The sequence below is a fragment of the Vibrio sp. Vb1980 genome, from assembly GCF_033338615.1.
Classification (GTDB): domain Bacteria; phylum Pseudomonadota; class Gammaproteobacteria; order Enterobacterales; family Vibrionaceae; genus Vibrio; species Vibrio alginolyticus.
Genome location: NZ_JAWOSZ010000001.1, coordinates 286,831 through 344,501, shown reverse-complemented (window position 1 = coordinate 344,501; position 57,671 = coordinate 286,831). Strand labels below are relative to the sequence as shown.

The following is a 57,671-nucleotide window of genomic DNA, read 5'->3' as shown; positions in this document are numbered from 1 at the left end:
ATAAAGTTGGCTGATAGATTTTATGGTGCAAGTGCAGAGCGCTCAGCCGCTACTCTGACGGCCAGTGACTTACGTTTACAAGAGCGCATCAGTCGAACCATCATCGGTTGGCTTGCTCCTGGTGAAATGTGGGATACGGGTGAGTATGAGACCCCTAGAGGTATTGGCATTAACGTTCAATTAAACATTGCGTTTGACGATCATCAAGGCTCAATTCACCTCAAGCTAGATGGTCATCTTATTCAAACGCTGATCGAGCAGCTTGAACTGCAGCCTGATACCGATTTGTTTCAACCTTTCTGTCGTTCTTTAGAGACGACCCCCGTTCGACTGAACGTTGTTCTAAGTAAAAAGAAGATGCCTTTAAGTGATGTGGTTGGTTTACAACCCAACGATATTTTACCTATTGAGCTTCTTAACACGGTTCCAGTAAGCATTGGCAACCAATCTCTATTTACAGGTCGTATTGCCGAGCAAGACGGCCAACTTGTTTTGATCTTTAACCCTGATAAGGAACCGCAGCGATGAGCGAAGCGCTAGAAACTAATGCATTCGACGCAGAAGAACTGAACTTTGATGATTTTCAATTAGAAGACTTTGAAGCCGAAGATACGCTCCAACAAGAACCAGCCACTGCGGAACGTGACCTTAGCTTTTTCAAAAGCATTCCTGTCACAGTCACGCTGGAAGTTGCGAGTAAGGAGATCCCACTTGGGGACTTAATGAAAGCGGGTGAAGGCACGGTTATCGAGTTGGAAAAGCTCAATGGCGAGCCTTTAGACGTGAAAGTAAACGGTTCTCTTATGGGCCACGCTGAAGTTGTCGTTGTCAATGATAAGTATGGACTTCGTCTGATCGATGTACATGACTCTGCATTGAGTGGCGTTGGTCAATAATCTTAGGTAGGCATCACAATGAAAAATCTGAGCGCTTGGCACCGTTGGTTACCTCTTTTGGTATTGGTGTCACTTTTGTTTGCTTTCCCAACAATGGCGGCTGACAACGGCTTAACTATCTTGTCCGTTTCTGATGGCGACACACAACAAGAATACAGCGTTAAACTGCAAATTCTGTTGTTGATGACGGCGCTCAGTTTTCTTCCAGCATTTATTTTGATGGCGACGAGCTTTACTCGAATTGTCGTTGTCCTTGCGATTTTGCGCCAAGCTCTTGGTCTTCAACAAAGCCCACCTAATAGAGTGTTGGTCGGGATCGCTCTCGCATTGACGTTGCTGATTATGCGCCCTGTCTGGAGCGATATTTATGAAAATGCGTTTCAGCCATACGACAACGGCGAAATCACGCTAATACAGGCTTTTTCTGTTGCAGAGAAGCCAGTGAGAGAGTTCATGCTGGCACAGACGCACCAAAGCTCTCTTGAACAAATGTTACGTATTGCCAATGAGCCTCTCGACCAAAACGTTGAGGATATTTCATTTGCCGTTGTCTTGCCTGCATTTGTCATTAGTGAACTAAAAACCGCCTTCCAAATTGGTTTTATGCTTTTCATCCCGTTTTTGGTCATCGACTTGGTTGTCGCCAGTGTCCTGATGGCAATGGGTATGATGATGCTATCACCTTTAATTGTCTCACTTCCCTTTAAGTTGGTGGTATTTGTACTCGTGGATGGTTGGGCAATGACAGTTGGCACCTTATCTGCCAGCTTCGGTTAACTAGGAGCAGTTATGACCCCAGAACTAACCGTAACGTTATTTTCCGATGCAGTATGGCTGATCATTTTGATGGTTGCCGTATTGGTTGTTCCAGGCTTAATTGTCGGTTTGTGTATCGCCGTATTTCAGGCTGCCACACAAATCAACGAGCAAACACTCAGCTTTTTGCCACGTTTGCTCGTTACCTTATTAATGGTGATTTTTGCAGGTCACTGGATGCTACGTAAGATCATGGAACTGTTTGATTTCTTGTTCCACAACATACCAGGGATGATTGGCTAATGGCCATCACATTTGCAGAGCTCTCGGCGATACTCGGTCAACTCTGGTGGCCGTTTTTTCGTGTGGGAGCCGTATTTATTTCAATGCCTTTCTTTGGTGATGCAATTATTCCTGTTTGGGTTCGTACTTTACTGGCCCTCTCGATCGTTGTCATTACTGGACCGTTAATGCCACCCATGCCACAAGTCGAGTTATTCTCTATGACTTCCCTGTTCCTTGCTTTTGAGCAAGCTATTTGGGGAGTAATGTTTGGGTTAATTTTGCACATGCTCTTTAACGTTTTCACCATGCTTGGCCAGGTGATTTCTCTGCAAATGGGCTTAGGTATGGCGATGATGAATGATCCTATTAACGGGCTTTCTGTCGCCATTTTGGGACGCATATTTCTGATTTTCTCAACCTTGTTGTTCCTCGCGCTAGAAGGACACTTACTCGTCATAGATATCGTGATTCAAAGCTTTGTTGTTTGGCCAGTCGGATCTGGTATCACATCGCTTTCTCTGCAAGGTGTTGTCAATATTTTCGGTTGGATGTTTGCCTCTTCACTCGCTTTGGCTTTGCCCGCTATTGTTTCCATGCTTCTAGCCAACATCAGTTTTGGTGTAATGAACCGAGCCGCACCATCACTTAATGTCTATGCGTTAGGTTTTCCTATGACGATGCTGCTGGGTCTATTCAGCGTATTAATCTCAGTTTCTGGTGTTCCTGGTCGCTACACGGCGCTCGTTCACGACACCATTAGACACTTGAGTAACTTTATGTTGGGGGGAGCATGAGCGATCAATCTTCTCAAGACAAAACTGAAAAAGCCTCACCGCAGAAGGTAAAGAAAGCCCGCCAGGAAGGACAAATTCCTCGCGCGAAAGAGTTTACTACTGCGGTGATATTTCTAGCGGTGGCGCTCTACTTTTACTCTCAGCTTAATAGTATTTGGGAAAGCATGTCGGGGATCTTTCGCTACAACATGATGCTGACGCGAGCCGACCTAGAAAATCCTAAACAACTTGTCGAGCAATTGGGACAAAGTTTAGCGGTCATCATCGACATGCTATTACCATTGTTTACCGTCATTATTATCGTGACCTGTGGTAGTAGCCTTGTGCTAGGCGGCTGGATGTTCCGTCCCGCGAACGTGATGCCAAAGCTCAGCAAAATTAATCCTTTGAGCGGGATAAAGCGCATTTTTTCGACCCGCTCAGTGGTTGAGCTCTTAAAGTCGACGTTCAAAGTAGCCGTGATCTTCGGCATCTTATATGGCTATTTAGACAACCACTTACAGCCATTACTTGGCATGCAAAACCTCCCACTCAGCCAAGGTTTTTCTCTAGTAATGTCAATTCTGTTTGAAGGCTTACTCTTAATGGGCTTTGCATTGTTGTTATTTGGGGTTATCGACATTCCTTATCAGCGTTGGGAACACCTAAAAGAACTCCGCATGACGAAACAAGAATTGAAAGAGGAATTTAAAAATAATGAAGGTCGTCCGGAAGTAAAACAACGTATTCGTCAAATACAGCAACAGTTTGCGCGCCGTAAGATCGATAAAATGGTGCCGACGGCTGACGTGATCATCACAAACCCAACGCACTACGCAGTCGCACTGAAATACGAGCCTTCGCTTTCTGACGCGCCCTTTGTCGTCGCAAAAGGCGTAGACGAAACCGCTATGCACATTCAACGTATCGCCCGAGAAAACAAAGTGGAAATCATTAACTCCCCGCCACTTACCCGTTCGATTTATCACACGACGGCGATTGAACAAGCAATCCCAAGCCAACTGTACATTGCAGTGGCACATATTCTTACTTACGTTTTGCAATTGAAAGCCTTTCGTAAAGGTGAGGGAAAAGAGCCAATTCCTTTACCTCATTTTTCGATTCCAAAACATTTGCAGCACTGATTAACCCGCGTTTATCCAAGGACACGAAAGTATGCTTAACCGGTTAAAACAACTTCAAACATCAACCAAAGGCTACGTTGGCATTCCAATCGTCTTGCTAATGATATTAGCAATGGTGATTCTTCCTTTGCCTCCTCTGCTACTGGATGCGCTGTTTACCTTTAATATCGTCTTAGCAATCCTAGTATTGCTGGTCAGCACAACCGCAAAGCGACCATTAGATTTCTCTGTTTTTCCAACTATTTTGCTGGTCGCAACATTATTACGTCTCACATTGAACGTGGCTTCTACGCGAATTGTACTCCTAGAAGGACATAATGGTGGTGACGCAGCGGGTAAGGTCATTCAAGCATTCGGTGAAGTCGTCATTGGCGGTAACTACGTCGTTGGTATGGTGGTGTTCGTCATCTTGATGATCATCAACTTCGTCGTAATCACCAAAGGTGGTGAACGTATTTCTGAGGTTTCAGCCCGCTTTACGTTGGATGCTTTACCAGGCAAACAAATGGCAATTGATGCCGACTTAAACGCTGGCCTTATCGATCAGGAAACGGCTCGCTTACGCCGTAAAGAAGTCGCCAACGAAGCCGATTTTCATGGTTCGATGGATGGTGCATCAAAGTTTGTGCGTGGCGATGCCATCGCAGGTTTGTTGATTCTGTTTATCAATATCATTGGTGGTATCAGTATTGGTGTCTTCGAGCATGGACTCGCTGCGTCTGACGCCTTTAAAACTTATGCCCTACTCACAATCGGTGATGGTCTAGTTGCTCAAATTCCTTCACTACTGTTGGCAACGGCTGCCGCGATTATCGTTACGCGAATTAATGATAGCGATAATGGCATGTCGGAAACCATGCAAAAGCAATTACTGGCAACTCCTGCAACGCTATTTACTGTCGCAGGTATTATGGCGGTAATCGGTATGGTACCGGGTATGCCACACCTAGCCTTTTTTGCGTTTGCTGGCGCATTAGCGTTCGCAGGGTGGCGTCAAACCAAGAAGCCAGTGCAAGACTCCCAGATTGAAGAGGTCGAAGCACTTTCACAAGCAATGCAAGACGATGATACACCGCTGACATGGGATGATATTCCTCACGTCCAAACATTATCACTTGCGCTTGGTTACCGGCTCGTCCATCTAGTCAACAAAGAACAAGGGGCACCTTTATCACAACGAATTCGCGGTGTGCGTCGAAACCTTTCTGAACAAGTTGGCTTTTTATTACCTGAAGTTCGTATTCGTGACAACCTGAGCCTCAAGCCAAACCAATACACAATTTCTCTAAATGGCGAAGTCATTGAGCAAGGCTTTATTGAACCAGAGCGTTTAATGGCGATAGCGGTTGGCGAAACTTACGGTGAGGTAGATGGCATTTTGGGTAGCGATCCTGCTTATCAGTTGCCAGCTGTATGGATTGAGCATCAAGATAAAGCAAAAGCACTTAATATGGGTTACCAAGTTGTCGATGATGGCACTGTTATTGCCACTCATATTAGTAAAATCATGAAGACAAACCTTGCAGAATTGTTTACGCACGACGATGTGGAAGCAATAACCCAGCGTTTGACACAACAAGCCCCGAAACTAGCAGAAGCATTAGCAGCAGCACTTAATCCAGCGCAGCAGCTGAAAGTATATCGTCAGCTTTTATTGGACCAAGTGCCACTAAAAGATATTCGCACGATTGCCAACACAATGTTGGAATCCGCGGAAAATACAAAGGACCCGATCCTACTTGCATCTGATGTACGCTGTGCACTAAAGCGTACGCTTGTTAACTTAATTGCAGGACAAAAGAACGAGTTAAATGTCTACGCACTGTCTGATGAGCTAGAACAAATGCTACTAACTTCACTGCAACAAGCACAATCTTCTGGTACGGTAACACTAGATAGCTTCCCAATTGAGCCAAACATTCTTGGTCAGTTCCAACAAAACTTGCCATTGATCAGACAACAGCTTAAGCAACAGGGGCTACCTCCGATCCTTCTCATTATGCCACAGCTGCGCCCTCTTCTAGCGCGTTACGCTCGCACATTTACGCAAGGGCTGGCAGTATTGTCTTACAACGAAATCCCAGAAAACAAACAAATCAATGTGGTAGGAAACCTTGGTTAATCTTATTTCAACACATGCGATGTACGAACATTTGGTTGGTCTCGCAGTACAACACATCGTCACGGATGACGATCAATTAGTCTTTGATGCTTTAAAACACAATGATGTCCAACACGCATGCCAAGCAATTAGGGAAGCTCAATCAGGGGAAGTAGAATTCCAACACCTGACGTTGAGATTTGGTATGCGTGGAGAACAAAGTGTCTATCAATTCAAACTCTCTGAACAAATGCAGTACTGCCTGGATTTGTTCAGTCTTTACCTTGCACTAAGACAAACACAATTTCAGTTAGAAGCCTTTCATCACGACTTGATTAGTAATGTTGTCGTGCCGATTCGCGTGGATGCATTACTGTGGGAGCCTGGGGTTTATTTTCTCGAACAGACGATTCAATTCCACTCTTCTGCTTTTCAACATGTGATTCCTTCTCTTCAAGCTGATGAAACGTTATGTGATCGTGATAAAGTCGCCACACTCACCAAAAAGTTAAAAGAGAATGCATATTCACTTTGGTTTGAAGTCGCGACATCGCAAGTGAACTTCGAGCGCGTCGCAGACTTTAGTCCCGATATGATCAAATTGTCAGTCACACTAGAGGATAAAGAAGAAAGACACGCTTTCCTACCTATTGCTAAGTTCTTAAGAAAGCATAAATATACTTGGGTTGCCGGACGTGTAGCGAGTCAAACGGAACTTAACCGCTATCGTTTATTGGGTGCCAGTTATTATTTTGGTTATTTCAGCGATATCCCAACCTCTCTCTCCTTTCAGTCTTTTGATGAGGAATAGTTGAAACTCAACCATTTATATTTAAAACAGCACGATTTATTCGTGCTGTTTTTTTATTTATAACGGATAACCACAAGATCATTGGGCAATAGTTTCTTTAACTTAACTAAAAAATTTAGGCTTATATGATGATTTTCCCGGTTTTCATGGAATACAAATCACTAAAAATCATCAATTTTTATCTTTTTTAGAAATTTTTTAATTTTCAAATTAATCATTAAAGCCGACCGACCGCCTCTAGTTAGTGACAAGGGAATATCCCGAGGCCTGAAAGATATAGTGACTAACTAAGGAGACTAAGATGGCTTTATCAATGCACACTAACTACGCTTCGCTTGTAACTCAAAACACAATGAACACAACAAGCGGACTTCTAAACACAGCAATGGAACGTCTAAGCACAGGCTACCGTGTGAACTCAGCTGCTGATGACGCTGCTGGTCTTCAAATTGCTAACCGTCTAGAAGCGCAAACACGCGGCATGTCAGTAGCAATGCGTAACGCACAAGACGGCATCTCTATGATGCAAACTGCTGAAGGTGCGATGGATGAAATGACAAACATCGTTTACCGTATGAACGACCTTGCTACACAATCGTTGAACGGTTCAAACAGTGCAACAGACCGTGCGTCTCTTAACAAAGAGTTCACACAGCTTACTGCAGAACTAAACAACATCGTAGACAACACTAAGTTCGGTGGTCAAAACCTTCTTAAAGGCGGCGGCTTCGGTGCAGGTGACGTAACATTCCAAATCGGTGCATCTTCTGCTGAAACATTGACTGTAAGCGCAAGCGCAGGTATCGGTGAAATCACTACTATTCTTGCTGATGCAGCAATTACAGATGGTATCGATGACGCGACTAAAGCAAAAGCAGCACTAGACAAAATCAGCGGCGCTGACGGTCTAGTAGAAAAAATTGGTAGCTCTCGTGCAGACTTCGGTGCGAACATCAACCGTCTTGAGCACACTATGGCTAACCTTGGTAACATGGTAGAAAACGTTACAGCATCTAAAGGTCGTATCATGGATACAGACTTTGCAGTAGAGTCTTCAAACATGACTAAGAACCAAATGTTGATGCAAGCAGGTACAACTGTTCTGTCTCAAACTAACCAGCTTCCAAGCATGGCAATGTCACTACTACGCTAATTACTTAGTTAATAGTGCGCTTAATTTAAATCGTCTTAATTATAAAGCCTTCCTATGGAAGGCTTTATTTTTATCTACGAATATAAATAGAGCTCGTATTATCTTTGTGAGATTCAGGCACTCTGAATCCGAATTTCAACATAATATTAAATAAAACCTTATTAAACAGTTCTAATTCTATCGTCTCTAATTTGCTTCCTATTTTACTATCTCTAAGTTCAGGGAAATTGAACTTAGCTTCCTTTAAGATACTAGCTATCTCATCAGAATTGATGCTCTGTTTACTTAATAGTTTTTTGTTAATGAACTCTTCATATGCACGAGCACACTTCATCAATCGTAACGCAAATTCATTCATAACTGACATTCTTTGAAACGTAAAAAATTTAATTTTTAGTGAGAACACTTGCACGTCACACTATCAAAAATAATATCAGAACGTAATTAATGTACTCTGTAAGAATTATCTGAATCAAGCTGAAGTAAAGGCTGAATATAACGTCTAATTAAAACATCTCTCCTAATTAGAACCGTCAATACAATTAAATATTTTCTTTGTTTAGGTCGCCTTTTCTTATAAGGAAATCACTTTTTCCATGGAGGAAGGCGGAACAAACAAGGTGGAAACACCACTTCCTCCCAAGAAAACAAAATAGCTCTAAACCTTTGTTTTAATTGAATTTAATATACGGCACGCATCTTGCCACTGATAATTAAACTAAGGCGTAGCATTCAAAGTATTCAAGCCAATAAGAGATGAGAGGAGCACACCTCATGAGTTCTTTAGACCCAGTAAAAATGGCAACCCAATTCGCACAATTGGACACAAACCCATTCAAAAACCGTTACCAAGCGCAAGCTAATGTGTACCAGTCACAACTGTCAGCTTTTAATAAAGTTGAAAGCGCACTACGTGATTTTCGTACTGCAATGAAAGAGATGAATAACAGCACAAACAGCATCATCAAAAACAGTGCGACACTCTCTCAAGAAGGTAACTTTACTGCAAACGCGGATGCTAAAGCGCTAACGGGTAACTATCAGATTTTTGTAGAAAAAGTGGCAACAGCACATCAAGTATCTACAGGAATGCCTGTAGACCTTGAGGCAACGACAGAAGTACCAACAACTGGATCTTTAGAATTCACCATCAACGGTGAAACAATGACTCTAGACTTGTCCTCCGTTGATGTTAATGGTGACGGAACTGCAACGATCAGTGATTTAGCCAGTGCGATTAACAATCACACGGATAACCCTGGCGTTAACGCCACTCTAGTTCGCTCGAATGGTCAAACACACTTTATGCTATCGAGCACTGAGACTGGTGTCGAAAATAAGATCAACGTATCTGCATCGGGTACTGGCCAAGCGTGGTTTGAAGACGCCTTCACCAACCTCAAGCAAATTAACGCTCCACAAGATGCGGTTATGTGGCTAGGTGCAAAAGACTCAGGCCTGAAACTAACCAACGCAAGTAATACTTTTGAAGGTGTCATCGACGGTGTTGACATTACCGTATCTAAACCGCAAGCCGCGGGAGATGCGCCAATCGGTTTAAAAATTGGAGCTGATAGCGAAGGCACTAAAGAACAACTAGATAAGTTTGTGGAAACCTACAATGCCCTTGTTTCGACTATCGATCAGTACACCCAAATTGGCGGCGAAGATCAGAAACGCGGCGTGCTCGCTAGCGACTCGACATTGCGTTCTATTGAGAGTCAGTTAACGGGGTTAATCCGAGGTGAACACAATGGTATGCGCCTAAGCGAAATCGGCGTGAGCCTAGACCGCAACGGTAAAATGAAAGTTGATCAAGAAAAGTTCAAAGAAGCTCAACAAACAAACAGCGCAGGCTTAGAGGCGTTGTTTAATGGGGATGACGCTTTGCTAGATTCTCTTGACGCGATGGTAGAGCCTTTCTTGAAGTTCTCATCAGGTACCTTCAGCACGCGTAAAGACGCAATACAGTCAAGCTTAGACCGAATCAAAGATAAACAAACCAATTTAGAGCGTAAGTACGAAATGTCGTACAACCGCTATCTCAAACAATTCACTCAAATGAATTCAATTATGACCCAAATGAACCAAACCATGTCCATGTTTAATGCTCAAAAATAAGACATTTGGTTCCAAATTTAGGAGAAATATTCATGCTTATGGATTCTGGTTACGATTCGTACCAACAAGTCGATCTCGACGCTCAAGCGGCAGCAGCAAATCCACACCAATTGGTCATCATGTTAATCGATGGCCTACTCGATGAAGTTGAACGTATTCGCGGCCACCTAGCCGCAAATCGTTTGGCCGAGAAAGGGAATGGAATCAACAAATGCATGAACATCTTGATTGGACTAACAAGTGCTTTAGATGATGAAAACGGCGGTGAAATTGCGGAAAACCTACGCCAGCTGTATGACTTCTGCCAAGTCGAACTTTATTACGCTAGCGTGCAAAACGATGCAAATCGCTTGGTTAACGTTGAGCGTGTAATGGGTAACATTCGTGAAGGTTGGATGAATTTTGGACAACAAGCATAAAGTATCGCCAGAGCGATTCCGTCATTTATCTCAGCTCATCCAGTTCGCCGCAAAAACGGCCGATTGGCATGCGCTCAAGCGGTACGACTTGCAGTTGCGAGAGCTTTTGATCAGTCACAAGCCTTTTTTGAAAGATCCTAAGCTTGCACCTGAAATCCAGCGAGCGAAAACAGTGCACGCTAATGCCTTCGCAGTATTAGAGAAGTCGACCAACGAGTTGAAAAAAGAGATGAACATGGTCAATGACCATCAAGAACGCGCTATGGCCTATCAATTAGCAATGACCATGGAGCTAACTCAATGATCATACCTTCTTCAACTCAGCACTCGGGTAATTCGCCAGCTAACAATGAGGGTCACATCAAGCAAGCGAACTCGGTACACGGCTTTTCTCATGGTTTTAAATCAGGGAACAAGCAGAATGGTGAGCAAGACTTTAACTCTGCGTCAGCGGTACCGAGTTTTCACCTTACGGCCTCTACTTTGAACAGCGCAAACAAAGTACAAAGTCATGGTTTTGATACTGATGACCGCTCAGCTTCAGATCCGGATGCCAACTTGACCAGTACACTAGGGTTAACAGAATCGACTGATCTTGCAGCGCAAGCTCAAGCTTTAACCCAGGGTATGATTACCATGGCAGAGAAGCAGGCTGAGAAACTAGGAAAAGCGTCATCTTTAATGACTGCGAGCGAAGTTAAGTCTGTTACTCAAGATTCGTCTAACGCTATGTTAAACACATCATCAAAACAAGATGTGAAGCAAAGTCTGCCGACTTCATCGAGTTCGCGTTTGCCTATCTCCGGTGCTGAGTTTCAAACTCTTTTGAATCAACCTGTTCAAGGGCAACCAACCGCATCTCTACTTCAAGCACAAGCTCCTACAACACAATCTGCACATTCACCGGTTGCGACGAGTCATGTTCAAGCTCAAGGCTCTGAGTGGGCAGCGGTGCGTGTTGATACCACTGCCGGAAAGTGGGGGGAGCAAATGATGCAAGTTTTACATGATCGCGTGACGCTCCAAGCTCAACAAAATGTACAAGAAGCAAAAATCCGCCTAGACCCACCAGACTTAGGGAAATTGGATTTACTTGTACGTGTTGAAGGTGACCGATTGAGTGTCCACATCAACGCCAATGCCGCAGCAACACGAGAAGCTTTAATGCAAGTTTCGGAACGATTGCGTACTGAGTTACAAGAGCAAAACTTCGTTCATGTCGATGTCAATGTTGGCTCTGATCAAAACCAAGGTCGAAATGACCCACACGCAAACGAAGAAGACACCAATATTTTCGCCGCACGAGAATCTGGTGCATTCCAAACCACGACAACAACTAACTATTCAGAACACTGGCTAAGCACTCAAGCTTAGTGAATCTTCGAGGAAAAAGGTTATGACCAAACAACAAATGATCGCCCTGTTTATCGCCATGATCATCACCAGTGCCCTCGTTTCGGCCGTCACAATTATGGGCGGAATCTGGTACTTAAACAAACACGCTCAAGAGTCACCTGACTCTGGTTCACTGATCGAAGACTCTCCACTGTCTTTTTTGGTCACAGAACAACCGACAAGTAAAGGTCCTAGCTTCCATCCTTTGGACAAAGTCGTTTTGACCGTTAAAGGCAAGAAACAGACTCACTTTGTGATGCTAGAACTGGCAATTGAGACACGCCGCCCAGAGCGTATCAAAGAGATCGATGAATACATGCCTATGGTACAAAACTCTCTATTAAAACTGTTTAGCGACAAAACGTTTGATCAGTTACAGCAAGCGGGTGCCATCGATACTCTGCAAGACGAAGTGAAGCAAACGCTTCTACTCGCTTTTGCTAAAACAGACATCGTCCGAGAAATCGACGATGTTTTGTTGACTAAATATGTTGTGCAATAACGGAGCACAACCATGTTAGACATGAATGTACAAGACACTTACACCACAGAAGAGGAAGTGACAACACCGTCACGACCAATTGATGAAAACGCATTGCTACAACGTCATCAGGTCATGGTAAAACGCGTAGTTAACCAGCTGCGCGTTCATGCCACTTCTCACTGTAGTATTGAAGATATGCAGCAGATAGGCCTTATCGCTCTAGTCGAGGCTGGACGCCGATATGGCGATGTTGACGATCCTCACTTTCCTGCTTTCGCCGTTTGTCGAGTTCGGGGAGCTATTTTAGACGAATTACGCCGACTAGATTGGCGTTCACGTAAGACTCGTCAACAAGCCCACGAGCTCAACGACGTGACTCGAGATCTCACTCGAACGTTAGGTCGAATGCCAACGGATGCCGAAATCATCCAGGCTTTAGGGACGAATGAGCAAGATTATTACAACCGCCAAAATGCCGCTCTCGCAGGCGAGATGCAAAGCCTTGACCAACTGATGGAGAGCAGCGGTGATAGCTACATTGGCGGGCAATACGATGGCATGGAACATGAACATATTCGTCGTAGTTTAGACAGTGCTTTGGGTAAATTACCTAAGCGCGATCAACTGCTCCTGACTCTGTTCTATCAACATGAACTCAACTTACACGAAATAGCTCTGGTATTGGATCTGACACCACCTCGTATATGTCAGCTTCACAAACAAGCGCTGAAACAACTCAACCAATTAATGTCCTCTTAGGAGTCACAAGATGCAAAAGTTTTTTGGAGTGCTCACTATCCTGGTGTGCGTCTTCGGTGGATATATGTGGGCCGGTGGTAGCTTAGGTGCTATCTGGCAGCCAGCCGAATTCCTTATCATTATTGGCGCCGCTGCTGGTTCTTTGATCATCGGTAATCCGCCTCATGTACTGAAAGAAATGCGTCGCCAAGTGCCAGCGACCATTAAAGGTCCAACAGAAGAGCATGAGTACTACATGGAATTAATGGCACTACTCAACAACTTGCTAGAGACAGCGAGAAACCGCGGATACAAGTTTCTGGATTCTCATATTGAGGCTCCGGAGCAAAGCTCTATGTTCCTCGCTTACCCGACGATCGCAGAAGATCATCGCCTAATTTCTTTCATTACTGACAATTTACGTTTAATGGCAATGGGACAGATGTCGCCTCATGAATTAGAGGGACTGCTAGAGCAAGAAATCGAAGCAATACAGAACGAAATGCTTTTACCTTCACGCTCACTACAGCGTACAGCTGAAGCACTACCTGGCTTCGGTATTCTTGCAGCAGTTGGTGGCATCATTATCACCATGCAAGCTATTGATGGCTCAATCGCTATGATTGGTTATCACGTTGCGGCAGCTCTCGTTGGTACATTCATTGGTATTTTCGGTTGTTACTGTGGCTTAGATCCACTAAGTAACGCCATGGCTCAGCGAGTAAAACGTAATATGACTGCTTTTGAGTGCGTTCGTGCAACCTTGGTTGCCTACGTAGCGAAAAAGCCGACATTGCTCGCCATTGACGCTGGTCGTAAACATATTCAGCTAGACATCAAACCAACATTCAACCAAATGGAGAAGTGGTTAGCTGAACAGGAGGGATAATGCAAAAACAAGAGCATGTAGTGTTCAAACGTGCCAAAGTATACAGCCATGATGAGTCGTCTCATGGCGGCGCGTGGAAAGTCGCGTTTGCTGACTTCATGATCGCCCTAATGGCGCTGTTTCTTGTACTTTGGGTTATGCAGGTGGTAGACAAAGAAGAGCGTAAAGCGATTGTTGCCCACTTGCATAGTTCAAGCGTATTCGACAAGAGTTACGGCAACCCATTTGATACGTCACAAAGTATTTCTCCTATCGACTTGGCACAGGACTCTTCTGTGCCAAGTAAACACAACTCCAACCATGTAGTAAGCTCTTACTTTAAAGGTGATGGGGATGGACCAGAAATTGATTCTTTGATTCCTGGTAACTTCGATACTCAAGAGCAACTTGCCGCACTAGCAAAAGTAATTGAGCAAATGACTGCCCAAATTAATGCGCAGGGAAATGTAAACGTCACGGTGACACCACAAGGTTTGCGTATCGTCCTTCAAGATGATTACAAACAGCATATGTTCAGCCGTGGTGGTGCAGAACTTACTCCTTTTTTTGAAGATTTACTGCTCGCACTAGCACCTGTATTTCATCGTGTTAACAACCCTCTGATCATCAGCGGACACACAGATGCAATTCCATTTAAAAAGCGTTTTGGTCGTCAATCTAACTGGGCGTTATCAGCCTCTCGAGCAGACGTAGCAAGAAATACGTTAGTTGAAGGCGGTATGCCGGACGATAGAGTAATGCAGGTAACGGGTATGTCAGATAGAGCGCTGCTTAATCCTGATGAGCCAGATTCTAGCGAAAACCGTCGTATTGAGCTGTTTGTTTTAACGACTCCTGCCGCTAAAGTGCTTGAAACCCTTTTTGGCAACCACCAAGAAAGTGAACTGCAAAAAGCGAAAGATAAGGCTGAATTTAACCAACCAGTCATTCGTCAAGAAGTCATCAATTACTCCGGCGATACCGCCACCAGCGAAGTAAAAATTCAAGAATTATAATCTTAAAAGGTCACCACTCTGATGGTGACCTCTCTAACCAAAGCCTCTGTTACTGTGACTTTTTAGTTGAGTTCTATATGCACATAACATCATCCGAAAAAAGAAAAAGCGACTTACTGAAGAAAGCCTTTTTATGGCTCATTGTCTTCGATTACCTTTTATTGGCGTTTTTCTTAACTCAGCTATCAAGTATGACACTAAACAGCGGAACCATGATCAGCTTGTTACTTGTTGTTTATAACGTCTTACTTGTTTCGCTATGTTTTCAACGAACCAACAAGCAGGACTCTTACATTATCTACCCTGTTTTGTCCGCAACGTTATTAGCATTTGTCTGCTTTCTTTACTTCTTTTTTTTAATTTAGCTCCCCGACTCGACCATTGATTTTACTTTTACTGCTTTTTCGAAGTGGTCGAGCTGATGAGTCTGAATCCACCACGTAGCCGCTTCCATCAACAGCTCTGGGTCGTCATTTTTATTAGCGAAAAACGCATAAAATGAGAGACCAACCAATTCACCTTTACTCGCGATCTTTTTGTCACAGACCTCTATAATTTTGTCTCTCAGCGAAGCTCTTATTTCTAATCCCTTAACCTAGTACATACTCACTAACCATACGGTTGAAAGAAATCAAATCAAACGAGCCTTTAATTTCAAAACGCACTCTTCCCACCTCACTCATGAAGAACTCGATTTCACAATCCAAATCAAAAGTACCAGAGGTCTCGATAGAAAATGCATTGATCTTACTGTAAGGCAAAGAAGTGTAATCCACTTTTGAGCCGGTAATCCCTTGCACATTTGCCGCTATCACGCGCTTGTTCGTAAACACCACTTGGTCGCGAACTGTTTTAAAAGCAGCGAAAATAGTCTCACCATCAATCAAGAACTTAAGGAAGTCTTCTCTGGCATTAGAAACGTCAATCGGTTTAAGCTTAAATACAGAGGAATTGTCGAAATCAATCATAATGAATCCTTTGAGTGGGCGTTAGAACGAATTATCAACGTATCAGATAGCACCACTTTTGCCTACTCGCAACGCACGTTTCTGCTTGATTCGCCCAACAACGAAGCGTCACTCACTTCCACCCTTGCATCCATTGCTCAGAGTCTTTTAGGTCTTGCCAGTTCATCTCTCGGTCGCGTTTACTCATGACTGCCTCGATGACACATCTCACAACGTTACCATCTTCATCTAGTTCCATTTCCGTCACGACAAAATGCTTCTCTTTGTTTTTAGGTGAGATTGCCGTCCATTTACTGTGCAATAATTTCTTAGGGTGGATTCTGTTCATCGCATTGTACCAATTTAACTACCATGTTGATGTATACGACTGAATACCAAGAGAGAATCAGATTTTGTTTTTGCAAACCGACAAAAGATAAAACCGCAAAAGAGATCACTCCCTTTCGCGGCTCTAACTACAATCCGACTAGGTCTTCTGACCATTCAATCGAGGGTTTAAGTACTGACTTTGTAGCAACTGTAACCCTTTACCGACCAGAACAATCACTATCGCGCCAATCAGGACAGGCGTGAAGAGAAAACTCCATCCCTGCCCAGACGCCATGATCAAAATTGGATTTGCCCCCGCAGGTGGATGAGTGGTCTTCGTAATCAGCATCGCAGACACACCTAGCCCCGTCGCAATCGCGAGCGTGACCGGCGTAACGTCAACATACTGGCTAAACGCAATACCGATAGATGCCGTAATGAAGTGACCAATGATCACGTTTTTGGGTTGAGCAAGAGGGCTGCCTGGCACCCCAAACACCAGTACTGCGGTAGCACCAAATGGTGCCATCAGGAGTACAACCTCCGTCAGTGATACCTCTGCGTAGGACAATACGCCAATAGCCAACGTAGCGCCAAGCCCGGCAACCAACGATAAAATTAAATTATTCATAAACACCTCAAAGTAGACCGAATTGTCTACAAAATAAAATAGACAAACCTGTCTACCTTTGTCAATATGTGTTTATGGAACTTTTTGAGGACTTAGTTATGAACAAAAAGAAACAGTTATTGATCGACACAGCTTTGTCACTGTTTTACAAACAAGGCATCAACTCTATTGGCATCAATGAAGTCCTCAATGTTTCCGGCGTGGCTAAACGCACGCTATATAACCATTTTGAGAGCAAAGAAGCGCTTATCATCGCCGCATTAGAACAACGCCACCAAATATTTATGGAATGGTTGGAGGAAAAGCTTTCTTCAGCACAAACGTGCGCGGAAGTGATCGATCAGTTATTTACAGCACTCAACGGCTGGTTTCATGGCTCTGAAGAAAAGTTGGGCGAGTTTCGCGGTTGCTTTTTCATCAATACGTCCGCGGAATTCAGTGACGACAGTGGCGAGATCGCAACGTATTGCCGCTACCATAAGCAGCAAGTCAGAGAGCTAATTCAACGCTATCTCAAATCAGACAACGCTGCATTACTCGATGCCATTTGCATCATGAAAGAGGGCGCGATCACTACCGCTTACATGACGAAAGAGTACGACAACGTCACGAAGAAATGCGTGACCATTTTGCACAAGCTTTAATGCGTTCAGGTATAGTCATTTGCGGATTAAGTATTCAAACGAAAGGCACCAATCGGTGCCTTTCGTATTACTTAGTGAGTGTACTTACAGCTCGTGCTCGGTACGTGCGATGATGTCGTCTTGCGCATCTGGTGATAGCGCGGTGAAGAAGGCTGAGTAGCCTGCAACTCGCACAACAAGATCACGATATTGCTCCGGGTTCTTCTTCGCAGCTAGCAAGGTCTCACGAGAGACGATGTTGTATTGCACGTGCCAACCTTTGTGGTGGTTGAAAAAGGTGCGAATCAACATAGAGAGCTTGAGCTTATCACCTTCAGACTCAACCGCTGCCGGGCTTAACTTCTGGTTAAGCAGCACGCCACCAAGGATCTTATTCGCTTGGATCTTACCGACCGAGTTGTACACAGCCGTTGGACCTAAACGGTCTGAGCCAGATGACGGGCTTGCACCTTCTGCCAATGGCGTTTTCGCTTTACGACCATCTGGCGTTGCCATGGTGGAAGCACCGAATGGGACGTTTGCCGAGATACTTGATGTACCTGCGTAGTAACCGCCACCAATAGGACCACGCCCATGACGCGTATTAACGAACTGCTCTAGCTCATCAATGTACACTTGGTACGCGTCTGCGAGCAGTTGGTCTACCGCGTCATCATCGTTACCGTATTTTGGTGCAAAGTTGATAAGACGTTGGCGAAGCTGTTCGTTCTCCATGCCGTCGAAATCTTCTGCCAATGCTTTTGCCAGCTGTTGTTGTGAGATAAGGGGCTGAGTAATTTGCGCATCATCGAAAACAAGGTGCTTGATGGCGGCTAGGCTGTTACCCAAGTTTGCGATACCGACTTGCAAACCAGATACCCAATCGTATTTCGCGCCACCTTCTTTCACGGTTTTACCGCGAGCCAAACAGTCATCCACCAGCGTTGAACAGAAAATGTCTTGAGCTTGCTGTTCAAGTACGCTGTCGACTACTGTATCAATCTCAATCGATTTACGGGTGTAGTAGCGGATTTGCTCTGCCCAAGAAGCGGTCACTTGCTCAAAGTTCTCAAAGTTGCCTTTTGCTAATGACTTATCGTGTGGCAAGAAAACTTTACCTGTTGTCGCGTCCACACCTTCGTTCAATGAAGCGAGCAGAATACGGGCGAAGTTAATGAAGCTCATGCCCGTACAACGGTAACCCCATTTGCCCGGAACCGCCGTCTCGATACAACCGATAGATGCGTAGTTGTAAGCGTCCTCTTTCTCTACGCCGAGCTTGATGAATTCAGGAATAACAATCTCATCGTTGTTGAACGCAGGCATGCCGAAGCCGCACTTAATCACTTCGATACAACCCATTAAGAACTCTTGGTTCAAACCTTCGTGGTAACGCACACTCAAGTTAGGTTGCGTCGAACGTAACTGACCACAAGACTCCAGAATCGCCCAAGAAAGGGGATTCACTGCGTCTTCAGGCTCACCCTTTTCATTCAACTTCTGACCGCCGATACACACGTTTTGATACAGCGGAGAACCTGCGGAGGCTTTCGAGTGCGCACCAGAGCGAATCTTGTTCACTTCAAGCAGTTTCAACCAGCAGCTCTGTAAAAGTTCTAACGCGAAGTCTTTCTCAATTGTGCCGTTTTCGATATCGCGAACATAAAATTCGTTGAGGAATTGGTCCATACGACCGAAAGAAACCGAGTGACCGTTCGATTCGATTTGTAGCATCAATTGAACGAAGTAGCTCAATTGCAGTGCTTGCCAGAAGTTTTCCGGCGCATCACTCGCGACATGACGACAGTTTGCCGCAATGCTTTCTAACTCAGCTTTGCGCAGCGGGCGCGTCTCTTCTAACGCCATTTTTGCCGCCAATTCAGCGTAGCTCACCATGTGGTCTTGAATGGCAAGCAGTACAATTTCGACCGATTTGTAGAACTGCTCTTTCTTCAAGCCTTCAAAGGTCGAAACATCATTGTTAGCACGGTGCTGACGAACATCCTCTAACAAGCCGTTCATGCCTAGCTTCAAGATTTTCTCGTTATCCACCGCTAGGTGTGCGTCACCCGAAGTCATGTTGCCTTCGGCTTTAATGATGGTGCTGGCTAAGATTTCTTGCTGCTCATCAGTGAACAAGCCATAACAACGGTCTTGTACGGTTTTGCCGCGCCAATACGGTGTGATGCTGTGAATGCTTTGCTTATCTTCTTCAGTAACCGCAAAGCCTGCACCAGGACGGTCAGCTAGCTCATCAATTTCTGCTTCAATCCAACGTACAGTGTATTCTGGGAAAATAGGCGCAGCGCGCACTTTGCTCGCTTGGTTACCGACGATTAACTCATCGTGCTTAATCCAAATCGTACGAGTGCGTAAGTGCTCTTGCAGTGCTAGCGCACGTTGGACAATTACAGGTTTGTCTTCGTTCGCTTGATAAGCACGAGTGTATGCCTCTGCACGCTCGGTACAGACAGGTGGCGTTACGATATTTACCAGTGCCGATTTGTGCGCTTTGATACGCTCAGGAAGGTAATTCAGGTCCATAGTTAACCTCTTACAATCACGTTAAGTTGGGTGTTTTCGCTTGCGTATTGCATGGCGCTTTCTAGCAGTTCTGGTTTGTTTAATGGCTTATCAGAACACTCGTAAGGCATATCGAGCAAACGGTATTTATTGATGCCGAGCGTGTGGTACGGCAGCAAGTGAAGTTCTTGGCAGCTTTCTAGTGAAGCCGCAAAATCGATGATGTCTTTCAACTCTTCGATGGTGTCATTGAACCCCGGCACAACGGGAACGCGAATCACAATGCGTTTCGCGATAGGTGCCAGTTTTCGGAAATTGTCTTTGATGCGTTTTAGTGAACCTTTCGCCCAGCTAAGAAACTTTTCTTCGTCGGTGTGTTTTAAATCCGCCAACCAGCAATCAATATGCGGCGCGGCTTTTTCGACGTTCTTCCACGGCACATGCATGCACGATTCAATAGCGGTAGAGACTTGGTTGTCATGCAGACGCTGTGCGAGTTCTGCCACCAAATCCGCTTGCATGAGTGGCTCACCACCGGAGAAGGTCACACCACCTTGGCTTTGGTCATAGAAAGGTTTGTCTTTCATTAAGGTGTCGAACAGCATGTCTGATTTTGCCTCTTCACCGCAGACAGTCAGTGCTTGCGTAGGACAGACGTCTCGCAGCGCGATCAGTTGGTCTTCTTTGATGGCTTTGCGATTAATGATGATCTGGTTGTCGATACGTTGAATACCATCGCTCACCGTTTCACTACCCGCCGTGGTTTGAGTTGTAGCTTGATAAGCAGAAACGCACAGCTGGCAATCTTCCATGCAGCTTCGCTGATCAAACAACAGTGAATGCTTTTCGCTGCGGCTTTCTGGGTTTTGACACCAAGGGCAAGACAAGCTGCATCCTTTAAGAAAAAGAATGGAACGAATGCCATCGCCATCATGGGTAGAGAATCGTTGGATATTGAAATACATCTCTGCTTGCCTCTTGGTCTGTGCTACCGCTGTGTACCTAATTCGTTTCTTTCTTACTGGTTAAGTCTTATGAGCGGTTTTTCTTTGTTCGAACTGAAAGCTTCATTTGAGCGTTTACAAGTTTCACTCAGCTTTCATTTAATGAAATTATTATAGTTTCAAATGAAATTTCAATTAATCAAAATCAAGATCTCGTTCGATTGTCAGATCTATAGTGATCCCATCATCAAAACGAAGATTTTGTTTAAGGTAGAAACCATGATCGAACTTTATTTAGATACTGCTGATGTGGCAGAAGTAAAACGCTTTAACCAATGCCTACCGCTAAAAGGCGTGACGACAAACCCAAGCATTTTGGCGAAGTCAAAACAGGGACTGAATGAAACCCTAGCAGGCATGCAAGAAGCACTTGGCGGGACACCTCGCTTTCACGCTCAAGTAGTGAGTTCAACCGTCGAAGGCATGGTGGCAGAAGCACGCCAATTGAATGAATTGCCTTACGACATGGTGGTAAAAGTGCCAGCAACAGAAACAGGCTTAGCTGCAATTAAGCTAATGAAAAAAGAGGGAATTCAGGTTCTTGCTACCGCTATCTATTCAGCTCAACAAGGTTTCCTTGCAGCACTGTGCGGTGCAGACTACCTAGCACCTTACGTAAACCGCATTGATACGATGAACGGCAACGGTGTTGAAGTGGTCGCGGATCTTCAATTGTTGCTCGATCAAAACCAACTACCAGCGAAGATTTTGGCAGCCAGTTTCAAGAATACTCAACAAGCGATGGAGGTGATGAAACTGGGCATCGAAGCCATTACATTGCCAACTGATGTGGCGGCACAAATGTTCGCACATCCAGCAGTAAAACCGGCGGTTGAACAGTTCGATAAAGACTGGAAAGAGACGTTCGGCGAGAAGCTTTCATTTGAAAGCTAATTAAAAATAGCAGCTAGACTTCATAGTTAACAATAAAGGGAATCTTAACTCACCCTGTGCGCCGGTGAGTTAAGATTCCCTTTTGTATTTCAGATAGAGAAGTAGCGCTACAGTAGTTCTCTATTGGTCAGTGACCAAAGGTACACGCGCTTTAGTAAACTGATTTTGATCCTTTTACGAATACCTCGTTTGGAATGGCGGAGTCGGTTTGGTAGCGCAATGGCTTTCATCTCGGTTTTCATTTCTTTTCCATCCACCAACACAGTAGACCCCCGATGCAGTAAGCCAGCAGATCTTTCCAATCAAATGTGGCGCCCAAAATCACAGCCAGAGGCGATGAAGATTCGATACCAAGCCAAACCGCGACCTGTAACAATTGCCCTAACTCAACAGCAAACGCAATCAACACCACCAGTGAAACCAGCCAGTTAACGGGCATGGAGAACAAGCTTGCAAGAAAGTAGTAGAGCCAAACCACAACGAGAACATCACCAACTGTCGGACGAATAAAGCTGTCTCGAACATAGAGCGCGATAACGACCAATGCGATAAAACACACCAAGCTTTTGAGTCCATTTTTTGCAGAAAATTGCAGGTGGATAGCGGACGTCTCTTCCATCATTTCGCTTGGCTGACCAGTGAGAATTGCTCGTTTAAACATCTTCATGATTCGCCTTTGCGCTTTCTTCTGCTTTCTTATTTCGTGCGTACCAGTCGACATTACGTGTAATGACCATAGTGAAGCTCAAAATCGCAAAACACAGTAATGTACCCATGACCAATGCGTAGCTCTCTGCTTGTAGCAAGCCAAATAGCAATCCGTAGAGAGTGAGCAAACACGCTCCGAACATCGCGCCGTGTTTGGTGTTGCTCAACATACCGCTCACGTACACACTTAAAAGCCCGGTCGATGCAACTGCCGACACCACATATGCCCAGTTGAAGCCGAGGTGTTCACTCATCGAAATCAGCAACAGATAGAAAAGCGCTAAAGCCAGACCAATAAAACCGTATTGTACTGGGTGAACCGGACGCGCCTGGAACAGCTCCAGCAAGAAGAAACTCGCAAATACTAATGTGATAACCAATAGTGAATAGTTCACGGCTCGGTGAGACTTCAAATAGTGGTCCACGGGATCAATCAAATCTACGCCCATTTGTCGCTGTTCAAGCTCGTGACAAGCGTGATTCGACGACAAACAGCTTTGGAACAGCTGCGCGATATTGGTAGAGAAGTTATTGCTCGCCCACTGTGCTTTAAATCCATCTTCAGATACTTCTGATGACACTGGTAAATAATCACCAATAAAGCTTGGATGCGCCCAAGTTGAAGAGAGTTCAACCGTTGTTTGACTGCCGATTGGTGTGACTTGAAGCTGCCCCATCCCTTGCAACAAGAAGTTAAGATCGAATGCCAAAGGTTGTGCTGGGTTTAGGTCTGCGAGTGTCAGAGCACTGTGGAAGCCTTGTGGTAACGGATCTAACCCCGTTCCCGGTGCGACTTCGATTTCAGAGCTCGCCATGGTCATGTCATCCAAACGAATCAATCCACGGCTGTCTTCAATGCCAACGACTAGGCTCATGTTGTCAATATCAAGCCCCTGCAACGCCGCGAGTTCGTCTGCATCAAAAGTGCCTTTCAGTGCCACTTGTGCTTTGTATAAACGCGCGCGGTAAATGCCTCGGTACTTTTCAAAACTGTCCAGATTCGCGCTCATATCAAAAGTGCTAGGTAAAAGAAATTTACGACGCTCTTTAATCTGTACTTTGTCATCTCGGTAACTGGTTTCGGTGTAATTAACCATGATGAATGGACCAATGATGCGCTGTTCGCCGCTGCTGCTGCGTGCGATGTCGTTTCTGACTTCATCTTGGCGATATGAGCGTTCTGAGATCAGCCCTCTGACCATTGAAAGCGGGATTTGCAGTAAGACAAACAAAAACAGCACGAAGGCGAACTTCGTGCCGAGTTGGTTATTGAGGATCTTTTTCATGTTTCATTCTCCATTTGCTGATGGGAGTAATCTAAATCAGCAATTTGGAGAACGAATGGAGCTAATGTGGAGTTTCTATGGAGTTGGTAAAATCAGGGTCACTTTCACGCCAGCATCGACGTTTTCGACTTGCAACTGACCTTTGTGCAGCTTGATCACTTGCTCAACAAAATTAAGCCCGAGCCCAGTGCTCTTAACACCATTTTCCCGAGCGAGGGAGTAGAAGCGCTCGGTTAAACGAGGCATTGCATAGTCGGGAATGTGAGGACCTGAATTGAAAATCGACAGGCACACCTTTTCTTTCGTGACCTCAGTTTTCCATTCAATGCATCCCTCTGAATGAACAAAATCCAGCGCATTGTCCATCAGGTTAAAAACGGCTTGTTTCAGTAAGAAGGCATCACCAAGTACGGAGAGATGGTCATCAATTTGGATTTTGGCAGTGACCGACTTAGCACTCAAACGCGCATCCGCCGACTCAACCACTTCATTGACCATTTGTTCTAGCGAGATAGCTTCGACTTGCTCTAGCTCAGGGCGCTTTTCAAGACGAGCAAGTTCTAGCAACTTATCAATCAATGACTGCATACGATCGCTTTCTCGCTCGATGTTACCAGCAAAGCGCGCGACCTTTTCTTCAGGCAACGGCATTTGCAATATTTCACTCGCGCCTTTAATCGCTGATAACGGGCTTTTCAGCTCATGAGTCAGCGTCTGTACATACTCTTCCACATACTGCTTACCATCGAGCTGATTGCGCATTTTCTCTAATGCATCACTTAGCGTGCCGTACTCATAAAAGATACGAAATGTCGGCTTAGAGACCTTTTCACCCTCACCCATTTTAGTCGCGTAGTCTTCTAGCTTGTTCAGTGCCGAGTGAATTCGCCAAGCAAACAATGCCCCTGCCAGGCGCACTAAACCACTCATCCACACCATCCAAAACAGCACATTGCGTTTAGAAATGTCGATGAAGGGTTGTACTGAGCGATTGGATTTTGCCACCGTCACGCTGCCAATGATTTCACCTTTGTGGTAAATGGGCGCAGCAACATGCATAACGGTTGAGAGTGGATCTTTCGGGTCTTCGATGGTACTGCGCGCGCCGTATTGACCACGCAACGTGAGATACACATCGTTCCATTGCGAGTAGTCTTTGCCTACGTCTTGCTGCCAAGAATCCGCAATCACAATGCCTTGTTTATCGGTAATGTAAATTCGATGGTTAATCGCTTTTTTAACGATTTCCCAAATGCGCGCTTGAGGCTCTCGCTGTCCATAAGCCGTTAATAGTTTGGAGAAGCGACTCTCAGACAACTTGTCATTCGCGACGTCTTCTTCCGCCAATACCGCGAGTAAGTTCGCCATATCCACTAGCGTCTCTTCGGTAGTTTGGCGCACGGTTGGCTTAAGTTCTTGGACAACCGTTTTGCTCACCATGTAAGCCGTCATCCCGACTAAGATGAAGTAGAGAAAAAACAGTCTGAGTCCAAGCGGGATCTTCGGCCAGCGATTCATCATTCACCTTTAATGCAGTAAAAGTAACCAAAGCCACGTTTGGTACAGATGCGTTCAGACATCTCAAACGGCTTCAACTTATTGCGAATGGCTTTGATATGGGTATCGATATTACGCTCATATGCAGCCTCTGGCGCCATGTCTGCCGCGATCATAAGTTGCTCTCGACTCAATACATTGGAAGAGACAGAAATCAGTTTATCGAGGATCTTGAACTCCACCGCGGTCAGCCCAAGCATTTGCCCGCCAACACCGTAGTCGAAGTTCTGCGCAACTAAATCATGGTTCAAATGAGGTTGTTCTGGAACAGCTACAGGCTCTGGTTTGTCCTCCATCATTGGCGCTTTAGCTTTGATTCGAAGTTTAATGCGAGCCAACACTTCGCGCGGGCTAAATGGCTTAGTCACGTAATCATCCGCGCCAATTTCCAAACCGACTACGCGGTCAATTTCATCGCTTCTTGCGGTGAGAAAGATTATGGGAATATCAGAAAACTCACGGATGGTTTTGCATAATTCAAAGCCATTGCCATCCGGTAAGCCTACGTCTAAGACAAGTAACGCTGCGGAGTTGTGCTGCAAAAAAGCTAAGCCCTCTCCTGCTGTTGCAAACCACTCTGCGTGGTAGCCATCCATCTCTAATACATGAATCAGGTTCTCTGCGATAGCAGATTCATCCTCGATAATAAGGACGGTGGGTTGTTCGCTCAATGTCTTAGCCTCATTGACGGTGTTTATCTTTATGTTGGTATTATCACTTAATTTGGGGCCAAGGCTAGTGGATTGATGCAGCAAAGGCGCAGTTCGTGGATAATACTAATCAAACACACTTCTATTCAGCATAATAAATTTATCACTTAGATTAATGAGTCACCACAATTGTGAATACAATGATTTCAACCATTGATATGAACAGTGTTCATTTTAAACTCAAGTTATCAATTCGATTTTATTTAAAGGACAGTCACTGATGAAAAGAGCGCTAATCCCCCTGGCTTTACTGACTTTGCTCTCAGGTTGCGCCAGCATGTCTCCGGATGAGTGCAAAACGGCGAACTGGTACAACGTAGGTTATCAAGATGGCCGAGACGGCAACGATCCAAACATTATCAATAGCTATACCGAAGACTGTGGTGAAGCGGGTGTGACACCCGACCGAGCGAAATGGAAAGAAGGCTTTGATAAAGGCACTATCCAATATTGCTAACCAGACAATGGGTACACTGTCGGTATCGAAGGCAAAGAATATTACGGTGTATGCAGCAGCAAAGAGTTTATTGAGAACTACCAGTTAGGTCATCAAGAATATCAACGCCAGCAACGCATCCAACAAATCGATACTGAAATCTCGGTCATCGATAATCAGCTTGATGGCAATCCAGACAAAGATAATGCCAAGAGACTGAAAGAGAAGAGAAAGCGATTGGCTGACGAGCGTTCAAGCCTCTTGTCGCCAACCATCAACTTGAATCTGAATTTCTAAATCGATTGGATTTAGCTTCTAAAAATTCATGGCCCTAACTCAGTTCTAGGGTCATGAATTGACTGTTCGGATCGAGTTCGTAATCCCCGAACGGCTCGCAGTACACAAAGCCATGCTTTTCATACAACAGGCGCGCTGGTTTAAAAAACTCCATCGAGCCCGTTTCTAAACTCAAGCGCTGCAAACCTTTTTGCTTCGCTTGCTCAATCACATGAATCAATAATTGAGATGCCACACCTTGGTTTCTTGCCGTAGGCGTGGTGCGCATGGATTTCAGCTCCGCGTGTTGGTCATCCAACTCTTTAATCGCCGCACACCCAAGCAGTTGCTCACCTTTCCATCCGGTCCAAAACGTCACTTCTGGCGCTTTGAGCTTATCTAAATCTAACGCATGCACGCTTTCTGCGTGGTGACGTGGCGTACATGTCCTGTAAATGTCCTTCCAACAGCGCTATCACTTGCGACCGTTCTAAATTGTCGATTTCAATCCTCATCTTTCCATCCTTGGCTTTTAACTATCTAAGTCACCTTAAGTATATGTTTTAAAATTAAATGTCCATCCCAAAACTCAAAGATACCTAGGTTTGTACAAAACTAAGGCGATTGAATAATAGAAAAGCCCCAGCACAGATATCAAAACATCATGTGTTGGAGCTTCATTTGCATTTCTATGTAAGCCTATTCGTAAAGTTCTGGCGTACTTTGTAACTGTTCACTAAATTTGAAAATATCGTCAATCGAGTCGATTGGATGGCGGGTTTCTGTTTTAGCTTCATCAAAGAGGCCAATGTACTTTTGTTTGGTATTGAACCAAAGGCGACATAATGGCTTCCGATTGTTGTCATCAAGCAGGATACCAAAATAACTTTGCGTATCACGGGCGCACACTCGCTGTACATCAACTTGTTGTCGCAATATCGCCTTAACTACATTAAAACCCTCGATCTCTTCATCTGTCGTTTGAACTTTGGGCTTATCTTGAGCAGGTTCGACGGATTCTTCAAAGGTGTTAACGCTATCGTCTACCTTGATCGGTGCTTTATCATCTCCACCAATTGCAGATTTCAATCGAGCATTAATGCTGTCGTTCAAGAATTGTTTTAGAGCCTTCGTTGTAATATCCATGAACTGTGCTTTGACTTTTGCGGTTTGGACGCCATCGTACACTTTTGAAGTAAAGAATTTTACAAACTCCTCTTCAGGGTTCTGAAACTGTTCATGAAGTGCTTTTTTAATTTGATTGAGGTACTTGAGCTCACCGGCAGCATCAACTACAGACTCAACATCAAAAGAAGACTTGGTAAGCTTTTTCACTTCGGGAATTACGTGCTCATCAAGATTGGCAAGATCCAAAGTCAAAAACGGCTTTTCATCCATTTTATTTGGAGCGTCTAAGTCCGTAAAAAACTGATATTCAGATCCATTAGTTAAAATCGCAATACGAGCATTGGTTACTGAAAAATACCGAAACAATTGATTAGCATGTTTAGTGGCCAATGGCTCACCAAATTTTTTACACTCGATAAGAATTTGTACAACCCCATCTTTAATGAGTGCGTAATCTACTTTTTCTCCCTTCTTCGTAGCAATGTCAGCAGTAAACTCAGGGATAACCTCATTTGGATTAAAGACATCATAACCTAATACAGAGTGCAAAAATGGCATTACTAATGCGTTTTTTGTTGCTTCTTCTGTAGCTAAACTCGCTGATACTTGGGGAATTTTTTTGGAAAGAGCTTGAACTCGTTCTATAAAATCCATAAGACACTCCATCATATTGTTCATTTAAACACTTAAAGTATATATGACACTGGTATCTTAAAATGTTGTGTAGTTAAAAGTTTGAATGCCATATGCAAACACTCACCCAACAGCGAACTTAAAGCGGTTGTCTCATAATGTGCTGCGGTCCAACGGGGCCGCCGTGGTAAAGCTCATTGGTATCTTCAAACCCTGATTTTAAATAGCACTGATAAGCGGGTATGTTGCGGCAATTCACGGTGAGATAAAGCGCATCAAACTCGGGATAATGGCGTTTGGCGAAATCGGCAAACTGTTGAATGGCTTGCTTGGCGATGCCTTTGCCTTGATGACGGTGATCCACCAGCAAAGCACGCACGCCTAAACTGTTTTTCGGGCAAAAATCGTATTTCTCGCTGTAAGCTGCATCAAATAGAAAAAAGCCAACCACGTCATCGTCTGCCAAAATCAGATGCGGAAGTTCTGTAGGTTCAAGACATGTAAGCATTTCACCCACATCCGCGACCGTAAACTGCGATTGCTCTTCTAGCACGCTAAGTTCGCAAGTTTGTTTATGTCGCTCAGGCGAATACTTTTCAATAGTAATCATAATCTTCCTTGTTGTTTTTATGCTCAATTCATACAGGGTATGTCGTAAATAGAAATACCTAGTGTCGTATTTCCCACTCGCAGGCAAACGTTTAGCACTCTATTATCCTCACCATTCGATAGAGAGGTTTCCATGTCCCGTTTTTTACTTTGTAGTTTTGCACTCGTTTTACTCTACCCTACTGCCATTGATTTGTATCTTGTTGGTTTGCCTCAAATTGCGTCAGATCTCAATGCCAGTGAATCTCAGTTGCATATTGCGTTTTCGATCTATTTAGCTGGCATGGCTACCACCATGTTATTCGCGGGGAAAATTGCAGACTCTGTGGGACGAAAGCCTGTTGCCGTCGTCGGCGCGATGATCTTCGTGCTCGCGTCTTTTCTCGGCGGAATGGCTGAACAACCAAACGCTTTCTTGATTGCTCGCTTTTGCCAAGGCATCGGTGCTGGATCTTGCTATGTCGTCGCGTTCGCGATTTTACGCGACACGTTAGACGATGAACGCCGCGCGAAAGTATTGTCGATGCTCAATGGCATCACCTGTATCATTCCAGTGATCGCACCCGTGATTGGTCACTTGATTATGCTGAAATTTCCTTGGCCGAGTTTGTTTACCACGATGGCAGGAATGGGCATTCTCGTCAGTGTATTGGCCATTTTTGTTCTCAAGGAATCACTACCCAGCCAACAATGTGAAGAACAGACAACGCCAGAGAGCCATCAAGAGACTTTCTTCGAGCGATTTTTTATCAGTAGGCTGATCATTACTGCACTTGGAGTGACCACCATCCTGACCTTTGTTAACGCTTCACCAATTGTTGTGATGAGTATGCTTGGTTTTGATCGCGGTGGCTATTCTTCCATCATGGCGGGGACTGCGACGATCAGTATGTTGATTTCGTTCTCGGCGCCATTGGCATTGGGGATTTTCAAGCAGCGAACCTTAATGATGAGCTCTCAAGGATTGCTCGTTTGTTCAGCCATCGTGCTCAGTGCAGCCCATTTCCATGATGGACAACCTTTTTACTATGTTTTCGGACTTGGGCTGATTTGCGCAGGCTTCGCTTGTGGCTTTGGCGTGGCCATGAGCCAAGCGCTCAGCCCATTCTCTCAACAAGCTGGCGTGGCAAGCTCGTTACTGGGCATTGCTCAAGTTTGTAGTTCCGCGTTCTATATTTGGTTTATGGGTTTCATCGGCGTTACTGCACTGAATATGTTGGTGTTTATCTTAGTGCTAGGTAGCGTAATCAGCCTTGCTCTAATACTATTGATTCCAAAGCCTGTTCACGATACCCATTATGAAGAAATCCCTAGCGCGACTTGATTTAAACTTACTGTTCACTCTGCAATTATTGTTGCAAGAGCAAAGCGTCTCGAAAGCCTCGAAAAAGCTGAACGTTACGCCCTCTACCGTAAGTAAGTCGCTCAACAAACTTCGTCATTGGTTCGATGATCCTTTGTTTGTCAAAACACCTAAAGGTCTTGCGCCAACGCCCTTGGCGCAAAGCATGGAGCAAGATCTTGCAGAATGGCTGCAAATTGGCTGCCAGATTGCAGAAAAACGCAGCGATATTACGCCTAAAGGAGTGCGTTTTGATATCACGATTGAGTCGCCATTAGTGCTCACAATGCTGGACAGAGTCATCGTCGCTATCCACCAGCGATACCCTGAAGCGAAAGTAAAAACCAGTAACTGGGATTACGATTCACTCGACGCCATCATTCGGGGCGAGGCGGATATCGGTTTTACCGGCCGAGAAAGCCACCCTAGATCGAAAGAGTCGTTGGATCTTCTGCCTTATTTCTTGGATTTTGAGATTCTATTTTATGACCTGCCGATGGTGTATTTACATAAAGATCATCCGGCATTACAGCAAGAGTGGAATCTCGAGACCTTTCTGAGCTACCAACACATCAATATTGTTTGGGAAAAAAGTGAAACTTGGGCGTTGGATGAAGTATTAGCGGAACTAGGGCTACAGCGCTCTATCGGGCTGACGATGTCCAACTTTGAGCAATCCCTTTTTATGGCAGCGCAGCCGACGCATGATATGATCACCACCGCGCCGCACTATTGCAAAAGTTACACAGAAAAGCTGCATCTCGATTTGGTGTGCTTGCCAATTCCATTAGACCAAGCTCAACAAGACAAATTACTGATTCCATTTACCATGATTTGGCATAAACGCAATGCGTACAATCCCAAATTGCTATGGTTGAAAAACACCATTGAGTCATTGTACAAACAACCTTTCCAACCACAGTAAGACTCAGGCTAAGGTCAGGTTTTCTCTGGTTATTTTTAATGACTTTCTTGCTCTGATAGCTATAACTAATCACTTTATCAACTAATAAAAATGTTCTTTTGGATCTACACTAGCTGTTCATTTACACGCTAAGGATCAAGGATGTCGACCTTCTTACTCACTGCTATTGCAATGCTGGCGTTCGCTGCCAATTCATTATTGTGCCGACTTGCCTTGGCAGAAGGGTTAATTGATGCAGGAAGCTTCACGCTCGTTCGATTGATATCTGGCGCGATTACCTTAATCGCAATGCTTGTCGTGAGAGGTCAGTGGAAAACCGATCGGCCAACTTCTCGCTTTCGCTTTTTTGCTGGCGTGGCGTTATTTGGTTACGCTGCCCTTTTCTCTTTCGCGTACTTACAACTGGCGACAGGAACTGGTGCTTTGCTTTTGTTTGGTGCCGTGCAACTTACATTACTGGCGATCTATTGGTTGCAAGGTGAGCGCTTTCAGTTTCTCGAAATCATCGGTATCGGCCTTTCAATTGTTGGATTTGTTTGGTTGATGTTGCCATCTGCCACTCGCCCCGATATTAGCTCTGCACTTCTCATGTTGATTTCTGGCGTTTGTTGGGCTGCGTTTACTGCGCTCGGTAAACAAGCGCCTTCTCCAAGTAGTGGCATCACGTGGGGATTCATCGCTGCATCAATAATTGGCGTGCTCCTTTCGCCATTAATCTTGTCCTCAATCCACCTTTCTTTGAGCGGAGTGTTGCTCGCTATCGCATCTGGTGCCATTGCATCTGGCCTTGGGTATACGCTTTGGTATCAAGTCATGCGTAAGCTCTCTTTACTTCAAGCCGCCGTCAGCCAACTTTCCGTGCCAGCCATTGCTTTGCTACTCGGCAGCATCGTACTCCACGAGCCTCTTTCACTGCATACTCTTTTAACCAGCGGCATCATTCTTGGTGGGATCGCTTTGGTTTTTTTATCTCGATCCAAAAAAACAAACGAACAATCGGCAAGCCGATAAAAAGTAATAACTTTCCCTCTCAAGTACCCATTCATCATCTATGCTTTTTAAAGCAGTAAAGCTCATTGCAGATGGTATAAGTGGTCTGCTTTGGTACCAGGCGAAGAATATAAGGTGAGCATTGGCTCACACAATGCAACGATTTTGTTTCATAAGTGAGAATCATCACAGATCGCGAATTTGCTCGTTTTAGGCGTTTCACCAATAACGCCAAGGCCTAGCACGAGATCAAGCCAAATACGCACTTTTTGTTTTGACAAAGGGTTTACAAAGCACACTTTTTCACCCGCTATATTCCGCCCCCCGAATTTATTCAGAACAAGATTCTGATTATTCATATAAGAAATTCATCAACTTATAACGATAAGCCTGAGCAAACTTTGACACTATGAACGACAAAATAAAATTCGCTATTAAAGTATCGCTTAGCCTAACTCTGGCTTATCTGATCCCGTTTGCCATGGGTTGGCCGCAAGCATCGACGGCCGCAACCACAGTGATGCTGATTGCATCCACAGGCAGTCGTCGTGAATCCCTCGCCAAAGGTACCTTACGCGTGTTAGGTACATTGGTTGGTGCCGTGGTTGGCTTGTTACTGGTGGGGTTGTTTGCTCAAGATCGCTTGCTGTACATGCTGAGCGTGTCGGTTGTGGTCTCTTTCATTTTTTACTTCCGTAATGCCTATCAAAAAGATCCTACGCTACTCATGCTGACCGGTGTGATGACACTGATGATGTCCAATGGCGGTGACGCAGAAGGTGCGTTTCTTTATGGCGTTGACCGCGCCTATATGACGGTGTTTGGGGTGGTGGTTTACACACTCGTGGGGACTTTCTTATTCCCGACCAAAACAGAACAAAACCTAAGACAGCTCATCGAACAACTCAACCAAGCACAACGCGCGTTGTTCACCGCTATCTTGCAAAATTTCGAGCAAAAATCGGCAGGGCAAATCTCTCCTCAAGAAGGCGGAGAAGAAAATCCAGAAGCTGAAGAGCCACAACCTAGCGTGGACACTCTCATCGAACAGATGTTTGCCGCCCAAAATGCGCTCGAACAGCGCTTTGCTACGGTCAGTGTGGAATGCAGTGACGTGTCGGCCTACATGAAAGAGTGGCGCTTGGCGGTTCATTTGAACAAGCAGGTAACGCAACAATTGACCGTTGCGGCGCACAGCCACTTTAGCCACCAGCAAGACCGTGAAAGCATCAGCAACTTTGATCAAGCCGTTGCGGAAATTGACGCGCTATTTGATACCTGCCAACAAGTCTGGGACGAAAAAGAGCCCGCTTTTCGTGCTCAGGAATTCAAAGTCAAATACAACCAAGCGTTGCTAGAAGACGCAGCTCACCTAGAGAAAGGCTCTGCGCTTACGCTTGGTCACCTGTTGGAACTGATGCATCAAAACTTGTCGCGTTTAGCGGAGAGCATTAGCTGTATTGACTCTGTGACGAACAATGTCTCCTTTGACGTGCCACTGCCGAAACCGAAAGGCAAGTTTCTATGGTGGGACGCAGAAAACTTTAAAACTGCGGTCAAAACCTTTGTTACCTATTGGGTTGCAGGACTGATTTGGATTTATTTCAATCCACCAGGCGGCTACTCGTTCGTGGTCTTCTCGACCATGTTTATGTCTTTGCTGTCGTTCGTGCCTGTGCACCCAATTTTGTTGCTTGTGCTGTTCACTTTCGGCTTCTTGTTCGCGGTACCTTCTTACGTCTTCATTCTTCCGCAATTGGATCTCGGGTTAGAACTTGGCCTGTTCATCTTTATCTACACCTTTATCGGCTTTTATCTGTTTAACGGGCCAGTGACGATTTTCTATATGATTGGCTTGTTTGTTCTTGGTTTAGACAACAACATGTTTTATCACTTCGGGATCCTCATGACGATCATGCTGTTGTTCTACATGGTGGTGTTCATGATTATTTTCGCGCACTACTTCCCGTTTAGCTCACGACCAGAACACCTCTTTTTGACCATAAAAGAACGCTACTTCCGACATACCCGAGAGCTGTTCACTACCTATCAACAGCAGTCTAGCTCGGTTATTACGCCGCTCAAACGGGCCTTACACTTGGTGACGCTCAATGTCTCATCGAAAAAGCTCAAAGTCTGGGGTTCGAAAATCAACCACAAACACTTTGATAAAACCACGCCAGAAGCGATTGGCGCGTTTAGCAAAGCGTGTGATGTACTCAGTAATCACATCAACATCTTAATGGCCGCCGAGAAAAAGTTGATGACCAATCCACTAATTACTCAGCTTCGCCAACAGCACCGCGATTCCATCATTCCTTTGATGGCGGGCGCTTTAGCCAGCCATCAAGCAACACAAGAACTCGACTCCGTATTCGACCAATACAGTCAAGATTACCAAACATTCGAAGATAAACTGGAAGATTTTTTTAGTGAGCTGGATTTATCTGACTACGCTTATTCAGAGATAGCCGGTTTTTATATCTTGCTGAATTTAAAACGGAACGTGTTCGAAGCAATCAAGCATTGCAAGCAAACCTACGAGGATATCGATTGGGTGAACTTACAACAGAAGCGTTTTTAAAGGTGGGGATATGATGCTTCCAAAACTAACCAAACCAAGCCTCGCCATACTTTCTTTGCTCGGACTCAGTGCGTGTACCACGGTAGGACCAGATTATGTTCATCCAAAGCAGGCGCCACTGCCAAGTGACTGGTCGGTGCAAAAAGCAGCCAAAGATACGCAGCAATCAGAGCAACAGCTACAACAATGGTGGCAGCAATTTAATGACTCGACTCTTAATCAGCTGGTTGAGTTGGCGAGCAAACAAAACCTCGATTTAGAAGCCGCAGGGCTACGAATTGTCCAAGCACGTTCATTGCTTGGTATTTCGACTGGCTTGCAATACCCACAAGTTCAAACCGTGTCAGGAAACCTAGCGCGTGCCTACGTAAATGATCAGGGCGTGAATAACGCCACTTTGTCGTTTGATGCTGCTTGGGAAATGGATGTTTGGGGCAAGTATGCTCGCGGTATTGAGTCGGCAGAAGCGGGTTACTACGCATCCATCGCATCGTATCACGACATCATGGTCACCATAACCGCCGAAGTGGCGCGCAATTACATCAACTATCGCACATTCCAAGAACGTATTTTGCTGTCTCGCCGCAACATAGAGATTCAAGAGCGTGTCGTACGTATTACTCAGGTGCAGTTCGACTCTGGCAACGTTACAGAATTGGACGTTCAACAAGCTAAAAACCAACTCTACACCACCAAAGCAGCGTTACCGAGCCTCGAAGTGGCAATGAAGCAATCACGTACTGTGTTGGCTTTGCTACTGGGTCTGTTACCAGAAGAAGTAGATCGACTGCTACAGTCGGATGGGATGCACAAGCAAATCGCTGAGTACGAAGCCCAGTTCAAATCGACGGGCAGAAAATCGGCGCTATCGGGTACCGACGAGCGTTCCATTGTGCCACGTCCACCGCTTTTGGATACGCAAGTGAATGCTAACTTAGTGATGCGACGTCCGGATTTGCAAGTCTCTGAGATGCAAGCTCGCGCGCAAAGTGCGCAGATTGGCGTGGCAGAAACCGCTCTGTACCCAAGCTTTTCGTTGTTCGGTTCCATCGGTATCGACAGTACGGTTCCCGATGGTAGCAGTTTCAGTTTTAGCGATTCGCTCACCATGGTGGTTGGCCCAACGTTCAGTTGGAATATTTTTCAATACGGACGCGTGAAAAATAATATTCGTTTCGAAGATGCTCGCTTCCAAGAAACGCTGACGAACTACAACAAAAAGGTACTGCAAGCCGTTAATGAAGTCACCAATGCAATCGAAGCGTATGACCTGTATTTGCAGCAAAAAGATTTACGCTTGCAATCGGTCAACTCTTCCATTCGTGCGTTCAACATATCCATGACACAGTACGAAAACGGACAAATTTCATTCGAACGTCTGCTTAACTCGGTAGAAAAAATGACCCGCGCAGAAGACAGCTACGCAACGATCAAAGGTAATGTTGCGAACCAAGTTGTCGCGCTCTACAAAGCCCTCGGTGGAGGCTGGCAAACCCAAACAGGCAAACCCTTCCTCAGTGAATCTATTGCCAAGCAAATGACAGAACGAACTGACTGGGATGGTTATTTAAATGAAGAAAACCGCGTATTGCCGCCTTTGCGACTCGAAACTCCGGCTGAGACCAGTGATGAAAACAAAACGGAGGATCGGTAATGCCTCATGAACTCTCTTGGGGAGACGTTTACTTTTCTCCTACGCTACTCGTGCTCTTTCTCGCCGTCACGGCCACGTGGATAACGGTGATGATATTGAACAAGACACGTTTGTCTCGCTTCATCGCTTTTCCGTCTCTGACGTTTATTGCCATCATGGTCGGTTATGTGGTGGCCATCGACAGCTTTTACATTCAATTTTAGGTGCCAAACAAGTGAAAAAACTATTCGTAATCGCACTCAATCTTGTCATTCTTGGTGGCGCAGCTTGGCTCGGCTATCAAAAATTTGAAGAGTATTTTAATAACCCTTGGACACGCGACGGCCAAGTGCGCGCGAACGTCATCAAAGTAGCTCCTCGTGTATCAGGCCCAATTGTAAATGTCGCGGTGCAAGACAACCAAGAAGTGAAAACAGGCGATTTACTGTTTGAAATCGATCCTGCGACTTACGAAGTTGCTTTGTCTCAAGCCGAAGTAGCACTGGAGCGCTCCATTGTTAGCTCTCGCGGTAAAAAAATCGAATACGACCGCCTTAAAGATATTCGCGCGAAAGACCGCGGCGCGGTTTCTCACAAGGATCTGATTCGTCGTGAAATCGCTTACGAAGAATCGCTACTGCAAATCAAATCTGCAGAAGAGCAACTAAAATCAGCACGCCTTAATCTCAGCTTTACCAAAGTTTATGCGACCGTCGATGGTTTTGTATCTAACCTCGATATTAGAAACGGTACGCAAGCGGTCGCAAACCAACCACTGCTCGCACTGATCGACAAAAACAGCTTTTGGGTATTTGGTTTCTTCCGTGAAAACCAACTTGCGCAAATCGAACCTGGCAGCCAAGCGCGTGTCACTTTGATGTCTCACCCAGACACGCCAATTGACGCGACGGTTGACTCGATTGGTTGGGGTATTGCGCCCAAAGACGGCACGGTCGGCTACAACCTTCTTCCAAACGTAAACCCTGTTTTTCAGTGGATTCGCTTAGCACAACGTATTCCGGTGCGAATCTCCCTACAAGAACTTCCTGAAGATGTTGATCTTCGATTCGGGCTTTCTGCGTCCATCATGGTGATGAAAGAGTCATCCGCAGAAAGTGAACAATAACTAAGTGAGAAGAGCCATGGTCATTGGTAAAAACCTCAAAAATATTAATGAAGAAAACAACTTCTTCTATCTAACCTTAGCACTAGTGATTTTGTTGCTAGGGAGTGCGATGGCACAAGTCGTAGGTGAAGGGACGATTGAACACATACTTCAGGCTTTCACGGTTCTGACGTTTATCGTCTGTTTTGCGAGCCTTCGCTTTGACAAAACCTGGTCTCGTTTCCTCTACAGCCTGTTTGGTGTTTGGGTTCTTGTGATTGTGATCAAGACCGTTTTCGACATCAGAGAGATGAATGTGGTGATGCTTGCCCTCACCTTTGCGTTCTTTTTCGGCACTTTTAAATCCATCGCAAGACAGATTCTTTTCACCGGCCATGTCAACAGCAACAAAGTCATTGGCTCGGTAGCGCTTTTCTTGCTACTTGGTCTGATGTGGGCGATTGCCTACCTCATTCTGCTTGAGTTTTCGCCTGAAGCCTTTACCGGTATGGAAGCGATTTCTTGGGGGCAGAACTTCTCCAATGCAGCGTATTTCAGTTTCGTTACCTTAACCACGCTCGGTTATGGCGACATTAGTCCTCTAACACCACTGGCTCAAGTCGTGGTGTATTTAGAGGCCATCACAGGTGTTTTTTATATGGCGATTGTTGTTTCAAGTCTCGTCAGTTCTAACATTGATCATCAGGTAAACAAAAATGGATAAACAATCGGTAAAAATCGACAGTAAGCTTTTCATCAGTAATATGGTGGAATCAGCAATACGCATTGGCTTGATCTTTGTCTTGCTGATGTTTACGTACGACATCATCAAACCCTTCATACTTCCGGTTATTTGGGGCGCTATTATAGCCGTCGCTTTAATGCCGCTTACCCAAAAATTGCAGCGTGTATATGGTGGTCGCAGAGGTCTGGCAGCCACAACCATTGCTTTACTTGGTATTGCCCTCCTTGTCACGCCACTTGTTATGGTATCAGGCTCCATTGTGGATGGTGCAACGCACGCGCTTGAAGTACTACAAAATGGTCAAGTGAAAATACCAGGGCCAAAACCTTCCGTAGCGGATTGGCCTATCGTGGGTGATAAGCTCTACGAAGTGTGGACCCTATTCGCTACTAATCTTGAGCAAGCGATTCAAACCTTTATGCCACAAATAAAGGCAGGACTCACATCTTTACTGGGTACACTGGGGGGCGTATTGGGAAGTTTACTGCTTTCAATCTTGTCACTTGCTATTGCAGCAGGTTTCATGACGTACTCTGAATCTGCGGCATCAGGCCTAAGAACCATCGCGATTCGTACCGCTGGTGAAAACGCAAAAAGCTGGACCACGCTTATCGCAGCGACAATTAAAAGCGTACTGCTTGGCGTAGTCGGTGTAGCGGCGATTCAAGCACTGTTGATCGGTGCTGGTTTCTTCGTATTTGGCGTTCCGGCAGCAGGTTTACTCACACTGCTTCTAATGATCTTATGTATCGCTCAGCTCCCGGCGTTGCTCGCAGTGCTACCTGTGATTGGCTTCATGTACATGACCCAAGACACCTCAACAGCAACCATGTTTACTGTTTGGGTCGTAGTTGCGGCTCTTTCTGAAAACCTGTTCAAACCAATGTTAATGGGACGTGGCGTCGACGTGCCAATGCCTGTGATTCTGCTCGGTGCCATCGGCGGTATGCTTTTCTACGGCATCGTTGGTCTGTTCTTAGGTGCCGTTATCCTAGCAATTTGGTATGAGTTATTTGTTTGGTGGTTGAGCATTGAGAAAGCACAACAGCAAGAAGAAATGGCAGAACAACAAGACGCTTCTGATGACCAATCAGAACCTGGACACGGTGCTGGCATTTAATAAATCAATAAGTTAGAAAGAAATTTAATCTATAACTTATGATATCAAACCGCTGCATTTCAGCGGTTTGATTCTATTTGGATCACAGTTTCGTCGTAATAAATGCGATAAAAATGACGTTCTTGTTAAATTTTCATACTTATTACACTTGGGAGTTGCAATCGGGCAATGAACGATGCACTCTCGATGACCACTAATTTGCTTAGGATAAAAACAATGAAATTGATCAAGCCTTTAACTTGTGCGCTTGCTCTCGCAATGAGTGGCATGGCATTCGCAGATGTAACCGTGAGTGTTCCTGACAACGTTTCAGTATTGGCGGCTAACGGTGAAAAAGCAGATCTTTCGGGTGGTTTTTTCGCCTCTGAAAGAACACTGACGTTACCTGATGGCCTTAACCAAGTCGTATTTCGTTTCGCCCCTTACTTCAACCAAGGTAATGACCGTTTAAGTGTTGAAAGCGATGTTATCGTTACACGATTTGACGCGACCAATGCCGAACTCACTCTACAAATGCCAGAATACCGCAACCTACGTGATGCGGAAGAGAAGATCAAAGACTTAGATTGGAAACTGGTTGATGATTCAGGCAACGCAATCGCGGTTGACCAGGACAAGTTGCTCAAACCGGGTATGCAAATCGGTCGTGATTACGTACGTGAAATCGAAGATTATAACCAAGCTGGCGGTGCAGCAGCCGTGGCTTTTGCTGGCGCAGCGACCATGCAGCCAGTCACGCTTCCTGCAAAGGTTCCTGCGGATATGAAGCAAGTGAGAGCAACTGCGGTTAAAGCGGATTCGACAGCTGAAGAGATGCTGCACTTCTGGTACCAAAAAGCAGACGCAGAAACCAAAGCTCGCTTTAAGAAATATGTTAATCAACAGTAAATCTGGTTAACTTTATCGATATTAAAAAAGCCACTTCACGTGGCTTTTTTGATCAAAAATTAGGAAACTTGGACAACTTTAGTATTGGCGATCAAGTCATGCAACAAACGTCGCTCCGGATGAAAGAACAACAATGCCAAATTTACCAACGGGATCCCCGGAATGAGCATCTCCAGCAAGTAGCTAATAACAAGCCTTAACCCTGCTGTAACTTTCGTTGCCTTACTATCATTTTTCATTACAACTTTAATACCAATCATGCGCATACCAATGGTTTGCCCATGACTCAATGCATTCCAGTTGATCATTAAAACCGTTGGTAAAGAAAGCAAGTAAAACGCCTGAGTTTCACGAACAAGCGTGAGGTTATCTGCTAAAGAGAGCTGAAAGTCGTTAAGAAAAGAGTTAATACTCAATGCAATTATTAACACTACCACCATCGTAAAGAGCAGGTCGATAAAACCAGCAATGATTCTCTGTTGCTTGTTCGCGATAAAAGCATACATGGACTTCAGTCACCTCAATGTAATTGGTTAAGCGAGAATGACTGAGTGTACAGACGCGCAATGGTGAGCGCAGTTTAGGTATTGCCAACATAATATTCAACTAAGAACATACTAAATCGCGGTCGTATCTCAAAAGTAATCATTACATCTTGAGCATAACCGTATCAATTTAACAAAACGCTACCAGTAACGTTCGTAAATGATATTTCCCCCAGTTTGATGGCGATACTTTTCCAAGCCTAGCTCTTGTAAAACGGGCACGGTATCTTTGATCATTTGTGGATTCCCACACATCATGACAAAGCTACGCTGAGCTGAGAATGGCGCATCAGCGGCGTTGGACAGTAAACCCGATTCGATGAGTTCAGGAATTCGGCCTTGTAATTTACCATCAACCACTTCCCTGCTGACTATCGGTATATACTTTAATCTGCCTTCATATCGTTGCTGAAGCTGTTCAATTAGGTATTTATAAACCAGATCTTTTTCGAAACGAACGGCATGAACCAGCACAATGCGCTCATTGTGAGGCGGTAAGTTTATATCATCCAGCAGCGATAAAAACGGTCCAATCCCCGTACCTGTAGATAGCAGCCACAGGTCATGAGCCTGTTTAGGAATAGAATCATGGATTAAATCGCCATGTGCGGTGGCACCGACATAAATGCTATCACCAGATTTAAGCTTTTGGAGCCGTGGAGAAAGTTGTCCTTGAGGGTCGGCTACTATTAGAAACTCCAACCAATCGAATTGCTCGCTTGGCGCATTAACCACAGAGTAAGCACGGCTGATCGGCTTACCTTCATCATCAAGCAAAGCAAGCTTGGTGAATTGGCCAGCTTTAAAGGAAAGAGGCGCGCCAGATATTCTCAAACTGAACAGCTCACCTGTCCAATCAATGCGTTTCTCAACTCTTGCGAGGTTGAAACCTTTGAGTTCAATCATGAGACACCTCCTATCTGGTTACTCTTAGTTAAACTTACGCCTTCAACTCGATTATGTAAAGTTTCTGGTTTACATAATCAAACCACTATTTCATTTCACATTTTAAAAACAATTTTATTACATATTAAATGATTACATCTAGAATAAATGCTCAAAGTGATAAGTCGCGTCGCAATTTGTGGCAAAGCAGATGAAAAAGGAGCAATAAAAATGGACACACTGTTAAAGGACTTTCCCGTTATCACAGAGATAAAAGTCGCATGGGGTGAAATGGATGCTCTGCAACACGTTAATAACGTGGTCTATTTTCGCTACTTCGAGACCGCACGTTTAGATTACTTCAACAAAATTAACCTGCTGGTCGACCTGCAGACCTCGCAAATTGGACCAGTACTGAGTGAGACTCAATGCCGCTACAAATTGCCTGTTACTTACCCAGACACGCTATTAGTCGGTTCTCGCGTAATCGACATGCAAGAAGATCGCATCACAATGGAGTACCAAGTGCTGAGTAAGAAGTGGGGTAAGATTGCGACCATCGCGACCGCCACTGGTGTGATGTTTGATTTTAAGAACAACGTAAAAGCGGCGATTCCAGACCACGTTCGCCAGTCGATTTTAGATTTGGAAGGAACTGTGGGTAGCACGCATCATTTAGAGTAGCAAGAAATGAGAGATTAAAGGCGAGGTTCCCGACAGCGATTCTTCATCGCTGTCGGGAATAACGTATGGCTAATCTTCCAACCTACGCGATAAGAGAACTAGCGTCATTCTAGCGAGCCAAGGCGAGACTAAGAATCTACTTACCGCTTGCTGCAGGCCTATAGAGATATAAATAAACTCAATACAATCTGAGAGTAGATTCTGAATCACGCTCGTTCCTCGCTGTTCAGAATGACGGTTCGAGTTTGGCTCTGATCTCTACAAAACCATCTAAAAAAGCGATTCCAGAAGAACCTATGTGACCATCCGGAATTTCGCTTTAGACGTAACAGTAGAGCGACTCTTTCAGCCTACGCGATAAGAAAAGCTACGTCATTCTAACGAGACTAAGAATCTACTTGCCGCTTGCTGCAGACCATAGAGCTATGAATAAACTCAATACAATCTGAGAGTAGATTCTGAATCACGCTCGTTCCTCGCTGTTCAGAATGACGGTTCGAGTTTGGCTCTGATCTCTACAAAACCATCTAAAAAAGCGATTCCAGACGAGCCTATTTGACCATCCGGAATCTCGCTTTAGACGCATCAGTAGAGCGACTCTTCCAGCCTACGCGATAAGAAAAGCTGCGTCATTCTAGCGAGCCATAGCGAGACTAAGAATCTACTTACCGCTTGCTGCAGACCATAAAGCCATGAATAAACTCAATACAATCTGAGGGTAAATTCTGAATCACGCTCGTTCCTCTCGGTTCAGAATAACAGTTCGAGTTTGGCTCTGAGCTCTACAAAACCATCTAAAAAAACGATTCCAGACAAACCTAAGTAACCATCCGGAATCTCGCTTTAGACGCATCAGCAGCGCGACTCTTCCAGCCTACGCGATAAGAAAAGCTACGTCATTCTAGCGAGCCAAAGCGAGACTAAGAATCTACTTGCCGCTTGCTGCAGACCATAAAGCCATGAATAAACTCAATACAATCTGAAGGTAGATTCTGATTCACGCTCGTTCCTCGCAGTTCAGAATGACGGTTCGAGTTTGGCTCTGACCTCTACAAAACCATCTAAAAAAGCGATTCCAGATAAGCCTAAGTGACCATCCGGAATCTCGCTTTAGACGCATCAGTAGAGCGACTCTTCTAGCCTACGCGATAAGAAAAGCTGCGTCATTCTAGCGAGCCAAAGTGAGACTAAGAATCTACTTGCCGCTTGCTACAGACCATAGAGCCATGAATAAACTCAATACAATCTGAGGGTAAATTCTGAATCACGCTCGTTCCTCTCGGTTCAGAATAACAGTTCGAGTTTGGCTATGACCTCTACAAAACCATCTAAAAAAGCGATTCCAGATAAGCCTAAGTGACCATCCGGAAAATCACTTTGGACGTATCAGTGGAGCGACTCTTCCAACCTACGCGATAAGAAAAGCTGCGTCATTCTAGCGAGCCAAAGCGAGACTAAGAATCTACTTACCGCTGCTGCAGACCATAGAGCGGTTAGCAGAATGTCTCGATGTACAGCGCTTCGACTTTGTCCCGCGCCCATTGCGTTTTACGCAGGAACTTCAGCGACGATTTGATTGAAGGATCTTTCTTGAAACAGTTCACACGAACGCGCTCATACATGCCATTCCAACCAAAGTGTTCAACTAGTCGGGTGACGATTTTCTCTAAACTCAACCCGTGAAGTGGGTTATTCGGCTGCTGTTGGCTCATGCTATTGATCCGGTAAAGTGAAGTTGCGCGCTAATCTAACTCAAACTCGCCGTGCAACCTAATGTTTTAACCTTGAATTGGCCTACGACTCTCCCCTATAGTAGCCCAAACTTCTTAAAAGCCCTTTTCATTATGAAAGCCCTCAACGACCTCAATATTTTTGTCGAAACCGCGCGCCAAGGCAGCTTTTCAAAAGCCGCTAACAGTATGGACATGACACCTGCCGCCATTAGCGCATCGATTAAGCGTCTTGAAGGGCAAATCGGTTTCCCGTTGTTTGTGCGTTCCACCCGAAGCCTGCGTTTAACCTCAGAGGGCGAACTGTTTTTAGACAAAACCACGCAAGCGTTGGCAACATTGCAAGAGGGGTTGGATCAGATCTCAAGCGCGCGTGGCGAGTTATCTGGTCAGCTGCACATTACTGCACCCTCCGATTTTGGTCGCAATATGTTGCTCGATTGGGTGGATGAGTTCATCGATCTCTACCCAAATGTTTCCATTAAACTAGAGCTGTCCGATAGCTTGACGGATATGTATACCAAGCCTGTCGATATTGCGATTCGCTACGGCGAACCGGCCGACTCCAATCTGGTCGTATTGGCATTGTGTGGGTCAAACGAACGGATATTATGTGCATCGCCAGAGTACGTAGCTACACATCCAGAACTCGCCTCTCCTGCCGATTTAACGCAACACAACTGCTTGTGCTACATGGTCGCGGATTCGGTCTACAACAAATGGACGCTCACTCGTGGCAGCGAGAAAGAACAAATCGTGGTCAGCGGTAACTTGTTGAGCAACGATAGTGACTTGCCACACCGGTTAGCGATAAAAGGCAAAGGCATTGCGAATAAATCATTGATGGACATTAGCCGAGACTTAATCGAGGGAAGGTTGGTGCGAGTGTTACCAGAGTGGGATTGCGGCCCAGTGCCGCTCTACATGGTATGTGCCGATCGTCGATTATTGACGCCAACGATTCGGACTTTCCGCGACTTTATCCAACAAAAATGCTGCCAGCAACGCGCCAACGTGCTGGCAACCTTCTGTCATTAGGCGATAAATCGAAGAGGACGAATCTGGGTATATTCAACCCAATCATTCTCTTCCAATGTTTCAAGAAACGTCGCCATATGCGGGCTTTGCAAATGCTTATCCAAGGCCTCTTGCGATGCCCAGATTTCTTGGAACATAAATAGGCCATCAACTTTTTCGTCGAGATACAACTCGTATTGGCAACAGCCTTCTTCTTTACGAGTTGGCTCTAGTAAACCAGCAAGCAAATTCACCACCTGATCCTTACTATCTGGATAGGCTTTCACTTCTGCGACTAAGTGGATCATCGTTTTATCACTCTTTTGCGATTTATATATTGATTACGGGGTTCTACGTCACCTGTAAGTAAGCTCGAATTAGATCTCGGTGAATACGGTTTCTGCGTCCCAGCGAGACTTTGGCGTTTTCGCGTTGAAGTCATCTTCCGCGTGGTAGCCAAGCGGCACGATCACAACACTGGTATAACCTTTTTCACGCAAGCCAAATTCTTCATCCAGCACTTTTGGATCAAACCCTTCAATTGGTACTGCATCAATTTCTAGCGTCGAAGCACCCAACAGCAACGTACCCACGTTGAGGTAAACTTGTTTCTCCATCCAATGGTTTGCATCTTTCAGATCAAAACGGTGCATGTTCACAAAGTAGCTACGACCGCCGCGTACAGCCGCTTTCGCTTCTTCAGTTGGGAATCGACCATCTTTTTCTTCTTGCACCATTAGCGCTTCAATGTAGTCGTTATCAATGCCTGTTTTCGCACAAAACACCAATACGTGAGAAGCGTTGAGAATCTTCGCCGCGTTAAACGCGTAGTTCTCTTGCGCCGCTTTAGCGATGCGCTGTTTGCCTTCTTCTGTGCTTGCCAGAATGAAATGCCAAGGCTGGGAGTTCACACTCGATGGACTAAAACGAATCAGCTCTTTAACTGCATCGATTTTTTCTTGAGGTAGCTTGCGCGTTGGGTCAAACACTTTCGTTGAGTAACGAGATTTTGCAGCTTGTACGATATCCATGAGGTTCTCCAATTAATGAATTTAAGCTGTGTAACAGCATAACCTCATGAGATAAAGGGAAAAACCGATTTCGATTAAAAACATTTTCAAAATAAATTTGAAAATAAAACGATAAGAAAGGCTTTGAGCGTTCTCACTGAACTTCTTCATCTTTTCAGCAATAATGCATGTTTGCTCGCAACCAAACTCAACTCATGCTGCCTCAAGATAACGTTATTACATCCTTTCTGTGCAAAAAGCTCGGTCACAATCACCTTCGAATTGCCGGCGAATATTGGCACATTGAGAAGTTGGTGGCCTTGCAATGCATGATGTTGAAAGAAGCGCCTAACCTCCAAGAAGGGCTGCTTTGGTGGAGTAAAAGTGTCTCATTATTCGACCGCCGTTTGTACGTCACATTGCAACATGGTGATGCCCAAATCCATCTGCAAGTCGAATGTAGAACGGCCGATATGCCAAATTGGGCGGAGTCGGTGTTTGGCTTGCTCAGAATGCAGTTGGAAATACTTGAGCTAAGCGAATCAATACAGGTACAAGTTCACGCCAACAATCCACTCGCGGCCGATATTTTTCTAGAGGAAACGCAAGATTCTAAAACGAGTTCAAACGTGTTTGATTTGGTGAAACATGTTTATTTGCTGCTTTCTCACCAGCCAATTGAACAACCAGAATTACTGAGTGTTTTGAACGCCTTGTTCATCAAAAACAGCAATTACGCGCTCAAGTTAGAGCAAGCGGCAAGGCAACTGGGCGTCTCCAAACGCACCTTGCAACGTCGACTGCAAGAGAAGCAAATGAGCTACTCTCAATGCGTTGATTTCACTAAAAGAAAGCAAGCACTCACTTTGCTTGCCGACACCCAACTCACAACGCAGCAAATCGCCTATCAACTTGGTTACGAAGAACCATCGAACTTTCACCGCACTTTTCGTCGTTGGTATCCGTTTTCCCCCATGCAGTATCGCCAACAATGTTTGGATAACCGAACTCAACTAAATCAACAACCGATCCGCTTGTACTACGCCAAAGCCAATACCTTCGACGATAACCACATCGACCAACCTGTCGGCAAAATATGGATGGAAGTGGACAATATTGCGTTTGAAAAAGTGGTCTCCGTTGAATGTCGAGACCGTGATGGCACGTGGCGTCGCTACCCAGCCTTCTTCGAGCGTTTTTTGAATAATGGCACCGAACTATGGGCGACAACAGAGCTTCCTGTCGCACATCCACTGACCTTTAGACTGTGTTATGAAGTCGATGGTGAGCGCTACATTGATAACAACCACCAGCGTGATTACGTGGTCTCCAAGGGGCTTTTAATTGGCGCAACGGAATACATTGTCCCGACTCGGCAGCTTATTAATATTGGGGCGCAATACACGCTCTTTGTCGAACTGGCATGCCGACTTGAAAACGTTGCGAGGATTGACTGTTACGTCGATGATGCCCCTACACCTCACGTAATGCGCTTGACCCAACACTCGCTACATTATGCTTGTTGGGTGCTGCAATTATCGCTCACTCAAACTGCAAAGCAGTGCCGTTTCCGCCTTTATGATGAATCCGACAACGAGCTCGCGAAAGAGCATTACCCGATACAATATCCTATTGTGCAACCGCTCAATTAAAACTGTCGGTCAGATCAAAATCGTCTCTTCGTGACATCATATCACGTCTTTTTTGGCGTGAAATGACACTCTCAATTTCAAACCTTTGCTTTATCGTTTCTGCATTGCTGCATAACGGAGGCAAAAACTGTGTTTGAAACTCTACCTAACCCAATGAATAAAATAAAAATACTTCCTTTATCGATCGCTCTAGCTCTTTCTGGCTGTGGAAGCGACGAAACCGCACCAGTCGATACAGGAAGCCACGTGGCATCTCCTGATTGGCAAGATCAAATCATTTACTTCTTGATGATCGACCGTTTTAACGACGGCGACAGCGCTCTCAATGATCAAGGGCAAAACGAGTTCGATCCGACGTCGGATAAAAAATTCAGCGGCGGCGACCTCGTTGGCGTGAGTGATAAGTTAAGCTACATCGAAGATCTCGGTGCCACATCGATCTGGATTACTCCGCCAGTTGCTAACCAATGGTGGGATGCTGAGCAAAACTACGGCGGCTACCATGGGTACTGGGCGCGCGATTTTCAAAAAGTGGATGAGCACTTTGGTGACATGGAAAGCTACCAAGCGTTAGCACGCGAAGTGCATGCACGTAACATGTTCTTAATTCAGGACATCGTGACCAACCATGTAGGCAACTTCTTCACCTACGATGATCCTTACAGTTATGATCCAAGCCTACCTTGCCAAGGCTTCCGTTTGATAAAAAATGCACTACCCGCCGGGCAAGAACTGCCGTACCCACTCAACATGAACGAGTGTAAAACAGACGGCACAGGTAGTTACCACTGGACGCCAACCATCACCGACCACAACGATCCGGTACAAGAAAAAACATGGCAACTCTCTGATTTGGATGACCTTAATACGTCCGATCCCGAAGTGCGCGCTTACTTAAAAGAGAGCTACCGAAAATGGATTCGCGAAGTCGGCGTCGACGGATTCCGTATCGATACGGTGAAGTTTGTTGAACACGATTTCTGGAACGACTTCCTACACGCCGACGATGGTGTGATGACGCAAGCGGTTGATACCGGTCGTGACAACTTCCTCACTTTTGGTGAAGTATTCGAAACATCTACGCCTTACCACACCGAAGGCGAAGAGAAGATGCTGACTTACATCGGTGAAAGTGGCTCGCCGAAACAGCTAACCTCGGTACTGAACTTCCCATTGCAAGCGACCATGACGCGCGTATTTGCATCAGGACAACCGACCGACTATTTACGTTTCCGTCTTGAGAAAATGATGGAGATGTTCCCAAATCCATACATCATGCCGAACTTCATTGATAATCACGATATGCCGCGTTTTCTGTCGCAAGGTAGCGTGAATGACATGAAACAAGCACTGATCACCATGATGAGCGTGCCGGGTATTCCTGTGATTTACCAAGGTACAGAACAGGCGATGTCAGCAGCGCGCGATGCGATGTTCTCCGGAGGGTACCGTGAAGATGGCAACTACGTAGACTCATTCGACCAAAACAGTGAGATGTACTTGTTTATTCAAGAACTTGCCAAGCTACGCACTGAAAACAAAGTCATGACACGTGGCGAAATAAAAGTGATTGGCAGCGATAAAGCGGGCGCGGGCGTCTTCGCCTTTACCCGAACGTTGGATAACGACGAAGTCTTGGTTGTGATGAATACATCCAACTCGCCGATGTTGATGAACCAACTCGATGTAGAACAAGTTGGCGGCACCGTCTTCCAACAACAAATCATGTCGAACTGGGCAGAAGCTCCAGAACAGTTAATCGCCGATGAAAACGGTCACGTAACCCTTGAGCTACCAGCCAAATCTGCCGTGATTTACTCGAAAACTAACGACATCCAATCGGTAGAGACCCCAGATCTCAACATCCAACTGGCACAGGATTGGGAAGGACAAACCATCACTGATGACATCGTGATTACTGGTACTGCTAACGCAAACGAGAAATTGAACCTTGTCGTGGACGGTAATCTAGAAACCGCACAGGCCATTACCGTGGGCGCTGACGGTCAGTTCAGCGTGACTTTATCTACCCGTCACTTTGCGATTGGCGAACAGCAACACCGCTTCGCGATTTACTCCACGGAGAAGAAAGCAGGCATTGAAGATGTAAACTTTGTGTCGGACTTAAGCTGGTCAAACACGCCAGACGACACTATTGATGACGCAGGCGATGCGCAAGATGGCATGGGCGGTCCTAACGGTAACTACTCGCTACCAACGGATCCAACGTTCGATAAAGATAACAGCCAACTCGCAATCAACAAAGCTGAGGTATTTACCGTCGGCAGTAACGTGCGCTTGACCTTCACTATGGACAAGATCACCGATACTTGGTTGCCACCAAACGGCTTTGACCACGTTGGTTTCACCATCTTCATTGATTTACCGGAAGAAGCGGCAACCAACCTAACGGAACTGCCTAAGATCAACGCTTCTATGCCAAGCGGAACATGGAGTCGCAATGCCGTGGTCTTCGGCTGGCAAAGTTCGATTTACAACACTCAAGGCGCAAACGCGACGACATGGGGAGAAGCCGTAACGCCAGCACCAACAGTGACAGTAGACAAAGCCAACAACACCATTTCAATGGACTTTGCTAGCGATGCACTAGGCCGCCCAGATTCGCTCGATGGTATCCGCTTCTATGTCACGACTTGGGACTTAGACGGCCTTTCGGCAACTTACCGTCCGCTAGAACAAGACAAAGGCCCTTGGAACTTCTCCGGTGGCGCATCGGATGAAAGTAAGATTTGGGACGATTTACCAATCATCACCTTGTCGGAATAAACCGTTAAATAAAACACCGCCCAGCGTTTAGCTGGGCGGCCATCAACAAAAAAATGCAGAAAGACACTTCTGCTCGTTTTTATTCTAGTTAAAGAACGATTTCACCCACAGCACCAGACTGTCCCAAAGCTGAGCGAACCACGAGCCCTCTTCTACCGCTTGGCTGCTGACCAAGGGATAACTCGCCACGGTACTGTCATCGCTTTTCCAAACGACCTTACCAATCTCATCTCCTTGCGCGATCGGCGCAATCAACGGTTCATTTAACACCACACTCTTATCAAGCCCAGCCGTCATTGAACGAGGCAGAGTGAGATAGGCATCTTTAGCAAAGATCGCCTCAACTTGATTAGCATTTCCCTTCCAAACGCGAACTTTAGACTCAACTTCCCCCTGTTTAGCAACTTGCTTGGTGTCATAAAAGCGAAAACCATAGCTGAGTAGATTCTTCGATTGGCTGATCCGAGCCTGTTTACTTGGCGTACCCATCACCACCGAGATAAGGCGCATTCTTCCTTCTTTGGCCGAGCTCACCAAGCTGTATCCGGCATTGCTGGTGTAGCCGGTTTTTCCCCCGTCGACATCAATGGAATTGTCCCACAACAACTTATTGCGGTTGTACTGCGTAATGTCGTTCCACTTGAAGACTTTCTCACTGTATAGCGCGTACACATCAGGAACATCGCTGATGATCGACTGCATGAGTCTTGCCATATCGGTTGGTGAGGTTTGGATGCCATCACTATCAAGACCATGGGAGTTCACAAAATAGGTGTCTTGCAGTCCTAATTTCTCCGCCCAACCATTCATCAAGGCAACAAAGCCGCGTTCACTGCCTGCAACATGCTCAGCCAGTGCAACGCACGCGTCATTTCCTGATTGGATGATCACGCCGCGCATTAAGTTCGCAACACTAATTTCATCTTTCGGTTTGATGAACATTTTAGAAGAACCGGGAAACTTGGCCGACCACGCGTTTTCGCTCACGGTGACAACATCATCCCATTTCAAACGCCCCGCTTTGATTTCTTGTCCAACTACATAAGCGGTCATCAACTTGGTTAAACTCGCCGGAGCAAGGCCTGCTCGCCCGTTATACTCGGCAATAATGGCACCGGATTGAAAGTCCATTAATACGTAGCCTTTTGCCTGTAACTGAGGTGGGTTGGGCGTAACAACGGCAAAAGTAGGTACGCTTATTAAACAAGTCACAATTGTCCATCGAGCCAGTGACACTTTCATCCGACTTCCTCCATGCTCTTACTTTGTCGCAACTCTATTGAGCATAGCTCACTCAACCAGTTGCACCAGTCGCTAATCGTTTCATTTTCTTGAACTTACATTGATTTGACCAAGGTATAGAACTGAAGAGGCAATTGGGAAATAGCGTTGGTTCTTCGCGCCATTCGCAGTAAAGTAGCGCTACCCCTCAATAAGGAAATAAAGATAACAATGAACGCTCAATCATTTATCGACGCAGGATTGCATTACACTCCCCACAGTTTTACCGTTCCTCTGGATTACCAAGACGCAAGCAAAGGCACCATTAGAGTCTTCGCCCGTTCGGTTTGCCTAGTTGGCGATGAAGAATCGACCAAACCTTGGTTGGTTTACTTTCAGGGCGGGCCTGGCTTTCCCTCTCCACGTCAAAACGGCAATAATGGCTGGGTAAAACGCGCCCTGCAAGAGTACCGAGTTTTGCTTCTCGACCAGCGCGGTACGGGCAACAGCAGCGTAATTAATCACCAGACGCTTGCTCACCTCACGCCAGAGCAACAAGCAGACTACTTGAGCCACTTCCGAGCGGATAACATCGTGCGCGACGCGGAATACATTCGTGAGCAATTTGGCGTCGAAAAATGGGCGATCTTAGGTCAAAGCTTTGGTGGGTTTTGCTCCCTCACCTATTTGTCTTTGTTCCCAGACAGCTTGCTACAAAGCTACATCACAGGTGGCGTGCCATCAGTCTCACGTCATGCCGACGATGTGTATGAAGCCACTTTCAAACGCACCATGGAGAAAAACCAAGCGTTCTTCCAACAATTTCCAAGTGCGCAACAACTTTGCCAAAACATTGCGAATCACTTGCTGGAAAATGAAGAGTACCTACCAAATGGTCAACGCTTCACAGTGGAGCAATTTCAACAAATCGGCATCAACTTTGGTGTGAGTGATACTTTCTTACCAACTTACTATTGGCTAGAAAGCGCGTTGATTGAAGTGAACGGCAAACCACAACTTCGTTATGAGTTCTTAAACGATATGTTGGCGCAGCAAAACTTCCAAACCAACCCGATCTACGCCATTTTGCATGAATCGATTTACTGCCAAAGCTTCGCGTCGAATTGGAGTGCGCACCGCGTTCGCCAAACCCGATCAGAGTTTAATTATGAATCTGGCAAGCCATTTTACTTTACGGGGGAAATGGTCTTCCCATGGATGTTCGACCAATACGTTAACCTCAAACCACTAAAAGACGCCGCAGAAATATTGGCAGCGAAAAAAGATTGGACTGCGCTGTACGATCAAACACAACTGGCTCAGAACAAAGTGCCTGTCAGTTGCGCAGTTTACGCCGATGATATGTTTGTTGAAATGGATATCAGCCGAGAGACGCTCGCGTTAATACCAAACTCAAAAGCGTGGATCACCAATGAGTACGAGCACAACGGCTTACGTGCCGACGGTGAACGTATTCTCGACAGGCTCATTGCCATGGGAAAACAGACCGCAGCTACGTTGAAATAAGCACGGCAGACGTTAGAAAAACGCCTTTTCAGTATGTGGTGAAAAGGCGTTTTATAGCGGTTTATGAACAATGGCGATCAGTCATTCACTCTTTGTCCCTAAACCTTTATCCCTCACCACCTCATGTATAAAACTGCGACATGTCCTTTCCTTGTCAATGACTCCGGTGATTACTTGGTGCTTCTTGCGCCTAACTTTTTTGAAGGGCCTAAAAGAGAATAACAGCATAAATTTAAACCAAAAGTATCGGCTCCAACCTACCTAAACCACTATAATTAATGCTTATAATTTGAACACATAGCGGCTTCACCTGCGGACATGCTCCCCCTACCAAAGACCGCCAGGCCCCGCCTACTCATAATATCCGTATAATTTGTCCGTATTTCCGACTAGTTTAGTCAGGTATACTTCGTGCCGCTAAAATTTTAAGGTCGTTGACCACCTGTATTTTTAAAGGAAACCTCATGAGTCAGTATGTAGTTTGTGCGCTGTACAAGTTTGTTGAGCTGAATAACTATCAAGAGCTACGCGAGCCATTACTTGCGTTGATGGAAAAACACCATATTCGCGGAACATTACTACTGGCAAGTGAAGGTATCAACGGTACTGTTGCATCTGATCGTGCAGGTATTGATACGCTACTGGAGTGGCTAAACAACGAACCTCGTTTGACTGGCACCGTATACAAAGAGTCGTATTCTGAGACCCAGCCATTCAATCGCACCAAAGTGAAATTGAAAAAAGAGATCGTAACATTAGGTGTTGAAGGTATAGACCCTCGCCACGTAGTGGGTACTTACGTGAAACCTCAAGAGTGGAACGATCTTATTGCTGATCCTGAAGTGTTTGTTGTCGATACACGTAATGATTACGAAATCGAGATCGGGACATTCAAAGGCGCTGTAAACCCAAATACTGAAACCTTTCGTGAATTCCCAGACTATGTAAAAGAAAACATGGACCCGGCAAAACACAAGAAAGTTGCGATGTTCTGTACCGGTGGTATCCGCTGCGAAAAATCAACGGCTTACATGAAAGAACAGGGCTTTGATGAGGTCTACCACCTAGAAGGCGGCATTCTTAAATATCTTGAAGAAGTTCCTCAAGAAGAGAGCATGTGGGAAGGCGATTGTTACGTATTTGACGGTCGTGTTGCCGTGAACCACCAGCTAGAAAAAGCAGATTACGATTTATGTAACGCTTGTCGTCTACCGATCACTGAAGAAGACAAACAGTCAGAATTGTTCGAGCAAGGCGTGAGCTGTCCAAAATGTCACGGCAAACACTCAGAAGAACAAATTGCTCGATTCCGCGAGCGTGAAAAACAAATTGTTCTTGCAGAGCAGCGAGGCGAGCAGCATGTTGGTGGTGAAAGTGCCAAGCAAAGAGAAGCTCGACGTGCCGCTAAGTACGCGCAAAAAGAAGCGCAGCGTAAACAAGACTAAGCCTAACTCTCCTTATATTTAGCGAGCTGCCGTAAGGTGGCTCGCTTTTACTGCGCACCAATACTCTTTCAATACAATTTTGTATCCCTCACCAATACCTCTAGTTGATTGTCTCTTTTACCTTCGGGTAGCCCCACCATTTCATCATAAGCACTTTGATGCACTAAGACCTGCTTATTTGCTTTGATATTCCTGCACTTCTTTTGCATCTCGATCAGGGAATGAGCCCTCAAAAAGATACCGTTGTCATCAGTGATAAATTGCGCTTCTCCATCAATCACAACAGATGCCTGGTACAATGCGAGATCAAGCGAATGAATGACCAATTTGTCTACATAGAAGTATTTTTGTAACTTACTCAATGGTATTGCCATGTGTCACCTCCCTAAAAGTTACCTCTACGTTTTGTGGAATAAAACCGATCATTGGATGAGATTTCTTCGGTTTACTTGCGTACAACATCGGAAACAAAGAGGATTCCGATGCAAACAATCAATGTCGTGTGGTTAAAACGAGATTTAAGGCTGACTGACCATCAACCACTAACTCAAGCATTATCAACAAAGCACCCAACTGTGCTTTTATATATTGTTGAACCATTGCTATTGAATAACCCACACTATTCTGAGCGCCACTGGCGATTTGTTTGGCAATCACTGCAAGACATGGATGAGACGCTCAAAGCCTATGGGCATCGAATCACGGTGCTGTATGACGATGCCTTAGCATGTTTCCAATCAATTCAAGCGCAATATCAAATCAACGCTGTTTTTTCTCACCAAGAAATAGGACTCAACTGCACCTTTGAGCGCGACAAACAAGTTGCCGCTTGGCTGTATGAGCAGAACATCGACTGGTTTGAATTCGAACACGGTGCTGTTATCAGAGGTGCAAAAAACCGGCAAGGTTGGGACAAACATTGGGATTCTGTCATGAGAGCCTCAATAAGCCCTATTGAGCTCCAAACCGACTTATTGCATTCATTGGATGCAGAAGCTCTCGGCTGTTCGTTTTCGCCACCATCATCCTGGCTATCAAAATGCAAAGGAATGCAAACGGGAGGAAGCCGGCTCGCTTGGAAAACACTAGAGGACTTTTTTCATCGTCGAGGTCGTGATTACTATCGAAGCATTTCTAGTCCCACAGCCTCACGCACAGCCTGTACTCGACTTTCTCCATACCTCGCTTGGGGTAACATATCCTTGCGTGAAGTTTATCAATACCTTTTGAAACACTGGCAAGTCGCTGGATTTCGTCGCAGCTTAATTGCATTGTCTTCACGGCTTCATTGGCACTGTCACTTCATCCAAAAATTCGAATCGGAATACGACATGGAGTTTTACTGCGTTAATCGGGCTTACGAACCATTGATTAAACAAAGTAGTACTTTCGATGAAGAAAAGTTAGCAGCATGGAAATCCGGGCATACTGGCGTACCTTTGATTGATGCCTGCATGCGCTGTTTGCACCACACTGGTTACATTAACTTTCGCATGCGTGCCATGCTGGTTAGCTTTCTTACTCACCACATGAACATGGATTGGCGAGTAGGTGTAACGCATTTAGCGCAACTATTTCTCGACTTTGAGCCTGGAATTCATTACCCACAATTCCAAATGCAAGCAGGAGTAACCGGGACTAACACAATCCGTATTTATAATCCGATCAAGCAAGCCCAAGAACATGATCCTAACGGTACGTTCATCTACAAGTGGGTGCCTGAGTTACAAATGGTTCCTCCCCCTCTTTTATTCGAGCCCTGGACAATGACCCAGATGGAAGCTGTCATGTATCAGTTGCAGCCAGATAGCCGTTACCTTGCACCTATTATCGCACCAGACAAAGCAGCTAAGGCAGCAAGAGAGCGCTTATGGGCGTGGCGGAAACGAGCCGATGTGAAACAAGAAGGCAGACGAATTCTTGCGCGACATGTTAGGCCCTCAAAAGAAAGTAGGACGCGATGATCATCTTTCAATCACGATGCGTACAAATGCAAACACACTCAAGGGAACCCGCTGTACCCTCAACTAGTAAGGAACACACTATGTTCAAACGTATCTTAGTTATCGCGGCTACACTGATGGCGACATTATCTTTTATGCTTCCCGTCAAGGCTCATGAGCATGGCATGATGAAAGCCGATATTGTCGACGTTGCCGCTGACAACGGCTCTTTCAATACGCTTGTTGCTGCGGTGAAAGCAGCGGGCTTGGTTGACACTCTCAAAGGGGAAGGCCCATTTACTGTTTTTGCACCAACGGATGACGCTTTTGCAAAACTGCCAGACGGCACAGTCGACATGCTCTTAATGCCGGAAAACAAAGACAAGTTAGTATCTGTTTTGACTTATCACGTCGTCCCAGGGAAAGTGATGGCTGCCGATGTTGTTAAGCTAGACAAAGCGACTACGGTTCAGGGGCAAGATGTGATGATTAAAACCATGGGTGATAAAGTCATGGTTAACGATGCAAATGTCATTGCAACCGATGTGAAAGCTAAAAACGGTGTCATTCACGTGATTGATACTGTCATCATGCCGAAATAACACCATTCAGAGGGCGGTACAATCCGCCCTTTAGA

At 45.3% G+C, this 57,671-nt stretch carries 58 protein-coding genes and 2 pseudogenes (1 of these 60 running past the window's edge); 39 read left to right on the top strand and 21 right to left on the bottom strand.

Annotated elements, in window-relative coordinates; genetic code table 11:
* The 9 genes from R7F64_RS01560 to lafA form a co-directional block, all read left to right on the top strand.
* On the top strand, positions 1-528 hold the 3' portion of the coding sequence (locus R7F64_RS01560) for a FliM/FliN family flagellar motor switch protein (protein ID WP_136976830.1). The gene continues 291 nt to the left of window position 1, outside the view; the window shows 528 of its 819 coding nt (coding positions 292-819); the start codon falls outside the window, past its left edge; it ends in the stop codon at positions 526-528.
* Positions 525-896, top strand: coding sequence for a flagellar motor switch protein FliN (gene fliN, locus R7F64_RS01555; protein WP_005375038.1), 372 nt, complete (start codon positions 525-527; stop codon positions 894-896). The genes R7F64_RS01560 and fliN overlap by 4 nt, the downstream gene beginning before the upstream one ends.
* An 18-nt stretch (positions 897-914) precedes the next feature.
* Complete coding sequence (fliP, locus tag R7F64_RS01550; protein ID WP_005375037.1) at positions 915-1,673, top strand: flagellar type III secretion system pore protein FliP; 759 nt, start codon at positions 915-917, stop codon at positions 1,671-1,673.
* Between the two features lie 12 nt (positions 1,674-1,685).
* On the top strand, positions 1,686-1,955 hold the full coding sequence (gene fliQ, locus R7F64_RS01545) for a flagellar biosynthesis protein FliQ (RefSeq protein ID WP_005375036.1): 270 nt from the start codon (positions 1,686-1,688) through the stop codon (positions 1,953-1,955).
* Positions 1,955-2,731, top strand: a complete 777-nt coding sequence (gene fliR / locus R7F64_RS01540; protein WP_005375027.1) for a flagellar biosynthetic protein FliR — start codon at positions 1,955-1,957, stop codon at positions 2,729-2,731. Before fliQ ends, fliR begins: the two co-directional genes overlap by 1 nt.
* The gene (gene flhB / locus R7F64_RS01535; RefSeq protein ID WP_005375025.1) at positions 2,728-3,855 is read left to right on the top strand and encodes a flagellar biosynthesis protein FlhB; all 1,128 of its coding nucleotides are present in this window, start codon (positions 2,728-2,730) and stop codon (positions 3,853-3,855) included. The genes fliR and flhB overlap by 4 nt, the downstream gene beginning before the upstream one ends.
* 31 nt (positions 3,856-3,886) lie before the next feature.
* Positions 3,887-5,977 carry a flagellar biosynthesis protein FlhA gene (gene flhA / locus R7F64_RS01530; protein ID WP_318071390.1) on the top strand — a complete coding sequence of 697 codons (2,091 nt, stop codon included), beginning with the start codon at positions 3,887-3,889 and terminating at the stop codon, positions 5,975-5,977.
* A 19-nt stretch (positions 5,978-5,996) separates the two neighbouring features.
* The gene (locus R7F64_RS01525; RefSeq protein ID WP_005375023.1) at positions 5,997-6,767 is read left to right on the top strand and encodes an EAL domain-containing protein; all 771 of its coding nucleotides are present in this window, start codon (positions 5,997-5,999) and stop codon (positions 6,765-6,767) included.
* A gap of 301 nt (positions 6,768-7,068) precedes the next feature.
* The gene (lafA, locus tag R7F64_RS01520; protein ID WP_005375019.1) at positions 7,069-7,920 is read left to right on the top strand and encodes a lateral flagellin LafA; all 852 of its coding nucleotides are present in this window, start codon (positions 7,069-7,071) and stop codon (positions 7,918-7,920) included.
* 70 nt (positions 7,921-7,990) lie between these two features.
* Here lafA and R7F64_RS01515 read toward each other — a convergent pair whose 3' ends face one another.
* Complete coding sequence (locus R7F64_RS01515; RefSeq protein ID WP_005375016.1) at positions 7,991-8,278, bottom strand: hypothetical protein; 288 nt, start codon at positions 8,276-8,278, stop codon at positions 7,991-7,993.
* A gap of 416 nt (positions 8,279-8,694) precedes the next feature.
* Here R7F64_RS01515 and fliD point away from each other — a divergent pair, with 416 nt between their 5' ends.
* The 9 genes from fliD (at position 8,695) to R7F64_RS01470 (ending at position 15,326) form a co-directional block, all read left to right on the top strand.
* Positions 8,695-10,041 (top strand): flagellar filament capping protein FliD, encoded by a 1,347-nt coding sequence (gene fliD / locus R7F64_RS01510; RefSeq protein WP_213905475.1) that lies wholly within the window; start codon positions 8,695-8,697, stop codon positions 10,039-10,041.
* A 32-nt stretch (positions 10,042-10,073) separates the two neighbouring features.
* Entirely contained in the window at positions 10,074-10,460 is a 387-nt protein-coding gene (gene fliS, locus R7F64_RS01505) for a flagellar export chaperone FliS (RefSeq protein ID WP_005375014.1), read from the top strand.
* Positions 10,444-10,764 (top strand): hypothetical protein, encoded by a 321-nt coding sequence (locus R7F64_RS01500; protein ID WP_005375013.1) that lies wholly within the window; start codon positions 10,444-10,446, stop codon positions 10,762-10,764. Before fliS ends, R7F64_RS01500 begins: the two co-directional genes overlap by 17 nt.
* The gene (locus R7F64_RS01495) at positions 10,761-11,834 is read left to right on the top strand and encodes a flagellar hook-length control protein FliK (RefSeq protein WP_206970606.1); all 1,074 of its coding nucleotides are present in this window, start codon (positions 10,761-10,763) and stop codon (positions 11,832-11,834) included. Before R7F64_RS01500 ends, R7F64_RS01495 begins: the two co-directional genes overlap by 4 nt.
* 22 nt (positions 11,835-11,856) lie before the next feature.
* Positions 11,857-12,357, top strand: a complete 501-nt coding sequence (fliL, locus tag R7F64_RS01490; protein WP_318071389.1) for a flagellar basal body-associated FliL family protein — start codon at positions 11,857-11,859, stop codon at positions 12,355-12,357.
* A gap of 12 nt (positions 12,358-12,369) precedes the next feature.
* The gene (locus R7F64_RS01485) at positions 12,370-13,098 is read left to right on the top strand and encodes a FliA/WhiG family RNA polymerase sigma factor (protein WP_005375008.1); all 729 of its coding nucleotides are present in this window, start codon (positions 12,370-12,372) and stop codon (positions 13,096-13,098) included.
* 10 nt (positions 13,099-13,108) lie between these two features.
* Positions 13,109-13,966: a flagellar motor stator protein MotA gene (motA, locus tag R7F64_RS01480; protein WP_005375006.1), complete on the top strand. Its 858-nt coding sequence runs from the start codon at positions 13,109-13,111 to the stop codon at positions 13,964-13,966.
* A complete protein-coding gene (locus tag R7F64_RS01475) occupies positions 13,966-14,961 on the top strand; it encodes a flagellar motor protein MotB (protein WP_005375003.1) in 996 nt (331 codons plus the stop codon). Before motA ends, R7F64_RS01475 begins: the two co-directional genes overlap by 1 nt.
* Positions 14,962-15,038: 77 nt before the next feature.
* Positions 15,039-15,326, top strand: coding sequence for a hypothetical protein (locus tag R7F64_RS01470; RefSeq protein WP_005375002.1), 288 nt, complete (start codon positions 15,039-15,041; stop codon positions 15,324-15,326).
* Here the strand turns inward: R7F64_RS01470 and R7F64_RS01465 are convergent.
* The 4 genes from R7F64_RS01465 to R7F64_RS01450 form a co-directional block, all read right to left on the bottom strand.
* A complete protein-coding gene (locus tag R7F64_RS01465) occupies positions 15,323-15,541 on the bottom strand; it encodes a DUF6500 family protein (RefSeq protein ID WP_005375001.1) in 219 nt (72 codons plus the stop codon). The genes R7F64_RS01470 and R7F64_RS01465 overlap by 4 nt on opposite strands.
* Before the next feature lie 10 nt (positions 15,542-15,551).
* A complete protein-coding gene (locus R7F64_RS01460; protein WP_005386881.1) occupies positions 15,552-15,929 on the bottom strand; it encodes a PH domain-containing protein in 378 nt (125 codons plus the stop codon).
* Positions 15,930-16,041: 112 nt separating this feature from the next.
* Positions 16,042-16,257 (bottom strand): TIGR02450 family Trp-rich protein, encoded by a 216-nt coding sequence (locus R7F64_RS01455; protein WP_005374999.1) that lies wholly within the window; start codon positions 16,255-16,257, stop codon positions 16,042-16,044.
* 138 nt (positions 16,258-16,395) lie between these two features.
* A complete protein-coding gene (locus R7F64_RS01450) occupies positions 16,396-16,869 on the bottom strand; it encodes an HPP family protein (RefSeq protein ID WP_064369614.1) in 474 nt (157 codons plus the stop codon).
* A 98-nt stretch (positions 16,870-16,967) separates the two neighbouring features.
* Between R7F64_RS01450 and R7F64_RS01445 the strand changes: the two genes are divergently transcribed.
* Positions 16,968-17,513, top strand: a complete 546-nt coding sequence (locus R7F64_RS01445) for a TetR/AcrR family transcriptional regulator (protein WP_064369613.1) — start codon at positions 16,968-16,970, stop codon at positions 17,511-17,513.
* An 84-nt stretch (positions 17,514-17,597) separates the two neighbouring features.
* Here R7F64_RS01445 and R7F64_RS01440 read toward each other — a convergent pair whose 3' ends face one another.
* Entirely contained in the window at positions 17,598-20,036 is a 2,439-nt protein-coding gene (locus tag R7F64_RS01440) for a formate C-acetyltransferase/glycerol dehydratase family glycyl radical enzyme (RefSeq protein WP_318071388.1), read from the bottom strand.
* Between the two features lie 2 nt (positions 20,037-20,038).
* Positions 20,039-20,980 (bottom strand): glycyl-radical enzyme activating protein, encoded by a 942-nt coding sequence (locus R7F64_RS01435; RefSeq protein ID WP_158173242.1) that lies wholly within the window; start codon positions 20,978-20,980, stop codon positions 20,039-20,041.
* Between the two features lie 258 nt (positions 20,981-21,238).
* Here R7F64_RS01435 and R7F64_RS01430 point away from each other — a divergent pair, with 258 nt between their 5' ends.
* A complete protein-coding gene (locus R7F64_RS01430; protein ID WP_053304029.1) occupies positions 21,239-21,913 on the top strand; it encodes a fructose-6-phosphate aldolase in 675 nt (224 codons plus the stop codon).
* Positions 21,914-22,151: 238 nt separating this feature from the next.
* On the opposite strand, the gene R7F64_RS01425 is transcribed toward R7F64_RS01430, so the two are convergent.
* The 4 genes from R7F64_RS01425 to R7F64_RS01410 form a co-directional block, all read right to left on the bottom strand.
* Positions 22,152-22,580: a DUF2809 domain-containing protein gene (locus tag R7F64_RS01425; RefSeq protein ID WP_158173243.1), complete on the bottom strand. Its 429-nt coding sequence runs from the start codon at positions 22,578-22,580 to the stop codon at positions 22,152-22,154.
* On the bottom strand, positions 22,567-23,907 hold the full coding sequence (creD, locus tag R7F64_RS01420; protein ID WP_318071387.1) for a cell envelope integrity protein CreD: 1,341 nt from the start codon (positions 23,905-23,907) through the stop codon (positions 22,567-22,569). Before creD ends, R7F64_RS01425 begins: the two co-directional genes overlap by 14 nt.
* A gap of 75 nt (positions 23,908-23,982) precedes the next feature.
* Positions 23,983-25,425, bottom strand: coding sequence for a two-component system sensor histidine kinase CreC (creC, locus tag R7F64_RS01415; RefSeq protein WP_318057629.1), 1,443 nt, complete (start codon positions 25,423-25,425; stop codon positions 23,983-23,985).
* Positions 25,425-26,135 carry a response regulator gene (locus R7F64_RS01410; protein WP_158173245.1) on the bottom strand — a complete coding sequence of 237 codons (711 nt, stop codon included), beginning with the start codon at positions 26,133-26,135 and terminating at the stop codon, positions 25,425-25,427. Before R7F64_RS01410 ends, creC begins: the two co-directional genes overlap by 1 nt.
* Before the next feature lie 259 nt (positions 26,136-26,394).
* Between R7F64_RS01410 and R7F64_RS01405 the strand changes: the two are divergent.
* Positions 26,395-26,907: pseudogene (locus R7F64_RS01405) on the top strand (DUF2799 domain-containing protein).
* A 34-nt stretch (positions 26,908-26,941) separates the two neighbouring features.
* Here the strand turns inward: R7F64_RS01405 and R7F64_RS01400 are convergent.
* The 3 genes and pseudogenes from R7F64_RS01400 to R7F64_RS01390 all read right to left on the bottom strand — a co-directional run bounded on the left by R7F64_RS01400 (position 26,942) and on the right by R7F64_RS01390 (position 29,257).
* A pseudogene (locus R7F64_RS01400) lies at positions 26,942-27,401 on the bottom strand (GNAT family N-acetyltransferase).
* 184 nt (positions 27,402-27,585) lie between these two features.
* Entirely contained in the window at positions 27,586-28,668 is a 1,083-nt protein-coding gene (locus R7F64_RS01395) for a type I restriction endonuclease (RefSeq protein ID WP_053303885.1), read from the bottom strand.
* A gap of 118 nt (positions 28,669-28,786) precedes the next feature.
* A complete protein-coding gene (locus R7F64_RS01390) occupies positions 28,787-29,257 on the bottom strand; it encodes a GNAT family N-acetyltransferase (protein ID WP_005374960.1) in 471 nt (156 codons plus the stop codon).
* A 132-nt stretch (positions 29,258-29,389) separates the two neighbouring features.
* Here R7F64_RS01390 and R7F64_RS01385 point away from each other — a divergent pair, with 132 nt between their 5' ends.
* The 10 genes from R7F64_RS01385 (at position 29,390) to R7F64_RS01340 (ending at position 40,588) form a co-directional block, all read left to right on the top strand.
* Positions 29,390-30,580, top strand: coding sequence for an MFS transporter (locus R7F64_RS01385; protein WP_005386919.1), 1,191 nt, complete (start codon positions 29,390-29,392; stop codon positions 30,578-30,580).
* A complete protein-coding gene (gene yidZ, locus R7F64_RS01380; protein WP_053303886.1) occupies positions 30,555-31,523 on the top strand; it encodes an HTH-type transcriptional regulator YidZ in 969 nt (322 codons plus the stop codon). Before R7F64_RS01385 ends, yidZ begins: the two co-directional genes overlap by 26 nt.
* 141 nt (positions 31,524-31,664) lie before the next feature.
* On the top strand, positions 31,665-32,534 hold the full coding sequence (locus R7F64_RS01375; RefSeq protein WP_053303887.1) for a DMT family transporter: 870 nt from the start codon (positions 31,665-31,667) through the stop codon (positions 32,532-32,534).
* A gap of 388 nt (positions 32,535-32,922) precedes the next feature.
* A complete protein-coding gene (locus tag R7F64_RS01370; RefSeq protein ID WP_170893951.1) occupies positions 32,923-35,097 on the top strand; it encodes an FUSC family protein in 2,175 nt (724 codons plus the stop codon).
* Between the two features lie 10 nt (positions 35,098-35,107).
* Positions 35,108-36,751 (top strand): TolC family protein, encoded by a 1,644-nt coding sequence (locus R7F64_RS01365; RefSeq protein ID WP_149192488.1) that lies wholly within the window; start codon positions 35,108-35,110, stop codon positions 36,749-36,751.
* Positions 36,751-36,954 carry a DUF1656 domain-containing protein gene (locus R7F64_RS01360; protein ID WP_005374946.1) on the top strand — a complete coding sequence of 68 codons (204 nt, stop codon included), beginning with the start codon at positions 36,751-36,753 and terminating at the stop codon, positions 36,952-36,954. Before R7F64_RS01365 ends, R7F64_RS01360 begins: the two co-directional genes overlap by 1 nt.
* A gap of 11 nt (positions 36,955-36,965) precedes the next feature.
* Positions 36,966-37,856: an HlyD family secretion protein gene (locus R7F64_RS01355; protein ID WP_025768613.1), complete on the top strand. Its 891-nt coding sequence runs from the start codon at positions 36,966-36,968 to the stop codon at positions 37,854-37,856.
* 16 nt (positions 37,857-37,872) lie between these two features.
* Positions 37,873-38,559, top strand: coding sequence for a potassium channel family protein (locus R7F64_RS01350; RefSeq protein WP_017634413.1), 687 nt, complete (start codon positions 37,873-37,875; stop codon positions 38,557-38,559).
* Positions 38,552-39,700 carry an AI-2E family transporter gene (locus tag R7F64_RS01345; protein WP_005386936.1) on the top strand — a complete coding sequence of 383 codons (1,149 nt, stop codon included), beginning with the start codon at positions 38,552-38,554 and terminating at the stop codon, positions 39,698-39,700. The genes R7F64_RS01350 and R7F64_RS01345 overlap by 8 nt, the downstream gene beginning before the upstream one ends.
* Positions 39,701-39,916: 216 nt before the next feature.
* Positions 39,917-40,588, top strand: coding sequence for a DUF2057 domain-containing protein (locus R7F64_RS01340; protein WP_017634411.1), 672 nt, complete (start codon positions 39,917-39,919; stop codon positions 40,586-40,588).
* A 59-nt stretch (positions 40,589-40,647) separates the two neighbouring features.
* Here the strand turns inward: R7F64_RS01340 and R7F64_RS01335 are convergent, their stop codons facing one another.
* Together R7F64_RS01335 and R7F64_RS01330 are read right to left on the bottom strand one after the other, a co-directional pair.
* Complete coding sequence (locus R7F64_RS01335) at positions 40,648-41,094, bottom strand: RDD family protein (protein WP_318057625.1); 447 nt, start codon at positions 41,092-41,094, stop codon at positions 40,648-40,650.
* A 180-nt stretch (positions 41,095-41,274) separates the two neighbouring features.
* Positions 41,275-42,039 (bottom strand): ferredoxin--NADP reductase, encoded by a 765-nt coding sequence (locus tag R7F64_RS01330; protein WP_005374935.1) that lies wholly within the window; start codon positions 42,037-42,039, stop codon positions 41,275-41,277.
* A gap of 210 nt (positions 42,040-42,249) precedes the next feature.
* On the opposite strand from R7F64_RS01330, the gene R7F64_RS01325 reads away from it, so the two are divergent.
* Positions 42,250-42,702 (top strand): acyl-CoA thioesterase, encoded by a 453-nt coding sequence (locus R7F64_RS01325; RefSeq protein WP_005374933.1) that lies wholly within the window; start codon positions 42,250-42,252, stop codon positions 42,700-42,702.
* A 1,493-nt stretch (positions 42,703-44,195) separates the two neighbouring features.
* Here R7F64_RS01325 and R7F64_RS01320 read toward each other — a convergent pair.
* The gene (locus tag R7F64_RS01320) at positions 44,196-44,414 is read right to left on the bottom strand and encodes a VF530 family DNA-binding protein (protein ID WP_005374929.1); all 219 of its coding nucleotides are present in this window, start codon (positions 44,412-44,414) and stop codon (positions 44,196-44,198) included.
* 132 nt (positions 44,415-44,546) lie between these two features.
* Here R7F64_RS01320 and R7F64_RS01315 point away from each other — a divergent pair, with 132 nt between their 5' ends.
* Positions 44,547-45,470, top strand: a complete 924-nt coding sequence (locus tag R7F64_RS01315) for a LysR family transcriptional regulator (protein ID WP_005374928.1) — start codon at positions 44,547-44,549, stop codon at positions 45,468-45,470.
* On the opposite strand, the gene R7F64_RS01310 is transcribed toward R7F64_RS01315, so the two are convergent.
* Positions 45,467-45,757 (bottom strand): putative quinol monooxygenase, encoded by a 291-nt coding sequence (locus R7F64_RS01310; protein ID WP_005374925.1) that lies wholly within the window; start codon positions 45,755-45,757, stop codon positions 45,467-45,469. The genes R7F64_RS01315 and R7F64_RS01310 overlap by 4 nt on opposite strands.
* Positions 45,758-45,826: 69 nt before the next feature.
* Positions 45,827-46,480, bottom strand: a complete 654-nt coding sequence (locus R7F64_RS01305) for an oxygen-insensitive NAD(P)H-dependent nitroreductase NfsB (RefSeq protein ID WP_005374924.1) — start codon at positions 46,478-46,480, stop codon at positions 45,827-45,829.
* A gap of 167 nt (positions 46,481-46,647) precedes the next feature.
* Between R7F64_RS01305 and R7F64_RS01300 the strand changes: the two genes are divergently transcribed.
* A complete protein-coding gene (locus R7F64_RS01300; protein WP_318057624.1) occupies positions 46,648-48,111 on the top strand; it encodes a helix-turn-helix transcriptional regulator in 1,464 nt (487 codons plus the stop codon).
* 129 nt (positions 48,112-48,240) lie between these two features.
* Positions 48,241-50,898 (top strand): alpha-amylase family glycosyl hydrolase, encoded by a 2,658-nt coding sequence (locus tag R7F64_RS01295; protein ID WP_318057623.1) that lies wholly within the window; start codon positions 48,241-48,243, stop codon positions 50,896-50,898.
* 84 nt (positions 50,899-50,982) lie between these two features.
* On the opposite strand, the gene R7F64_RS01290 is transcribed toward R7F64_RS01295, so the two are convergent.
* Complete coding sequence (locus tag R7F64_RS01290; RefSeq protein WP_104976414.1) at positions 50,983-52,140, bottom strand: D-alanyl-D-alanine carboxypeptidase family protein; 1,158 nt, start codon at positions 52,138-52,140, stop codon at positions 50,983-50,985.
* Positions 52,141-52,350: 210 nt separating this feature from the next.
* Between R7F64_RS01290 and R7F64_RS01285 the strand changes: the two genes are divergently transcribed.
* A complete protein-coding gene (locus R7F64_RS01285) occupies positions 52,351-53,646 on the top strand; it encodes an alpha/beta fold hydrolase (RefSeq protein WP_053303894.1) in 1,296 nt (431 codons plus the stop codon).
* Positions 53,647-54,110: 464 nt separating this feature from the next.
* Positions 54,111-55,091, top strand: a complete 981-nt coding sequence (locus R7F64_RS01280; RefSeq protein ID WP_017820145.1) for a rhodanese-related sulfurtransferase — start codon at positions 54,111-54,113, stop codon at positions 55,089-55,091.
* A gap of 68 nt (positions 55,092-55,159) precedes the next feature.
* Here R7F64_RS01280 and R7F64_RS01275 read toward each other — a convergent pair whose 3' ends face one another.
* On the bottom strand, positions 55,160-55,465 hold the full coding sequence (locus tag R7F64_RS01275) for a DUF6482 family protein (protein ID WP_005374898.1): 306 nt from the start codon (positions 55,463-55,465) through the stop codon (positions 55,160-55,162).
* A 108-nt stretch (positions 55,466-55,573) separates the two neighbouring features.
* Here R7F64_RS01275 and R7F64_RS01270 point away from each other — a divergent pair, with 108 nt between their 5' ends.
* Together R7F64_RS01270 and R7F64_RS01265 are read left to right on the top strand one after the other, a co-directional pair.
* Positions 55,574-57,055 carry a deoxyribodipyrimidine photo-lyase gene (locus tag R7F64_RS01270; RefSeq protein WP_318071386.1) on the top strand — a complete coding sequence of 494 codons (1,482 nt, stop codon included), beginning with the start codon at positions 55,574-55,576 and terminating at the stop codon, positions 57,053-57,055.
* A gap of 80 nt (positions 57,056-57,135) precedes the next feature.
* Positions 57,136-57,636 carry a fasciclin domain-containing protein gene (locus R7F64_RS01265; RefSeq protein ID WP_054728820.1) on the top strand — a complete coding sequence of 167 codons (501 nt, stop codon included), beginning with the start codon at positions 57,136-57,138 and terminating at the stop codon, positions 57,634-57,636.
* Positions 57,637-57,671: the final 35 nt, after the last annotated feature.

Bases quoted from the DNA above. Each gene is read 5' to 3' on its own strand.
- creC (WP_318057629.1), bottom strand. From the start codon at position 25,425: ATGAATCGCTGGCCGAAGATCCCGCTTGGACTCAGACTGTTTTTTCTC.
- R7F64_RS01495 (WP_206970606.1), top strand. From the start codon at position 10,761: ATGATCATACCTTCTTCAACTCAGCACTCGGGTAATTCGCCAGCTAAC.
- R7F64_RS01360 (WP_005374946.1), top strand. From the start codon at position 36,751: ATGCCTCATGAACTCTCTTGGGGAGACGTTTACTTTTCTCCTACGCTA.
- R7F64_RS01460 (WP_005386881.1), bottom strand. From the start codon at position 15,929: ATGATTGATTTCGACAATTCCTCTGTATTTAAGCTTAAACCGATTGAC.
- fliN (WP_005375038.1), top strand. From the start codon at position 525: ATGAGCGAAGCGCTAGAAACTAATGCATTCGACGCAGAAGAACTGAAC.
- R7F64_RS01310 (WP_005374925.1), bottom strand. From the start codon at position 45,757: ATGATCCACTTAGTCGCAGAAGTGAAAGCCTATCCAGATAGTAAGGAT.
- R7F64_RS01445 (WP_064369613.1), top strand. From the start codon at position 16,968: ATGAACAAAAAGAAACAGTTATTGATCGACACAGCTTTGTCACTGTTT.
- R7F64_RS01300 (WP_318057624.1), top strand. From the start codon at position 46,648: ATGTTTGCTCGCAACCAAACTCAACTCATGCTGCCTCAAGATAACGTT.
- fliP (WP_005375037.1), top strand. From the start codon at position 915: ATGAAAAATCTGAGCGCTTGGCACCGTTGGTTACCTCTTTTGGTATTG.
- R7F64_RS01275 (WP_005374898.1), bottom strand. From the start codon at position 55,465: ATGGCAATACCATTGAGTAAGTTACAAAAATACTTCTATGTAGACAAA.
- R7F64_RS01525 (WP_005375023.1), top strand. From the start codon at position 5,997: ATGTACGAACATTTGGTTGGTCTCGCAGTACAACACATCGTCACGGAT.
- R7F64_RS01350 (WP_017634413.1), top strand. From the start codon at position 37,873: ATGGTCATTGGTAAAAACCTCAAAAATATTAATGAAGAAAACAACTTC.
- R7F64_RS01440 (WP_318071388.1), bottom strand. From the start codon at position 20,036: ATGGACCTGAATTACCTTCCTGAGCGTATCAAAGCGCACAAATCGGCA.
- R7F64_RS01270 (WP_318071386.1), top strand. From the start codon at position 55,574: ATGCAAACAATCAATGTCGTGTGGTTAAAACGAGATTTAAGGCTGACT.
- R7F64_RS01315 (WP_005374928.1), top strand. From the start codon at position 44,547: ATGAAAGCCCTCAACGACCTCAATATTTTTGTCGAAACCGCGCGCCAA.
- R7F64_RS01435 (WP_158173242.1), bottom strand. From the start codon at position 20,980: ATGTATTTCAATATCCAACGATTCTCTACCCATGATGGCGATGGCATT.
- motA (WP_005375006.1), top strand. From the start codon at position 13,109: ATGCAAAAGTTTTTTGGAGTGCTCACTATCCTGGTGTGCGTCTTCGGT.
- R7F64_RS01425 (WP_158173243.1), bottom strand. From the start codon at position 22,580: ATGAAGATGTTTAAACGAGCAATTCTCACTGGTCAGCCAAGCGAAATG.
- creD (WP_318071387.1), bottom strand. From the start codon at position 23,907: ATGAAAAAGATCCTCAATAACCAACTCGGCACGAAGTTCGCCTTCGTG.
- lafA (WP_005375019.1), top strand. From the start codon at position 7,069: ATGGCTTTATCAATGCACACTAACTACGCTTCGCTTGTAACTCAAAAC.
- fliS (WP_005375014.1), top strand. From the start codon at position 10,074: ATGCTTATGGATTCTGGTTACGATTCGTACCAACAAGTCGATCTCGAC.
- R7F64_RS01395 (WP_053303885.1), bottom strand. From the start codon at position 28,668: ATGGATTTTATAGAACGAGTTCAAGCTCTTTCCAAAAAAATTCCCCAA.
- R7F64_RS01430 (WP_053304029.1), top strand. From the start codon at position 21,239: ATGATCGAACTTTATTTAGATACTGCTGATGTGGCAGAAGTAAAACGC.
- fliL (WP_318071389.1), top strand. From the start codon at position 11,857: ATGACCAAACAACAAATGATCGCCCTGTTTATCGCCATGATCATCACC.
- R7F64_RS01330 (WP_005374935.1), bottom strand. From the start codon at position 42,039: ATGATTGAACTCAAAGGTTTCAACCTCGCAAGAGTTGAGAAACGCATT.
- R7F64_RS01280 (WP_017820145.1), top strand. From the start codon at position 54,111: ATGAGTCAGTATGTAGTTTGTGCGCTGTACAAGTTTGTTGAGCTGAAT.
- fliQ (WP_005375036.1), top strand. From the start codon at position 1,686: ATGACCCCAGAACTAACCGTAACGTTATTTTCCGATGCAGTATGGCTG.
- R7F64_RS01375 (WP_053303887.1), top strand. From the start codon at position 31,665: ATGTCGACCTTCTTACTCACTGCTATTGCAATGCTGGCGTTCGCTGCC.
- R7F64_RS01515 (WP_005375016.1), bottom strand. From the start codon at position 8,278: ATGAATGAATTTGCGTTACGATTGATGAAGTGTGCTCGTGCATATGAA.
- R7F64_RS01265 (WP_054728820.1), top strand. From the start codon at position 57,136: ATGTTCAAACGTATCTTAGTTATCGCGGCTACACTGATGGCGACATTA.
- R7F64_RS01345 (WP_005386936.1), top strand. From the start codon at position 38,552: ATGGATAAACAATCGGTAAAAATCGACAGTAAGCTTTTCATCAGTAAT.
- R7F64_RS01335 (WP_318057625.1), bottom strand. From the start codon at position 41,094: ATGTATGCTTTTATCGCGAACAAGCAACAGAGAATCATTGCTGGTTTT.
- R7F64_RS01455 (WP_005374999.1), bottom strand. From the start codon at position 16,257: ATGAACAGAATCCACCCTAAGAAATTATTGCACAGTAAATGGACGGCA.
- R7F64_RS01340 (WP_017634411.1), top strand. From the start codon at position 39,917: ATGAAATTGATCAAGCCTTTAACTTGTGCGCTTGCTCTCGCAATGAGT.
- R7F64_RS01370 (WP_170893951.1), top strand. From the start codon at position 32,923: ATGAACGACAAAATAAAATTCGCTATTAAAGTATCGCTTAGCCTAACT.
- R7F64_RS01390 (WP_005374960.1), bottom strand. From the start codon at position 29,257: ATGATTACTATTGAAAAGTATTCGCCTGAGCGACATAAACAAACTTGC.
- R7F64_RS01325 (WP_005374933.1), top strand. From the start codon at position 42,250: ATGGACACACTGTTAAAGGACTTTCCCGTTATCACAGAGATAAAAGTC.
- R7F64_RS01385 (WP_005386919.1), top strand. From the start codon at position 29,390: ATGTCCCGTTTTTTACTTTGTAGTTTTGCACTCGTTTTACTCTACCCT.
- flhB (WP_005375025.1), top strand. From the start codon at position 2,728: ATGAGCGATCAATCTTCTCAAGACAAAACTGAAAAAGCCTCACCGCAG.
- R7F64_RS01470 (WP_005375002.1), top strand. From the start codon at position 15,039: ATGCACATAACATCATCCGAAAAAAGAAAAAGCGACTTACTGAAGAAA.
- R7F64_RS01450 (WP_064369614.1), bottom strand. From the start codon at position 16,869: ATGAATAATTTAATTTTATCGTTGGTTGCCGGGCTTGGCGCTACGTTG.
- R7F64_RS01365 (WP_149192488.1), top strand. From the start codon at position 35,108: ATGATGCTTCCAAAACTAACCAAACCAAGCCTCGCCATACTTTCTTTG.
- R7F64_RS01475 (WP_005375003.1), top strand. From the start codon at position 13,966: ATGCAAAAACAAGAGCATGTAGTGTTCAAACGTGCCAAAGTATACAGC.
- R7F64_RS01485 (WP_005375008.1), top strand. From the start codon at position 12,370: ATGTTAGACATGAATGTACAAGACACTTACACCACAGAAGAGGAAGTG.
- R7F64_RS01305 (WP_005374924.1), bottom strand. From the start codon at position 46,480: ATGGATATCGTACAAGCTGCAAAATCTCGTTACTCAACGAAAGTGTTT.
- fliD (WP_213905475.1), top strand. From the start codon at position 8,695: ATGAGTTCTTTAGACCCAGTAAAAATGGCAACCCAATTCGCACAATTG.
- R7F64_RS01320 (WP_005374929.1), bottom strand. From the start codon at position 44,414: ATGAGCCAACAGCAGCCGAATAACCCACTTCACGGGTTGAGTTTAGAG.
- R7F64_RS01290 (WP_104976414.1), bottom strand. From the start codon at position 52,140: ATGAAAGTGTCACTGGCTCGATGGACAATTGTGACTTGTTTAATAAGC.
- fliR (WP_005375027.1), top strand. From the start codon at position 1,955: ATGGCCATCACATTTGCAGAGCTCTCGGCGATACTCGGTCAACTCTGG.
- yidZ (WP_053303886.1), top strand. From the start codon at position 30,555: ATGAAGAAATCCCTAGCGCGACTTGATTTAAACTTACTGTTCACTCTG.
- R7F64_RS01285 (WP_053303894.1), top strand. From the start codon at position 52,351: ATGAACGCTCAATCATTTATCGACGCAGGATTGCATTACACTCCCCAC.
- flhA (WP_318071390.1), top strand. From the start codon at position 3,887: ATGCTTAACCGGTTAAAACAACTTCAAACATCAACCAAAGGCTACGTT.